Raw genomic sequence first — 57,671 nt, 5'->3', positions numbered from 1 at the left:
ATCTTCATGCGGCTGAGGCTCAACCCTTTGTTGGCTTTGACGATGTCGTTGACGCTCAGATCATGTTTGGCGGCGATGGAGCCAAGGGTGTCGCCTTTTTTGACGGTGTAGGTGCCCGCGCTTTTGGCGGACGACTTGGCGGATTCCTTGCGTTCCTTTTCCCGGTCACGGGCCTCGGCGGCCCGTTCCCTGGCCGAAGAAGCGTCCGATTTCCTGTCCGCCTTTTCGCGGGAAGGCTCTTTGTCGGAATGCTTGCTGTCGCTCTTGCCGGAAGACGATCCGGGGATCGTCAGCGAGTCGCCCGGGTGCATCTTGCTGGGCTTGAGGCCCTTGTTGGCCTTGAGCAGCTCCTCCACCGAGAGGTTGTGCTTTTTGGCGATGGATTGGGGCGTATCCCCGGATTGGACGGTATAGGCCTCGGCGGAGGGAGTATGGGCGGCTGCCAGCAGGCTGAGGCATGTCAATACAACTACGAGGCGAGACAATCGAGGCATAGCACCACCTTAGCTCTGTCGGGTTATGTGCAGAGTCGTTACTTGGGCTCAAGTCAGAAGGCGCGAGTCTAGACTACCTCGGCCGGGGGGGCAACGATTTTCCAAATGCGAAAGATTACAGTATGATGAAATGTTTGTTCATGTTCGGCCCCGGCTGACGGGGATCGGCCGGCTGCCATCGAAAACGCAGGCCCCGGGCCGGCTTTCGCCGGAGGGCCGGAGGAGGGCAGCCCCGGCCCCCGGCGGCATTCCGGTCTATCCCTCCCGGGGGGTGAAAAAGCGCAGGCGCAGGGCGTTGGTGACCACGGTGAAGGAACTGAGGGCCATGGCCGTGCCGGCCAGCATGGGGTTTAAGGTCGGGCCGCCGAAGATATGGAGGACGCCGGCCGCCACCGGGATGCCAATGGTGTTGAAGGCAAAGGCCCAGAAGAGGTTCTGCTTGATGTTGCCGATGACGGCCCGCGACAGGGCCAGCGCCGCCGGCACGCCGCGCAGGTCGTTTCGCATGAGCACCACGTCGCAGGACTCGACGGCCACGTCGATGCCCGAGCCCATGGCCATGCCGAGGTCGGCGGCGGCCAGGGCCGGGGCGTCGTTGATGCCGTCGCCGACCATGGCCACCTTGCGTCCGGCGGCCTTGAGGCGGTTTATTTCCTCGGCCTTGCGCTCGGGCAGCACCCGGGCGATCACTTCGGTGATGCCCAGCTGGCCGGCCACGGCCCGGGCGGTCCGCTCGTCGTCGCCGGTCAGCATGACCACGTCGAGTCCCTGGCGGAGAAGCGAGGCCACCACGGCCGCCGCTTCGGGCCGGGGCGTGTCGGCCACGGCCAGGACGCCGGCGGACCGGCCGTCCACGGCCACGCGGATGGCGGTCTTGCCCGAGGCGGCAAGTGTTGCCTCGGTGGCGTCGGCGTCGGCATCGGCCGGAATGTTTTTTTCGAGCAGATAGGCGGCCGTGCCGACCAGAACATCGCGGCCGTCCACGCGGGCGGCGACCCCCCGGCCGGGCGCGGCCTCGAAGTGTTCGGGTGCGGGCAGAGGGAGGTTCTGGGCCTTGGCCGCCGCCACAATGGCCGCCGCCAAGGGGTGTTCGGACCGGGCCTCGGCCGCGGCGGCCAGGGCGAGGAGGGTGTCGGCGTCAAAGCCCGGGGCCGGGGCGGTGTCGGTCAGTTCGGGCTTGCCGTGGGTCAGGGTGCCGGTCTTGTCGAAGACCACGGCCGAAACGTCGCCGGCGGCCTGGAGGGCCGCCCCGGACTTGACCAGGATGCCGAGGCGCGCCCCCCGGCCGGTGCCGACCATGATGGAGGTGGGCACGGCCAGGCCCATGGCGCAAGGGCAGGCGATGACCATGACGGCCACGAAGATGCGCAGCGAAAACGGGAATCCGGCCTGGCCGAGGAAATACCAGGCCAGCCCCGAGACCACGGCCACGGCCATGACCGTGGGCACGAAATAGAAGCTCACGGTGTCGGCCATGTTGGCGATGGGGGCTTTGGACCCTTGGGCCTGGCGCACCAGGGCCACGATGCGCGACAGGGTCGTGTCCTCGCCGACGCGGGTGGCGGTGAGGACCAGGGCCCCGGTGGTGTTTTGGGTGCCCCCGGTGACGGCGTCGCCGACCGCCTTGGCCACGGGCAGGGGCTCGCCCGTCAGCATGGACTCGTCCACCCGGGACGCCCCCTCGGCCACGGTGCCGTCCACGGGCAGGCGTTCGCCCGGCCGCACGAGAAGCCGATCTCCGGGTTCCACCTCGTCCAGGGGCACGACCTCCTCCCTGCCGTCGCGAAGGAGCGTGGCCGTGTCCGGGGCCAGGCGCATGAGGGCGGCGATGGCCCCGGACGTCTTGAACTTGGCCGAGGCCTCCAGATATTTGCCGAGGCTGATCATGGCCAGGAGCACGCCGGCCGACTCGAAATACAGGTCCATGGCCCGGGCCGCGGGATCGTTGCCCATGAGGAGGAGGATCAGGTTGGCCAGGCTGTAGGCCAGGGCCGCGCCCGTGCCGACCGCGACGAGCGAATCCATGTTCGGGCCGCCGCGAAGGAGCGCCGGAATGCCGTCGCGGTAAAACCGCCGGCCGATCCAGACGATGGGGAGCGTCAGGGCCAGCTGGGTGAGGGCAAAGGCGGCCGGCGAGATGTCGGGATGGAGAAAATGGGGCAGGGGCAGGCCCAGCATGTGGCCCATGGACAGGACCAGGAGCAGGGCGGCGAAGCCCAGGGCCGGGATGAGTTGGCGCCGCATGCAGGCCAGTTCCGCCTGGGCCTCTTTTTGGCGGGCGGCGAAGCGGTCGCCCGAGGCGGAAAGCGTCTGGCTGCCGAAACCCAGGTCCGCGATGGCTTGTCTGAGGGCGCGCCTGGAGAGAAGCGCCGGGTCGAAGGTGAAGGTGCCGGTCTCGCCGGCCAGGTTGACGTCGGCCGCGACCATGCCCGGAAGCCTGCGGGTCACGCGCTCGATGCGCGAGGAGCAGGCGGCGCAGTGCATGCCGGTTATGGCCAACGCCACCGTGTCGTTGCTTGGTGGCGGCGGGCCCAGGGTGAAGCCGAGTTCGGCCACGCGGGCGCCGATGGCGTCCAGGGTAGTGTCCTTGGGATCGAAGCGCAATCGCAGGGAGGCGTCGGCCAGGTTGACGGTCGCTTCGGCCACGCCCGGCATGGCGCCAAGGACGCGTTCGATGCGCGAGGAACAGGCGGCGCAGTGCATGCCCGCCACCGGGACCTGGACGGTTTGCTGCGTCTTGGTATCCATGGCAGCCATCATAATCCCGGGGCGGCAAAGCGCAAGTCCCGTCCGGGCGGACGGGGCGGGAGGCTGGCAATCAGGGGAGGATGCGGGTATGCATTGCCATGCGAAACGGCAAAGGAGTTCCGGGAATGCGATCCGACAGCATGGCAACTTTTTGGGAAGTCCACAACCGCGAGCCCAACCGTTGGGAACGGCTTCGTGACGTTTTTGAAAAGTTGCGCATGGTCCTCGACATGCCGTCGCTGTGCCTGGGCGGGGCCGACGACCTGATCGAACAGCTCGAACAGCGTCTGGCCGAGGCGGAGGTGCTTTTTCCCGAGCCGGACTGGCTGTCCGTGGACCAGGCCAGCCCGGACGGGCTGGAACAGTACTGCGCCAACCATATGGGCGCGTTGCTTGAGGTCCTTTCGCGCACGGTGGAACTCTTGGCCGAGAAGCGGGCCAGGGAGATGGCCGGCGGGGCCTGTTGCGGCGAGGGCCGGGGCGAGTCGTAAGCGGACGCGGGCCGGGGAGGCGGGGGGAAGCGCTCCTGGCGGGGGGCCGTCCACGGGCCGTGGGCATGAAATTTCGGTGCATCGGAGCGGGCCGGCCCATGGCGGGGAGTGCGGCAGCGGGGGGGGCGGACACGAAAAAAGGGGCTATGCTTTCGCATAACCCCTTGAAATACCTGGTCGGGATGAGAGGATTCGAACCTCCGGCTTCTGCGTCCCGAACGCAGCGCTCTACCAGGCTGAGCCACATCCCGACGTGGAAGAAACGCTTTTAGGGTATCCCGCGGGGTTTGGCAAGCACTAATCTCGGTTGTCAGAACGCGAAGACTCATCTAATCATGGCGATCGGCACGGCCCATCCGGTTGCGCCCCCGCCAGGCGGGCAAAACCGGGGTCAGGCGCTACGCCGTCAGGAGATATTCGTGATCAAGGTAGTGGTGGTCGATGACTCGGCCTTCATGCGCAAGGCCCTGGGCACCATGTTGGCCAAAGACCCGGAGATCGAGGTCGTGGCCACGGCCCGGGACGGCGAGGAAGGCCTGGAAATGATCCGGCGCCACCAGCCGGACGTGGTGACCATGGACATCGAGATGCCGCGCATGGACGGGCTGACCGCCCTGCGGCACGTGATGATGGAAATGCCGCGTCCCGTGCTCATGGTCAGTTCGCTCACCTCCGAGGGCGCGGAGGCGACGCTCAAGGCCATGGAGCTTGGGGCCGTGGATTTCATTCCCAAGCAGCTTTCCAAGGTGTCGCTCGATATCGTCAAGATCGAGGATGAGTTGCGGGCCAAGGTCAAGACCATCGCCCGGCGGCGCATGAGCCATCTGGGCCGTTCGCCCCTGGCGGCCCGCGCCCGGCCGGCGACCCCGGCGGCTCCGGCCGGGGAGCGGGCCGCGCGTCCGGCCACGCGGCCATCCGGGGCCCAGTGCCGCGACCTGGTGGCCATCGGCGTGTCCACGGGCGGGCCGCCGGCCGTGCAAAAGCTGCTCTCGGCCCTGCCGGCGGATTTTCCGGCCGGGATTCTCATTGCCCAGCACATGCCGGCCGCGTTCACGGGTCCTTTTGCCAAGCGCCTGGACGGGGTGTGCCGCATTGCGGTCAAAGAGGCGGAGGACGGCGAGCGGCTCCAGCACGGGGTGGCCTACGTGGCGCCGGGCGGCAAGCATCTGCGCATCGACCAGAAGGTCAGCCGCATCGACGTCCGGGTGGTGGAGGAGCCGCGCGAGGCCCTCTACAAGCCGTCGGCCTCGGTGCTTTTCGAATCCGTGGCCATGGGCGTCGGCCGCCGGGGCCTGGGCGTGGTCCTGACCGGCATGGGCAGCGACGGACTCGACGGCATGCGGGTGTTAAAGGCCAAGGGCGGCCGCGCCCTGGCCCAGTCCGACTCCACCTGCGTGGTCTACGGCATGCCCAAAGCCATCGTGGACGCGGGGCTCGCCGACGAGATCGTGGACATCGACGATATGGGCGAGACGATCCTCCACAACCTTTACAAATGACCGTTCCCGGTCGGGGCGGGCAAGGACGCGGCATGGTGGACTGCAAGGAACTCTGCCAACGGTTGGGCGGCGACGACCCGGACGTGCTCCGGGACGCGGCCTACGAGGCGGGCGAGATCGGCTGTCTGGAGGCTGTCCCTTTCCTGGCCAGGTTGTTGTGTTCGCACAACCTGGGCGTGCAGGAGGCGGCGGACAGGGCCCTGCGCCGGATCGGCGGCAAGGAGGTGGTGACAGCCGTCAAGCCGCTTCTGCGCTCCGACGACGCGCCGTCGCGAAACGCCTCCATGGACATCCTGCGGGCCGTCGGCGGCCAGGATTTTCCCACGCTGCTCGAACTCCTTCACGACGCCGACCCGGACATCCGCATTTTCGCCTCGGATATCCTCGGCTCCACCGCCAGCCGGCAGGCGGTGGCGCCGCTTGGCGAGGCGCTCCTCAAGGACCCGGAGGTCAACGTCCGCTACCAGGCGGCGGTGAGCCTCGGGGAACTGGCCTTCAGCGAGGCCGCGGTCTGTCTCGGCAAGGCCCTCGGCGACGACGAGTGGGTGCAGTTCGCGGTCATCGAGGCCCTGGCCAAGATCCGCGACGCCTCGTCGGTCGGGGTCCTGGTCAAGGCGCTTGACCACAGCTCCGACCTGGTCGCCTCCATGATCGTGGACGCGCTTGGCGAAATCGGCAACATCAAGGCCGTGACCATGCTCCTGAAGCGCATGGACGCCTCGCCCGAGGTCCTGCGCAACAAGATCGTCAAGGCCGTGGTCCACATCCTCGGCGGCAAGGCCCTGACCCTGCTTTCGCCCGACGAGCGGGAGCGTTTTTGCGGCTACCTTCTGGCCGCCCTGGGCGACGACGAGGAGGATGTCCAGGACGCGGCCGTGTCCGGGCTCGGCTCGGTCGGCGGCGAGGCCGCGGCCGGGGCGGTCCTGGTCCATGCCGCCCGCATCGACCGCGACAGGCATCCGGAACGCTACGAGCACGCCGTGGCCGCCTTGCGGGAGATGGGCCTGACCGAGGCCGTGGGCGCGGCCCTGCGCCAGGGAAGCGATGCCATGCGCCTGGCGGCCCTGGACGTCCTGCACGGACTGCCGTGTCCGGAAGGCACGAGTCTTCTCATGGATGCCTTCGCCTCCCTGCCCGGGCCCATCCGGCCGGTGGCGGCCAGGGCCCTGGCCGCCATCTCCGGCCAGGAGGCCGTGGGCTTTTTCCTGGACATGCTCCACGGGGACGATGAAGACCTGCTCCTCGAGGCCGTGGCCTTTCTCGGCGGCAAGATGCGCCTGCCGGCCGCCGGAGACGCCCTTTTCGACCTGCTGGCCCATCCCTCGGACGCGGTCAAGGAGGCGGCCCTCGATGCCTGCGTGGCCATCGGCGGCGAAACCCTCGACGGCCGGTTCCGGCAGCTTTTTGAAAGCGACGAGCCCATGGACCGGCTCATGGCCGCCTACGCCCTCGGCAAGATGGGCCTTCGCGACCACATGGACGTCATCCGCGCGGCCTTAAACGATCCGGTGCCGGACATCCGCAAGATCGCGCTCGAGGCCCTGGGCGAGATGTGCGGCCACGAGGAGGAGGGCCTGGCGCTCATCGTCAGCGGCCTTTCCGACGAGAACCGGGACGTGCGCCTGGCCGTGGTGGAGCTTCTGGGCGGCTGCGACAGCGACCGGATCTATCCGTACCTGGAGCAGGCCCTGTTCGACGCCGACGACTGGGTGCGCGTCCGGGCCATGGAGGCGCTGGGGCTCCGGGGCGAGCGCGAGGCCGTCGGACGGCTGGTGGAGCTGGCCGGGGAAGACGGCAAGCTCGTGGCCCTGAAGGCCGTGGAAACGCTCGGCGACATCGGCGGTCCGGAGGCCTCGCAAGCCTTGCTCGGGATCGCTTCGGGCGACGATCCGGAATTGGCCGGGGTGGCCGAGGCGGCTATCGCCCGACTGCAGGACGAGCAAGGGGAGCGCTAGTCCATGACCTCGCTTTTTTCCAAGACGATATCCCTGCGCAAGGAACTCAAGATCTCGGATCCGGAGTTCGCCCAGCTGCGGGATTTCATCTATGCCCAATCCGGCATCTACGTGGCCGACAACCGCAAGTATCTGGTCGAGAACCGGCTGGCCGCGCGGCTCAAGGAACTCAACCTCAAGAGTTTTTCCGAATACCACGCCTTTCTCCAGTACGACGCCAGCCGCCGCCAGGAGCTCAACCGCCTTTTCGAGGTCATCACCACCAACGAGACCAGCTTTTACCGCAATCCGCCCCAGCTCAAGGTCTTCCAGGACATGGTCGTCAAAGACGTCCTCGACAAGCTGCGGGCCCAGAAGCAGAAACGGCTGCGCATCTGGTCGGCCGGCTGCTCCACGGGCGAGGAGCCCTACACCATCGCCATCATCCTCCACGAGGTGCTGCGCACGGAGATCGGCGCCTGGGACATCCGGATCACGGCCAACGACCTGTCCGAGGCGGTGCTGACCCAGGCCCGGGGCGCGGTCTACAGCGAGTACAGCCTGCGCACCACGCCAAAAGAGATCGTCAGCCGCTATTTCACGCCCGACGGCCAGGTCTTCAAGCTCAGGCCCGAGGTCAAACGGCTCGTCACCTTCGGCCAGATCAACCTCTCCGATCGCAACCAGCTCAAGCGGGTGGAACGTTCCCACATCGTTTTTTGCCGCAACGTCATCATCTATTTCGATGACGAGATGAAAAAGAACGTGATCACGGCGTTTTATGACAACCTGCTCCCCGGCGGCCAGCTTTTGATCGGGCACTCCGAATCCCTGCACAACATTTCCCGGGCCTTTCGTCCCAAACATTATCCCGGGGCCATCATATACGGCAAAGAGGAATGACCGGGATGACGGAGGAGGCGGCCGACGGGCCGCGGGAGCGCCTTTGGCCCAGATTCTGGCCATAGCCAACCAGAAGGGCGGGGTGGGCAAGACCACCACGGCCTTGTCGCTGGCGGGGGCCCTCGGCATGATGGGCCGGCGGGTCCTGGTCATGGACCTCGATCCCCATGGCTGCGCCTCGGCGCATATGGGCATTTTCCCCGAGAGTGTGGCGGCGTCGTCGGCGGATGTGTTCTGGGCCACGGCCCCAGAGCGGGTGCCCTGGGACAGGATCGTCAGCCGGGCCGGCCGGGCGGCGTTCGACCTGGCCCCGAGCCATTCCAGGCTTTCGGACATGGAAACGGACCTGAGGGACCGCAAGGGGAAGGGCGTGCTGCTCAAGGAAGCCCTGGCAAGGGGACCGGCATACGACCACGTGATCCTCGACTGTCCGCCCCACACCGGGGTGGTGCTGGTCAACGCGCTGGTGGCGGCCGATCTCCTGCTCATCCCCATTCAGACGGATTTTTTGGCGCTCCACGGCGTGCGCAACCTTTTTGAAACCATGCGGGCCCTGAACCAGGTCCTGCCGCGCCCCATCGCCTACCGGGCCCTGGCCACCATGTTCGACCGGCGGGCCAAGGCCTGCCTGCGGGTAGTGGAACTGTTGCGGGAAAAGTTCCGGGGCCGGATGTTCGGCACGGTCATTGGCCTGGACACCAAGTTCCGCGAGGCAAGCGCCCTGGGACGGGTCATCCAGGACGTGGCCCCGGACAGCCGGGGCGCCCGCGAATACCGGAGCCTGGCCGAGGAGGTTTTGGCCCTGTGAGTCCGAGTCTGGAAGAATATTTCAAGGACACCGTGGTCCTGCCCGAACCCGGGCCGGGCCGGGGGACGTTCACCGAGGCGGAACGGGATTTTTTGACGCGCTACATGGGCGCGGATTTCGAGACCGCGCTGACGCGGCAGGGCCTGTCCCGGCCGGCGGCGGTGGAGTCGGTCACGGGACCGCTCTCGACCGGGCCGGCCGCCGCGCCTCCCGGTCGAAGCGCGCCGCCCGCCGCGACGAGCCAGGCGGCCCCGGCGACCGGAACCAACGGCACAGGCCCGGCCGCCGGCGAAGATCCGGCCCGGCGGGCCGGTGCCGGACAGGCGGGGATCGCAGACGCGGCGCCGGCCTTGGCCACGGCCGAGGACGGGGACGCGGCCCTGGAGGCCGGCCTGCGCGAGGCCCGGGAGGTCAAGCTGGTCGGGTTCCGGGTGGCCGGCCAGGAGCTGGCCCTGCCCATCGCCCAGGTCCAGGAAGTGCTGCGGGCCGTGCCCGTGACCCGGCTTCCCACCGCGCCGCCCCACATCGTCGGGATTTTAAACCTGCGCGGCCGGGTGGTGCCCATGGTGGACCTGGCCGAAATCATGGACTTTTCGGGCCAGCGGGGCGAGAAGCGCTTCGTCATCGTGTGCCGCTGCCGGGGCATGCTCGTGGGGCTCATGGTGGAGGCCCTGACCACCATGCACCAGGCCGACGGGCAGGCCATCGAATGGGGGGTGGAGGCCCGCATCGGCGTGGCTTCGGACCTCGTCTCGGGGCTGCTCAAGGTCGGGGACGCCCTGGTCGCGATCCTCTCCGTTGACAGCCTTTTCCAAAAGGTTTTGAAGAGTTGAGGAGGTAGGTAGATGCCCAAGCATATCCTCATCGTGGACGACTCGAAGACCGTGCGCAACCTTGTGGCGTTTATCATGCGCAAGGAGGGCTTCAAGGTCACGGCCGCCGAGGACGGCCTGGACGGGCTGGAGAAGCTTTATACCGATCCGCAGGTGGATCTCATCATCACCGACATCAACATGCCGCGCATGGACGGCATCACGTTCATAAAGACCGTGCGCGAGCAGGAAGTCTATCGGGACATCCCCATCGTGGTGCTGTCCACCGAAGGCGAGGAACGCGACATCCACGCCGGGCTGTCCATCGGGGCGAACCTTTATATGGTCAAGCCCGCCCAGCCCGAAGTGATGGTTCGAAACGTCAAGATGCTGCTGGGTTAAGGCGACGTCATGCCTGTTGCCGTCAGCCGCGAGGTGCTTTGATGAGCCAGGATTTCATGGATCCGGAACTGTTTGCCGACTTCATCGTGGAAGCGCGGGAGCATCTCGAAACCATCGAACCCAACCTTCTGGAGCTGGAGCGCAATCCCGGCAACCTGAGCCTTTTAAACGACATCTTCCGGCCCATGCACTCCCTCAAGGGCGCGTCGGGCTTCCTCGGGCTCAACGCCATAAACCTCCTGGCCCACAAGGCGGAAAATATCCTCGACGAGTTGCGCAAAGGCAACATCGCGGTCTCGGCCGAGATCATGGACGTGATCCTGGCGGCCACCGACCTCTTGCGCATGATGATCGAGAATCTGGAGCAGACCGGGGCCGAGGGCGACGTGGACACCTCGGCGGTCATCGCCCGCATCGCGGCCCAGCTCGGCGGGGGGCCGGCTCCGGCGCCCCAGGCGCCGGCCATGGCCGGGGCCGGCGATTTTCCGGCCGAGGACGTCCCGCCGCCGGCCGAAGCCGCGCCCGCCGCACCCGATCCCGCCCCGGTGGCCGCGACCGAGGCCGTTTCGGACGCCGTCTCCCCTTCCGGCCCGCACACCGGTTCGGACACCGGTTCGGACACCGCCCGGGGGGCTGCGGCCAAGATCGCCCGGCTGCTCGAAGAACTGCCGCCCTTTGTGCCCGACACCTATCCGCTCACCTCCATCGGCGAAGGCCACATGGCCGATTTTCTGGAAGAGGCCCGGGAGATCATCGAGCGTCTCAATGCCGCCCTCCTGGAACTCGAATCGGCCGGGGACGGACGCACCGAGAGCATAAACGACATCTTCCGGTATTTCCACAATTTGAAGGGCAACAGCGGCATCATCGGGCACAAGGAGTTAAACGGCCTGACCCACGAGGCCGAAACGCTCCTCAACCGGGTGCGAAAGGGCGAGATCCGGACCAGCCCGGCCATGGTGGACCTGCTTTTGGCCGTGGTCGATCAGGTCGAGGCCCTGGTCAGCCAGATCGAGCCGGCCACGAGCGTGGCCACGCCGCTCGACATCCGGCCGCTGGTCGCCCGCCTCAAGCAGGCGACCGAGGACGGCGAAGTGGCCGAGCCTGCGGCCGAATCCCGGGCCGGCGAAGAGCCGGAACCCGAGCGAGCCCCCGAGCCGGAACCCGAGCCGGGGCCTGAACCGGAGCTGGAACCCGAACCGGAGCCGCAGCCCGAACCCGCGCCCGGGCCCGCCGCCGGCAAGGTGCCGCCCAAGGCGGCCGCGTCGGGCTACGATCCCGAGGACGTGGCGGTCTTCGAATCCACCATTGCCCAGCAGATCACCTACATGACCCAGGCCCTGGCCGGGCTGGTGGAAGACGCCGACTCCAAGGACATGGTGGACGGCCTTTTCCGGGCCCTGGTCACCATCCAGAATTCCTCGGGCTACATGGGCCTTGCCGATCTCAAGACCCATGCCGAGCGCACGGCGGGCCTGGTCGACCAGGCCCGGAAGTCCGGCATGTCCTTCGAGCCCTTTCTCGACATCCTGCGCCAGGAGTGCTCGATCCTCGGCGACATGATCGCCGCAGCCCTGGACAAGCTGCGGGCGGGCCAGGAAGCCCCGGCCGCAGCGCCGGCCGCCTCCCTGCCGCCGGCCGCCACCCCGACGCCGCCGCCGGCTCCGGAACCGGCCCCCGCGCCGCCCGCCGAACCGGAACCGAAACCCGCCGCCCCGGCCAAGCCCGAGGCCAAGCCCACGCCCAAGCCGGAACCGAGGGCCGAGGCCAGGCCGGCTCCCAAGGCGGAGCCCAAGGCCGCCCCGGCGTCGGCCCCGGCCGTCCAGAACAACGACGTGGCCGGCAAGCCCAAGGTTTCGGCCACCATCCGGGTGGACCACGAAAAGCTCGACCACCTCATGAACCTGATCGGCGAGCTTTTGATCAACCGCAACCGCTTCGCCATGCTGGCCCGGTCCCTGGAAGAGGGAAAAAACGAGGTCGGCTACATCGCCCAGCAGCTGACCGAGACCACCTACGCCATGGCGCGCATTTCCGACGATCTGCAGGACACCATCATGAAGGTCCGCATGGTGCCGGTGTCCACGGTCTTCTCGCGCTTCCCGCGCCTGGTGCGCGACTTGTCCCGCAAGTCCGGCAAGGAAGTCAGCCTTATTACCGACGGCGAGGAAACGGAACTCGACAAGTCCGTGGTCGAGGTCATCGGCGATCCGCTCGTGCACCTCATCCGGAATTCCGTGGACCACGGCATCGAAACCGAGGCCGAACGCGTGGCCGTGGGCAAGCCGCCCGTGGGCCGGGTGTGGCTGCGGGCCTACCACCGGGGCAATTCCGTGGCCATCGAGATCGAGGACGACGGCAAGGGCATCGACCCGGCCAAGATGCGCGAAGTGGCGGTGAAAAAAAACCTCATGACCCCGGAGGAGGCCAAAAGCCTCGACGACCGGGACGCCATCGACATCATCTTCATGCCCGGCTTTTCCTCGGCCGAGAAGATCACCGACATCTCGGGCCGGGGGGTCGGCATGGACGTGGTGCGCACCAACATCAAGAACCTGAAGGGCACGGTCAGCGTGACCAGCGAAGTGGGAAAGGGCACCAAGTTCACCCTGGCCCTGCCGCTGACCTTGGCCATCATCGACGCCCTCATGGTGGTGGTGGCCGGCCAGACCTACGCCCTGCCCCTGGATTCCGTGTCCGAGACCACCAAGATCGAGGTCCGGCGCATGACCGAGATCAACCGGCGAAAGGCCGTCACGCTTCGCGGCGAGGTCCTTGGCATCGTGGAACTGGCCGAGGTCCTGGACCTGCCGTCGACCCAGGGCGACGAGGAGATCGTGCCCATCGTCATCCTCCAGGACAACGAGCGGCGGCTCGGGCTCATCGTGGACCGGCTGCTCGAACGCCAGGAGATCGTGATCAAGCCCCTTGGGGCCTATCTGTCCGAATTCGACATGCGCGGCATTTCCGGCGCGACCATCATGGGCGACGGATCGGTGGTGCTCATCCTCGATCCCCACGAGATCTACATGATGTCCACGCCCGGCGGCCGGTCCAAGGCCTAGCGCCGCATCCCGCGCAAAAAGAGGAGGGGCTTGCGAAAAGGGCCGGGAAGGTTTTGCGAAAAGGAGCAGGGCGTGGGAAAATGGACAGGGAGGAAGCCTCCGGCCGACCCTTCTTGGCAAAAGCCTCGGTGCCCGGCGGCGGTCGGCGACTTGGCGGCGAGCTACCCCCGCGAGGTGACCGGGCGGACGGTGACGTGGTCGCCGCTTCGCAGGTGGCGGTCCGGGGTCAGGAGTTCGCCTTCCCGGATGATCAGGGCGTCGTTGACGCGCAGGCTCAGTTTGTTAAGCAATTGCAGGACGGTTTTGATTTTGGGAAAGGTAAGCTGTTGTTTGGGCGAGCCGAGTGTTACGGTGATCATGGCCTGGCTGTGTAACGCGAATGTCGCGTGGGATCAAGCGGTCCGGCCGGGAAAACAGTTGACCCGGACAGCCCTTTGCCGCATAGGATGAAGCCTGGAAACGTGCAGGGATGTTGGAGTGAAGCGTGGGGAGGAATGTGCGTATGAGCGGGAAAATTTTGGTTGTGGACGACGAAAAGCATATCCGGATGCTCTATCAGGAAGAGCTTGAAGGCGAAGGCTATCAGGTCGTCACCTCGGATGGGGAAGAGGATATCCTGCCGCTTATGGCCCGTGTGTCTCCCGACGTGGTGGTCCTCGACATCAAGCTCGGCGGCAACCGTTCCGGCCTCGACCTGCTCCAGGAGATCCGGGGCAAGGACCAGACCGTGCCGGTGATTTTGAGCACGGCCTACGACAGCTTTCAGCACGATCTCAAATCCATTGCCGCGGACTATTACGTGGTCAAATCCGTGGATCTCGGCGAACTGAAAAACAAGGTCGCCCTGGCCATGGAAAAAGCCGGTTAGCCTTTTCCCCGGCGCGCCGTTCCTCTCCGGCGCGCCCCGGTCCGCGGATCGGGGCGCGCGGCGGGGACGGCGGTCCGACCGGGCGGGGCGCGGGGCGGCCGCTCCCCGCCGCCCCGCGCCGGCGATAGCCCTTGCCCCGGCCTGGCGTTCGTGCTAGCCGCCATCACCATGCTGCCGAATCTTTCCCAGACCATTCAGGAAATCGCCCTGCTCGTGGTGCCGGTGCTCATGGCCGTCACGTTCCACGAGGCGGCCCACGGCTTTGTCGCCAACTGGCTCGGCGATCCGACGCCCCGGCTGGCCGGCCGATTGACCCTCAATCCCTTCCGGCACCTGGACATCATCGGCACGCTCGCCTTTCTGCTGACGCGCATGATCGGCTGGGCCAAGCCCGTGCCGGTCAATCCCCGCTATTTCCGCGATCCGGTCCGGGGCATGCTGCTGGTGGCCGCGGCCGGCCCGGCCATGAACTTCCTGCTCGCCGTCTGCTTCGCCCTGGCCGCCCGGGCCATCGAGTCCCTCGGCGCGGGCGTCCTGCCGGGAACCATGGCCTACCAGCTCCTGGAGCCGCTTTTGTACATGTGCGGGGCCGGGGTCACGGTCAACGTGGCTCTTGGCGTTTTCAACCTGCTGCCCGTGCCGCCCTTGGACGGCAGCAACATCCTGGCCGCGTTTTTGCCGCCACACTTGGCCGCCCGTTATCTCGACTTCGGCCGGTGGGGATTTCTGATCCTCATTTTATTGGCCGTGGCCGGGGTACTCGGCAGGCTGATCCTGCCGATCGTCTCCTTTTTGTCCCACCTGCTGCTCTAGGCCGGGGCCGGGTACGGCCCCTTCCCCTACCCTGACCTTTCACGACGCAATGGATAATCGGTGATGACTGAGAACACTCCCAAGGAAAACAAGCGGATCGTTTCCGGCATGCGCCCGACCGGCCCCCTGCACCTGGGCCACTACTTCGGCGTCCTCAAGAACTGGATCAATCTCCAGGAAACCCATCAGTGCTATTTCTTCGTGGCCGACTGGCATGCCCTGACCACGGAATATGCCGACCCCAGGCGCATCAAGGGCTTTGTGCCGGAGCTGGTCAAGGACTGGGTGGCCGGAGGGCTCGATCCGGAAAAGTGCGTGATCTTCCAGCAGTCCCAGGTCAAGGAGCATGCGGAGCTCCACCTGCTCCTGTCCATGCTTACCCCGGTTTCGTGGCTCGAACGTTGCCCGACCTACAAGGACCAGTTGACGGAGCTGGCGGCCAAGGATCTGACAACCTACGGCTTTCTGGGCTATCCCGTGCTCATGGCCTCGGACATCCTGCTCTACAAGTCCGGATTCGTGCCCGTGGGCCAGGACCAGCTGCCGCACCTGGAGCTGACCCGGGAGATCGCCCGCCGGGCCAACCACCTCTACGGCAACTTTTTTCCCGAGCCCCAGGCCCTGCTGACCCCGGACGCCAAGCTGGCGGGCCTGGACGGCCGCAAGATGAGCAAGAGCTACGGCAACGCCATCGGCCTGTCCGAAGACCCGGCCACCATGAAGAAAAAGGTCATGGGCATGCTGACCTGCGCCAAGAGGGCGCGGCTGGCCGACCCGGGCGATCCCAAGGAGTGCAACCTCTTTCCCTACCACGAACTCCTGACCGACCCGGCCCGGCTGCCGGAAATCGTCGAGGGCTGCACCACGGCCACCTGGGGCTGCGGGGACTGCAAGAAGCTCCTGGTCGAGTCCATGAACGCCTTCCTGGAGCCGATCCGCGACCGGCGCCAGGCTTTCGACAAGGACCCGAATCTGGTGGGCGACCTGCTGGCCAGCGGCAACGACCGGGCCCGCCAAGTCGCGGCCCGCAACATGGACGCGCTCAGGAAAAAGTTGAATTTCAATTTCTAGCGTGAAAAACCGGGGAGCTGCCCGCCGGGAGGGAAGATGCCTCCGGCGGCCGGGGGAATGATTCCCCCCGGACCCCCTCGACGGACAAAACGCAACGGGGCGGTCCTGCCAAAGGACCGCCCCGTTGCGTTTGAGAGGACGGGTGGGTCCGGGAGGGGGTGACCCCCTCCCGGCCGCCGGAGGCATCCTTTCTCCGTTTCCCTTCGCTTACGCCAGATAGCCCTGCCGCTCCAGGTAGAGGAGCACTTCCTGGGCGGCCTCGCCCGGGGTGAGGGCGCTCGTATCGAGGGTGATTTCCGGCGCTTGTGGGACCTCGTAGGGATCGTCCACGCCGGTGACGCCTTTGACCAGCCCGGCCCGGGCCTTGGCGTAGAGTCCCTTGCGGTCGCGTTGCTCGCACACGCCAAGGGGCGTGGCCACGTGGATCTCCACGAACCCGCCGTGGGGGGCGACCAGGGCCCGGGCCTCGGCCCGGGCGCAGGCGTAGGGCGCGATGGGGGCGCAGATGGCGATGCCGCCGTTTTTGGTGATTTCGCTGGCCACGAAGCCGATGCGGGCGATGTTCAGGTTTCGGTGCTCCCGGGAAAAAGTCAGCTCGCTGGACAGGTGGCGGCGCACGATGTCGCCATCGAGGAGCGTCACCGGCCGGGTGCGCATCTCCATGAACTTGACGAAAAGAAGCTTGGCCAGGGTGGATTTGCCCGCTCCGGACAGCCCGGTCATGAAAAGGGTGAACCCCTGCCTGGAGCGCGGCGGAAAGACCAGCCGCAGCTCGGCGGCCACGTCCGGCAGGGTGAACCAGTCCGGCAGGTCCAGGCCGAATTCCAGGCGGCGGGTGCATTCCGCCGCGTCGATGTTTTTCACGGTCATGCCCGGGGCCACCGACGCCGCCGGCACGTACTGGGCCTTTTCCTCCACATAGGCCATGGGCGTTTCCGGCACCATGACGATGCCGGTTTCGGCCTCGTGGGCGGCCACCAGCCGCTGGGCCGCGCCCGGCGGATAAAAGGGGGCGGCGTTCCCGTCCGTGGCCCCGGCCAGGGGGTCGGCGTGGTCCAGGGCGACCAGGGTGTGGGTGCAGCCGTGGTTTTTGTGGACCAGGGCTTCGAAAAGGGCCTGCCGGGGGCCGGCCATGCGGACGCACAGCGGCAGGAGGTTTAAGAGCAGGGCGTTTTTGGGGAAGGCGGCGGCAAAGTGCCGGGCGCAGCGCACGCCCGCGAAATGGGCCGCGCCCCCGGCCATGGCTTCGCCGGCCACGTGCGAAAGCAGGATGCTGCCGGCCATGTCCCGGGCCGCCTGCTGGAACATGGCCCGGTGGCGGCAATGGAGAAGCCCCTCGCTCAGGCAGCCAAGCACCCGCCGCCAGCCCCGCTGCTGGAAAAGTGCCTGGACCGCGGCCGGGGTGCGGCGCGATTCCGGGAAATCGACATGGGGCGGCAGGGCCAGGCCATCGACCGGGCCGCCCACCCGGTAGGGCCGGGTGGCCTGCACATGCTCGCGTGCCCCCGGATGCCGGTCCGGGTCGGCCACGTCGAAGAGGGCCCGGGCCTCGCGTTCGGGGTCGGACCGCCAGACCTCGGCCACGGTCAAGACGGCCAGCATGAACCCTTCGGCGTCGCGAAGGGCCAGCTTCTCGCCACAGGTCAGGGTTTCCCCCAGGGACGCCGGCACGTCGAGGCTGACCGGCATGGGCCACAGCGTGCCGTCGGCCAGGCGCATGGAGGCAAGGACGCTTTCGAAGTCCTCGTGCCCGAGATAGCCGGTCAGCGGGTAAAAGGCCCGGGACAGGAGCATTTCCAGGTCGCAGGCCTGGCGGGGGGTGAGCGAGTGGGATTTGAAGGCCAGGGAGTCGGCCTTGATTGCCTCGGCCCGTCGGAAGTGGACGATCAGGTGCTCGGCGTGGGGGTCCATGCGTGGCCTCCCGGAGTGGTCGGGAAGTTGCGGAAGGGGGAAGCGGCCGGATGGCGGACGGCCTTCTTGTACCGCCGGCCCGGGCGGCTGGCAAGCGTCCCGGGCCGGCCGTGGGGGAGGCGTCAGGAAAACATGGCGCAGACCACGTCGAAGTGGGCTTCGGCCGTTTCCAGGAGGTTCGGCAGGGCCTCGGCGTCGAGGCCGGCCATGCGCCAGGCCTCGGGCAGGTGGCGGGGCACCAGGCGTTCGCCGCTGGTGCCCGGCAGCACGGCCCCGGCCACCATGTCGGCCACGCCGACAATGGCCGGCTCGAGCGGCACCTCCCCGGACAGGGGGTCGTGGTGCCGCCACACGGCCTGCTCCAGGCTTTCCGGAAATCGCCACTTGTGGAGCAGCATGCCGCCGAGGACCGCATGGTCGAAGCCGAGCATCTCCCGTTCCACGTCGAGCAGATACCGGTCCGTGCGGGCGGCCCGGGACAGGGCCTCCCCGGCCAGGGCCGGCGCGTGCTTGTAAAGGACCAGCCGGCCGATGTCGTGCAGGAGCCCGGCCACGAAAAACCGCTCCGGGCTCGGATCGCCGAGGCGCACGGCCAGGAGCTTGGCCACGAGCCCCACGCCCACGCTGTGGCGCCAGAACAGGCGCATGTCGATGCATTCGGCCGGAATGTCCTTGAAAAGGGGCAGCACGGACACGCCCATGGCCAGGGTGGAAAGCTGGTTTAGGCCAAGGAGCATGACCGCCCGGGACAGGGTGTCGACCGGGCCCGGCGGCAGGCCGCCCGAGACGCGCAGGGTGCGGGCGTAAAAGGCGCTGTTGACGAGCTTTAACAGCTTGGCCGTCAGGCTCGGGTCCTTGCCGATGACTGCCGCCGCCTCCTCCACCGTGGAGGCGGGGTCGCTTAGGACCTCGCGGATGCGCATGAACACTTCGGGCAGGGAGACCAGGACCGGGTCGCTGGCCAGGATCTGTTCCGGCGTGGGCTTGCCGGCCAGGGTCTTGGGCTCCAGGGAAGAGGTGCGGCAGGCCCGGGGCGGGGTCAGGGCGGCGGCCCGGGCCAGGGCCAGATCGCGCAGCGCGGCCACGGCCGGTTCGTCGGCCGGCAGGTGGGAAAACCGGGCCAGGATGGCGTCAGTGGCTGCCAGGGCCGCTTCCGGCGAAGCGCCCTGGGAGGCCGGCCCGTCGGCCAGGTCCGGTTCCACGTCGATTTCCCGGGTCTTCCAGTTGCGAAGCAGGCGGGCGTGGACGTCGGTCAGTTCCTGGCCGGCCGGCAGCCGATACTTGCGGTCCGGACTTTCGGCGTCCGACGCCAGCACCATGCCGGGCCGCAATTCGGAAAGGGGTATCCTTGGCATATGCCGTCACTTCGCCGGCCGTGCCCGGCAGCTCGTGGTTTTTCCGGGCCCATCCCGGCGCGAAGGCCTCGGTTTCCTCTACCAGCGGCCCGCCCCGGGGGCAAGGGAGGCCGCGGTCCGGGGGGTTCCCGGGGGCGGCGGCTTGTTCTATAAGGACGGTCCGGATTGCGGCGGGACCGAACCCGCCGGCCGGCCGGAGGAACCATGATCGCATCCCCGCTCGTCACCGGCGACGGCCAGCTCGTCTCCATCGGCGACATCCATTTCAACGAGGAGCTGGCCGCGCCCCAGGCCTACGGCGTCATGCGCTTTTCCCACACCAGCGACGCCCTGCGGGGGCTCGTGCGCGACGTGCGCGACCGGGCCGCCCGGAATTCCCTGCCCCTGACCGGCTTCATGGACATCAGCGGCCGCAGCGGCCACTCCCGCATCGGCCTTGACGTGCGCCTGACCGGTGACGCGCCCGAAGTGTCCGACGGGGCCCGGACAGTCGACATCCCGGTGGCCGTGACCGCCTTAAACGCCGTCCTGGCCGAGATGCTCGCCGACCTGCGGAGCCTGTGCCACGACGGGGGCGTGGATTTCGGCCGGCTTTTCATCGCGCGCGGACCGTCGTTTCCGCGCCGGGACATCGAGGAGGCCCGCGAGGGCGGGCGGCTCCTTTTGCCCGAACGCCACCGGATCACCGAGGACGGGGTGGTCGAGCTTCCGCTCCTTGACCTGCGCTACGTGCTGTCCGCCCGGTTGCTCGGCGTGGGACGCAATTTCGCGGAGATGGTGGTCAAGGGCAAGCACGGGCTCGGCATCTTCCAAAGCCTGTCCCCGGCGGGGCTCCCGGACCGCCTTGCGGCCAAGGAATTCCTGGTCGGGGCGGTCCACATTTCGCTTGGGCCGTTCGTGGCCTTCATCGAGCGGGAAACCTCGGCCCCGGGGGTGTTCCACCTGGCCTCGCGCCTGTTGGACGGCATCCGGACCACGGGCATGGCCGCGCCGCGCCAGGTGGAGCTGTACAACGGTGGCGAGGAGGCCGTGGACACCCGGGGCCTGTCCGTGCGGCTGCGGCTCTATCCGCCGGACGCGAGGCTGGCCAAGCTGGCGGAACGGGTGCTGGCCCCGGGCCGGGCGAGGCAGGTCCTGGCGGCCGGGGCCGACGTGGCCGACCTGATCGACATCTTCACACCCGAGGCCAGCCGGGTCTTTTTCGACGAGATCACGTCCGATCCGGCCCTCGGCGGCATCTACGGCCGCATCTTCATGCCCGGCAAGATGATCTCCATCCCCTGGGAGCAGGAGGAGGGGAGCTGGCTGCAGGAGTTCCAGTGGCGGCTGGTCTACGAGTACGCCCGGGGCAACATCCCGGAAGGGGTGCTCGAGGGCGAGGAGATCCCCAAACGCCTGCGGCCGGTCCTCGACGACCTCAAGTACGTCGGCGGCGAGCAGAAGCTGTCCAAGGTCTTCGTGTCCGACGCCCTGCCGCCGGTGGACACGCTGCGGGTGCTCAAGCGAAACGGCATCGGCGTGGTCGCCGCCCGGGGCATGGGCTGCACCGTGGGCCAGGCCTGCCCGGTGCCGCATTTCCGCATGGACCAGACGCTCTACGAAGAATTGGTGCGCCTGGAAAACGAGGGCATGCGGTTCTACCTGCTGCTGGAGCTTGGCGGCCAGGCCCAGGTGCGGGAGTTCTACAAGGGCCTTTGGGTGACGCGTCCGGGCAAGGCGCGCCTGCCCGGCATCCACACCACCATGGCCATGTTCGGCTCGGCCTGCGACGTGCTCGGGCCCGTGCTCGAAGGCCCGATCCACGAGTTTTTGCGCCGGCTGCGCGACCACCCGTGCCTTGGCGACGGACTCGCCGTGGCCCACGGGTCGGGCCCGGGCGTCATGCGCACGGTGGACGACGCGGCCGCGGCCCTTGGCGTCTACCGGATCGGTGTCGGCATAAACGCCGAGGAGATCGGGCAGATCACCAATTTCGCGCCCGAGGCCGTGGCCCAGTTCACCAATCTGGCCATGAACACCCGCCAGGACATCCTGGACCGGCGGTCGCTTTTCAAGGTCTTCAACCTCGGCGGGTTCGGCACGAGCTACGAGGTGAACATGGCGCTGACCTTCATGAAGATCGGCCAGTGTCTGCCGGCGCCCTACATCTTCGTCGATCCGGTCGGCCTCGGACCGGATGGCGCGCCCTTCTGGCACGAGTCGCTCATGCAGTTTCGCACCCTCTCCGGCGATCTGGCCGGCGGCGGCCACGACCTCGGGCCGCTCGGGCCGCGCTGGATCGTCAACCTCTGCCACGAGGTCAAAAGCTACGAGGAAGGCTACGCCGTCATCGCCGGCTTCCTCGACGACCCGGCCGGCTACTGGCGCGACCGCGACATCCCCCTGGCCAAGGTCCGCCAGGCCCGGGACAACCTGCGCCACGCCGGCATGCCCATCCCGCCGTACATCGACGAAGCCCTGGAAGGCGCTTGAGGCGGGAAGGGAGAGGCCTCCCTTAACGCTTGCCGCGCGCTTCCCAGGCCGCCACGAGCCGGTCCTGGTAGCGGGCCAGGACATACGAGAGCGGCAGGCTGGCCGCGCCGAGCAGACACAGGGCGGCGAACGGGTGCAGGGCGCCGCGCAGGAGGTCCGCGCCGTAGCCGAGAATGGGCTGGTGGAGCAGGTAGAAGCTGTAGGAGGCGGCGGCCGCGGCGGCGACGGCGGGCAGGGCCCCGAGGCGGGCCATCATGGGCGAGGCGAAGAGGCTGCCGGCGAGGCCGATGCAGGTTATGGTGAGCAGGATATGGGCCAGGAGCATGGGCAGGGCGGCCTTCAAGAGGATGGACAGGGGCAGGCCGAAGTAGAAAAGGGCCAGGAAGACGAGCCGCCAGGTGGTCGGGACGCCCGTGGCCGGGGCGTCGGCGGCGGAGGCGCGGGCTTTCCAGGCCAGGGCGAAGGCCATGCCCAGGGCGAATTCCGGCAGCCGGTAGGGCAGGTTGAAGTAGAGCATGTAGTCGAAGAGGGCGGCGGTGGAACTGACCTTGGCCAAAAGCGAGAGCAGGAACCAGAGGCCCCAGCCGAAGAGCAGACAGGCGCACGTGGCCCGTCGGGTGCCGAGCTTCTTAAAAAGCCGCAGAAGCAGCGGAAAGGTCAGGTAGAACTGGGCGAGCAGGCCCATCCACCACAGGGCCGGCTCCAGGCAGAAGAACCGGGCCGGATCGAAGGTCTGCACGAAAAAAAGCTTCTCGATCACGCAGGCGCCAAGCGCGGCCAGGGGCATGGCGCCGGCGACCAGGGCGACCAGGCTCCACAGGGCCAGGGACAGGTAGTACTGGGGCACGATGCGGCCGAAGCGGCGGCGGAAGAAGTCGAAGTAGCCAAGGGGCGGCTTGCCGCCCGGATCGGCGTGGGGCAGGGTGAGGACGAAGCCGGTGATGGCGTTGAAGACCACGACGCCGAGGTAGCCTTGGCTCAGGATATCGCCGAGGAGCGGGCCAAAGGGGTTTTCCGCCCCGCCGTCCGGCAGCACGGTCCAGAGGTGGTAGAGGAAGATGCCGGCCATGGCCAGGACCCGGATGCTTTCGATCTGGGTGACGCGCCGCTGCATGGGTGCTCCTTGTTCGAGGTCATGGGGGCTCGCCGCCGACGGACCCGCCGGCCAAAGGCCGGGAGCCGGGCATCGGCGGCCGGGCTGATTTCGGCGGAGCGTGGCGAAATTCTTTCCTTTTTGCAAGAGGCGGGAGGCGGCGGCCATGCGGGTGGTTTTTGTCGGCGTGGGCGAGGCGTTTGACGAAACCCTGCCCAACACGAGTTTGTGGGTGGAAGCCCCGGCCACGGCGGGCACGACAGGCACGGCAGATGCGGGGCGGCGCCGGACGGTGCTCCTGGACTGCGGCTTCACGGCCGCGGCCGCGCTGTTCGCCTGTCCGGCGCTGACCGAGGCGGACCGGGCGACCGGGCCGGAGGCGGTCTGGATTTCGCACTTCCACGGGGACCACTATTTCGGCCTGCCGTATCTGCTGGCCCGCTGGCACGAGGCCGGCCGCACGGCGCCGCTTGCGGTCTGGGGCGGGGCCGGGGCGGAAGGGCGGCTCCCGGCCGTGGTGGATCTGGCCTATCCGAGCCTGCGGGCCAAACTCACGTTCCCCTTGTGCTTCGCGGCCGTGCGGCCGGGCGAGGATTTTTCCCTGGCCGGCCTGGCGGCGCGCACGGCCGTGACCGGGCATGGGGCCCCGTGCCTGGCCCTGCGCCTGGAGACGGGCGCGGGGACGCTCTATTACAGCGGCGACGGCGCACCGACCGAGGCCTGCCGGGAGTTGGCCCGGGGCTGCGATCTGGTGGTGCAGGAAGCGTATGGGCTGGGGGCCGGGATCGCCGGCCACGGCTCGGTGGCCGAGGCGTTGGAAGCGGCCCGGACGGCCGGAGCCGGGACCCTCGCCCTGGTCCACGTCCGCCGGGAACTGCGCCGGGAGCAGGCCGGGGAGATCCGGCGTCTCGTCAAGGACAGTGAAGTTCGGGCCTATTTGCCCGAACCAGGAGAAATCTTTGTCGTAAATTAAGTCTGATTATTAGAATTGTTAACATTACCGAATTTTATGGTCAATTCATTCCAGTTTGGAGGACTTACTCTTAGTTCTTTATCAGAAGGGGTCAAAATGTAAGCAACTGTTTTCCCTTCATTTTTTAGGTTAATTGTTTTTTCGGTAGATATTACATAGTCTCTGTATTTATTGAAAAATATCTCAAAAGCAGGTTGATTAGCATATGTTGTATTGGCGGGTGCGGCAGACATTCGACAGGCATAAACGACAGGAGGTCCAATGACAGTGTAGGAATTGATCTTGGCTAAATGTACTTCTCCGCAATCAATGCCGATCCCAAGCCCAACGCCTTTTAGAATCGAATTAAAGCATTTTCTGTTAGATTCATAAAATAAATTAAAAAATTCGTGGCACTCTATAGCTGATTTGAATGCAAGTAATCCTGACTCGTCGCCGCTATAGAAATCTGGATAAAATGATAAGATTCCATCGCCAGTAAATTTGTCAAAAATACCGAAAATTTTTTTAATTATTTCAGATAATCCTGTGCATAATGTTGTGATGAAATCTTCAAAAAGTTCCGCGCTTCTTGCTTTTAACATCAGCTCTGTTGATCTTCTAATGTCTATTGACAGTACAAAAGAAAAACACCTTTTTGTAGAAAGAAACAGCTCCTGAAATTTATCGTCCTCTAATATTTTTCGGCCTGCATCTTTATTGACTTGTGATAGAAGTGTTTGAAGACGTTTTTCTTTTTCAAGTTTATGATTTGTTTCTTTGAGTCTGTTAATGACTTCGATTTGATTGAAAGATTTATCTTTATTTTCATCATAATTATTTAATAAATTCTTGGCTTCATTTTGTAATGTGTTGATGGTATTATTTATGTCGTCGGCGAAAAGTAATTTTTCCTTGTAGTTGTTTATTATTTTATTGATTTCTTCGTTTTTCAAAAACGAAGTTTGGCTGGATCCTTCAATGGTTTCCCAAAAGGATTTATATTTGGAATTGTTTAGAATTTCTTGGACATAGTCATTGAATTTTCCTGTGTCGTGAAGACTCTCAATAGAGGATATAGTCTTTTTAGGCGGTTGTTCTTTCATTTTATTCTTTACTTGAAAAAATAGAATATTATCGCGAGGCGCTGGTGATCGACGAATCGCCGACCACGAGGTAGCTGCCGGGGTGGGCGACCGGCTCCCGGTCGGTCCGCAGGAGCCACATCTCCCGGTCCTTTTCGGCCGACGCGATCTCCTCGTAGTGCCGGTCGAGGATGGAGTGGCGGTCGAAAAAGGCGTTGGCCGCGGCCGAAACCCGCACACAGCCCTTGGAATCCGGGCACCCGAGGCGCGGTTCGCCCTGGTCCGGGTCGGTGGCGTGCATGAGCAGCCGCATCTGGCTGTCGTAGACGCCCTGCCGGAACTGGCGCGGGGCCTGCTGAAAGCCGAAATCCCAGACCCGGCTGCCCTTGGCCCCGAGTCCCCGCCAGCCCTTGGCGTTTTTCGTGCCTTCGGCCCGGTAGCCCCAGTTTTCGGGCAGGTTCTCGAAGACCCCGACCGGGGTGATGAACGAATCGTCCCCGGCCCGCAGCTTGCCCGACGAGATGAAGTCCGCGCCAAGAAGCCGCACGGTCTGGCCTGCCGCGTCGAAAAAGGCCAGGAACACGAGCTGGGTGGCCGGGTTGCGGTCCGCATAGACGAAGAACTGGCTGACGGCAAGGTCCGCCCCGGCGTTTCGCAGCCGGGCCAGGGCGTCGGCCCGGAGCTGGTCGCGGTACTGCCGGCTCGGTGCGGCCAGGAGATCCAGGCGGCGCTTGCCGGCCTTGTTGCCGAAGCGGGCCAGGGTCTTGGCCGTGACCGAGGCCGTGAATTCGCCGGCGATGCGGGCGAGTTCCTCGCGAAGAGCGGGATCGGCCGCCTCGGCCGCCTCGGCCGCGCCAAAGCCGGCCTTGTGCCCGGCCGGCTGGGAACGGCCGGCGCGGGAGGCGAGGGCGTCTGCGGGGCCGGCCAGCAGGGGCAGGGCGGCGAGGAGCCCGGCCAGGAGGACGGCCAGGCCGGTTTTGATCGGTCCACGATGAAAAAGCGGGCCTCCCCACAAAGGGAAACCCGCTTGTGTGCCTTGTTGGCGGAGAGCGCCTGGGGAGGCGCTAGAAGACCCGACGGCCTCCGGCATAATGGGTTCTCCAGTAGTCCTCTTCGAGGTGGCTTATGGTAACGGTTTTGCCGTTGCTGGCGCTGTGGATGAACTTGCCGTTTTCCAAATAGATGCCGACGTGGTTGACGCCGCGTTTGGAGCGGAAAAAGACCAGGTCGCCCTTGCGCAGATTGTTTTTGGCCACCATCGTGCCCATCTGGTACTGCTCGCGGGAGGAGCGGGGAAGATGGATGCCGTAACGGTTGAAGACCCAGGTGGTGAATCCCGAACAGTCGAAGCCGGTGTTGGGATTGCAACCGCCCGAGCGGTACGGCGTACCGATCTGGGTGTTGGCGGTGCGCAGCATGCGGTCGTAGACGCCGCCCTTGCGTTGCACGGAAGCCACTTCGAAAAGATTTTCGCTGATGACCTTTTCCGGTCCGCCGGCCCGCTTGGGCGTGGGCGTCGAACCCTGGGCGAAGAGATTGCCGGAGAGGAGATTTTGTTCGGCGTCGGCCTTGAGCCGTTCTTCGGAATCGCCGTGGGTGATGAAGTCGTTGCGGGCGTTAAAGCCCTGATAGTCGTCGAACTGATAGGAGTAGGTTTTGGATTTCGAAGAACAGCCGGCTGTGAGGAGGGCCAGCAGGGCCAAAAGGACTACCGGTTTGAGCTTGTGTAGTGTGTGCGCGTGCGCGTCGGTCAAAATCCTTTCTCCTTGCTGGAGTTGCTGGCCGGGGCCGCTTCCACGTGACCATCCAAACCTTTCGAGGACGTGGGGCCGGAGTGTATCACCGCAGCTGTCGCGCGCTGACGAACGCGAATCAGGTGCCAAATCGCCAGATGCTGTTACGAAAGGTAGGTCTCTGACTAAAAGGATTGAACTTCCAAGTCAAGGCCCTTTTCATATTTTAATAAATTGAAAGAATGTGGCCCTTTGGCTGCCATTGCCCTTTGCCGGGATTTGAAGGACTGTCTTTCCCATGGCACTCGAAATCCTCGTGGAAACCGCCGGTTCGGGGCGTCTGATTCAGGCCGCCCTAGGAGATACCCTGGCCCGGGCCCTGTTCCGGGCCGGGTTTTTCGTGGGCGCGCCGCTTTGCGCCGGGCTTGGCCGGTGCGGCCGGTGCCGGGTCCGTTTTTTGTCGCCCCCGCCCGCGCCCCTGGCCGCCGAGGCCCGCCGCCTGGACCCCGCCGCCCTGGCCGGCGGCTGGCGTCTGGCCTGCCTCCATCCGGTCCGGGGCGGCGAGCGGCTGGCCCTGGCCGACACCGGCCCGTCGCCGGCCTACGATCTGGAAACGCGCCCGCGCGACCCGGAGGCGGCGGGCCCTTTCGGGCTGGCGGTCGATCTCGGCACCACGGGCCTGGCCTGGCGGATCGTCTCTCTGGCGGGCGGCCGGATCCTGGCCGAGGGCCGGGGCGTCAATCCCCAGCTCGGGGCCGGCGGCGAGGTCATCTCGCGTCTGGCCTTCGCCCTTTTGCCGGGCGGCGGGGAGTATCTGCGCGGGCTGGTCCTCGACGTGCTGGCCGAAAAGGCCGAGCTGGCCGGCCCAAATCTCACCGCCCTGTGTGTGGCCGGCAATCCGGCCATGGTGTCGATCCTGTGCGGCAAGCCGCTCGCCGGCCTGGCCCGGGCCCCTTACGGCCTGGCCTGGGCGGCCGGGGAGGAGGCGGCCCTTGGCCGGGGCCTGCCGCCCGCCTACATTCCGCCGCTTCTCGGCCCCTTTGTCGGAGCCGACATCAGCGCCGGCCTGACGGTCCTCTTGCGGCAGGCTCCCGCCTATCCTTTCCTCCTGGCCGATCTCGGCACCAACGCGGAGATGGTCCTGGCCCTCGCGCCGGACCGGTTCCTGGCCGCAAGCGCGCCCCTGGGGCCGGCCCTCGAAGGCGTGGGCCTGTCCCAGGGGGCCCTGGCCGGGCCGGGCGTGGCCGTATCCTTCGAGCTCTCGCCGGCCGGCCTCGTGGCCGTCCTTTTCGAGGGCGGGGCGGCGCCCGGGCCGGTGGGCGGCATTGCCGGACCCGGCTACCTGTCCCTGGCGGCCCGCCTCAGGGAGCAGGGGGTGCTTGACACGGACGGCCGATTCGCCGAGACCCCTGCCCCGACCCCGCTGGGGGAACGGCTGCGCCGGCAGGTCGTCCGGCAGGCCGGCGAGGCCGTGTTCGCGGCCGCCGGCTGCCGGCTTTACGCCTCGGACGTGGAGGAGCTCCTCAAAGTCAAGGCGGCTGCCAATCTGGCCGTCTCGGCCCTGCTCGGCGCGGCCGGGCTCACGACCGCGCATCTGGCCGCGGTGCATCTGGCCGGGGCCTTCGGGGCCCGGGTTTCCCCCGGGGATCTGGAGACCCTGGGGTTTTTCCCGCCTGGCCTGGCCGCCCGGACCCGCGTGGCCGGCAACCTGTCCCTGGCGGGCGCGGCCCTTTTCCTGACCGACCCCTCGGCCCGGGACGAGGCCGGCGCCCTGGCCGGACGCACGGCCATCGTGCCCCTGGCCGCCGGCGACGACATGTCCGATTCCTTTATCCGCAGGATGGTGTTTGCCTATGTCCCCTGACGCCCGCCCGCCCGGTTCCCGGGCCCTGGCCCGGCTTTTCCCGCCGCTCTCTCCCGAGACGACCACGGCGCTCGCCGCCTATCCGGCCGCGCTTCGCCGGGCCCTCAACCTGCGGCCGGGCCTGGAGCGGCAGCTGCCGCGCAGCATCCGCGACCTGTCCCTGTCCCTGACCGCCGAGCGGGAAGGGGGGCCGAAGCCCGGTTACCTGAGCGACCCCCGCATCCTTTCGGCCTATGCCTGGTATTTCCTGCCCTGGAACCTCCTGCGCCTTTCCCGGCTCCTGCCGGCCCTGGACCTCGATTTGCCCGAGGACGGCCTGGTCTGCGACCTCGGCTCCGGGCCCCTGACCTTTGTCCAGGCCCTGTGGCTGTCCCGGCCGGACCTGCGCCGGAAAAAGCTGCGGTTTCTGTGCGTGGACCGGTCCCGGCGGGCCCTGGACCTCGGGCTCTCGCTTTTCACGTCCCTGGCCGGCTTCGATCCGGCCGGCGACGACGCGCCCTGGCGGATCAGACTCCTTCGCGGCGAATACTGGCAGGGCCTGGCCGACGGCGCGGATCTGGTGGCCATGGTCAACGTGGCCAACGAACTCGGCGGCACCGGCCGGGAGCCGCTCGATTCGCGCATGGAGCGGCTGGCCGCCCAGCTGGCCGAATCCCTGGCCCCGGGCGGCCGGGCCCTGGTCATCGAGCCGGGCACGCGGCTGGGCTGGCGGTGCCTGCTCGGCATGCGCGAGGCTTTTGTGGAGATGGGCCTTGGCCTTCTCGCCCCCTGTCCCCACGGCCACGACTGTCCGCTGACCGAGGGCCACACCCGGGCCTGGTGCCATTTCAACATGTCGCTGTCCGGGGCCCCGGCCTGGCTCTCGACCCTGTCCGAGCGGGCGGAACTCGGCAAGGAGCGCCTGAGCCTGGCCTTTCTCCTGGCCAGGAAGTGCCCGGCCGTGGCCCGGCCGAACGCGGTCCGGGTGGTATCCGGGGCTTTTGCCCTGGCCGATGCGCCCGGGAGCGCGGTCTACGGCTGTTCGGCCAAGGGGCTGGTGGTGCTGGTGGCCCCGGACGGCCGTCCGCCCCGGCCGGGCGATCTGATCGAGGTGGCCGTGCCGCCGGACGCCCCCCAGGACGCCAAGTCGGGCGCGCCCCGGGTCCGGCTGGCCGGAGACCCGGCCGCCCCGGCACCCGGGCGCCCGGCGGCGGGCCGGCCCGATTCCAAACCCGCCCCGTCTGACAGATCCGGCAAGTCGGGCCGGCCAGACAGGGAAGGCAGGCCAGACAAGGAAAGCAGGTCCGACCGGGATGCCAGCGGCGGCGGCCGGGGGCCGAGGTCCTCCCGCCAGCCCAGCCGGCCCAGGCGGCCCAACGGGGCCGACAGGCCCGATCCGCGGCGGGACAGGGACGCCCGTCCCGGCGAGGCCGAGGAGGGCGAGGGCAGGCCGCGTCCGGCTCGCCCGGCCCGGCCCGCTCGTCCGCCCCGTCCGGCCCGTCCCTCCGGCCCGTCCGGATCGGGGCAGGGCGGGCAGGGCCCGGCCCGGTCCGGCCAGGGGCCGCGCGAGGACAGGCCCAAACGGCCGCCGGCCCGGCCGGCCGGCAAAAGGAACAGTGGACATGGACGACCCAAAGGCCGCTAGACCCGAAGCCGCCCCGGGCCGGCTGCCGCCCTGGCTGCGGGTGCGCCTGCCGGCCGACGCGGGCTTCGCGGCCACGGCCCACACCGTGGCCGCCGGGAGCCTTCGCACCGTGTGCCGGGGGGCGCGCTGCCCGAACATCTTCGAGTGCTTCTCCCGGGGCACGGCCACCTTTCTGATCCTCGGCGGCGTGTGCACCCGGGGCTGCGCCTTTTGCAACATCGCGGCCGGGACCCCGGACCCGGTCGATGCCGGGGAGCCGGAGCGCCTTGGCGCGGCCGTGGCCGAGCTGCAACTGACCCACGCGGTGGTGACCTCGGTCACCCGCGACGACCTGCCGGACGGCGGGGCGGCCCATTTCGCGGCCACCATCCAGGCCGTGCGCGCCGCCGCTCCCGGGACCACCATCGAGGTCCTGATCCCGGATTTCCGTGGCTACCCGGACGCCCTGGCCCTGGTCCTCGACGCCCGGCCGGACGTGCTCAACCACAACGTGGAGACCGTGCCCCGGCTCTATGCCACGGCCCGGGCCGGGGCGGACTACGGCCGCAGCCTGGAGCTCCTGGCCCGGGCGGCCGGGCGGGGCGGGCCGGTGGTCAAAAGCGGCCTCATGGTCGGGCTCGGCGAGACGGAAGGCGAACTGGCCGAGGTCTTCGGCGATCTGGCCCGGGCCGGCTGCCGGGTGGTCACGGTCGGCCAGTACCTGCGTCCCTCGCGCCGCAACCTGCCGGTGGTCCGCTACGTGCCGCCCGGGGAGTTCGAGGCCCTGGCCGCCCTCGGCCGGGAGCGGGGCATTGCCGAAATGGTGGCCGCGCCCCTGGTCAGAAGCTCGTATAGGGCCGGTGAAACAGCCGCTCTGGCCGCCCGGGCCTGTTGTCCGCGTCCCTGAAATGGGATAGGGCATGCGGCATTCACTTCATAAAAACGCAAACTGTTAGCAACAGGAGGTCCCTCGTGGAGGTGTCACAAACCGGCATCCCCGGGCTTGTGGTCGTAAAGCCCAGGGTTTTCGGCGACAACCGAGGGTTTTTTCTGGAAACCCACAGCCGCAAGGCTTACGCCGCGGCCGGTCTCGACTATGATTTCGTCCAGGACAACCATGCCCGCTCCGGTCCCCGGGGCGTGTTGCGCGGACTGCACTACCAGCGGCCGCCCAACACTCAGGCCAAACTCGTGTGGGTGGTGCGCGGCGCGGTCTTCGACGTGGCCGTGGACCTGCGCGTCGGTTCGCCGACCTACGGCAAATGGTACGGCATCGAGTTGACCGAGGACAATTTCCTGCGCCTCATGGTGCCGCGCGGCTTTGCCCACGGCTACGTGACCCTGACGGAAAACGCCGAATTCATGTACAAGGTCGATGCGCCGTATTCCCCGGCCGACGACGCGGGCATCGCCTGGAACGACCCGGACATCGGCGTCGCGTGGCCTGTGGACGTGCCGGTCCTTTCGGACAAGGACGCCCGCCAGCCGACCCTGGCCGCAGGCGGGTCCCCGTTCGTCTATGTTCCGTAATGCCCCGCGGATCAAGGAGGTTCCATGACCGCAACCGATACTTCCGCTTCCGGCTCCCGGTACGCCCTGATCCTGGCCGGCGGTTCGGGCACCAGGCTCTGGCCGCTGTCCCGCACGCTTTTGCCCAAGCAGCTCTTGGCCCTGGGCGGCGGGGAGACGCTTTTGCAGGCCACGGCCCTGCGCGTGGTCGAGGCCTTCGATCCGGACAACGTGTTCGTGGTCACCAACGAGGAGCATGCCTTCGAAGTCCGCTCCCAGCTCACGACCGTGCTGCCCGAGGGCGCGGCCCGGGTCCTGGCCGAACCGCTGGCCAGAAACACCCTGCCGGCCATCCTCCTTGGCCTCGAACCCATCGTGGATGCCGACCCCGAGGCCGTGGTCGGCGTTTTTCCGGCCGACCACCGCATCGACGACCGGGACTCCTGGCACGCGGCCATGGACCAGGCGGTGGGGCTGGCCCGGGACGGCTGGTTCGTCACCTTCGGCATCCCGCCCCGGTCGCCCGAGACCGGCTACGGCTACATCCACCGGGGACAGCCCCTGGAAGCGGGCGCCTATGCCGTGGCCGGATTCACGGAAAAGCCCGACCTGGCGACCGCCCGAAAGCTGCTGGCCGGCGGCGAACATTACTGGAACAGCGGTATGTTCGTCTTCCGGGCCGATGTGTTCCTTGCGGCCGTGGCCGCCCATGCGCCGGCAATCTTCGCCTGGTGGACGGCGCGCCACGAGCGTCCCCTGGCCGAAGGCTACTGCGCCTTGCCCGACGTGTCCGTGGACTACGGCGTGGTCGAAAAGCTCGACCGCATCGCCATGGTCGAGGCCCCGTTCGACTGGGACGACCTCGGCAGCTGGGAGGCGCTGTACCGCCTGGGCAAAAAGGACGGGGCCGAGTGCGTGATCCAGGGCGAGGTGCTGGCCCTGGACTGCGAAGGCTCCCTTTTCATTTCCGAGGGCAGCTCCCTGGCCGTGGCCGGGGTCAAGGACATGATCGTCATCCAGACCAGGGACGCGACCCTCGTGTGCCCGGTGACCGAGGCCCAGCGGGTGAAAGACGTGGTCGGGGCCCTCAAATCCCAGGGCAGCAAGCTCATTGAGGCCCACGTCACGGTCCGCCGGCCCTGGGGCAGCTACACGGTCCTCGAGGGCGGGCCGGGCTACAAGATCAAGCGCATCGAAGTGCCGCCGGCCGGCCGGCTGTCGCTCCAGATGCACCACCACCGCACCGAGCACTGGGTGGTGGTTTCGGGTACGGCCCTGGTCCAGCTCGGGGAGGAGGAGCGCCTCTTGACCGAAAACCAGTCCATCGACATCCCCAAGGGCACGCTCCACCGGCTGTCGAACCCGGGCAAGCTGCCGGTCGAGATCATCGAGATCCAGTCCGGGCCGTACCTGGAAGAGGATGACATCGTGCGGTTCGACGACGTCTACGGCCGCAAGGTGGGAGGGAAGGCCGGATCGTGACGCGAGGCGTCGCGAGAGGCCGGGGATTCGTGAATTTTTTCATTAAACCTTGACACGGAAGTTGCGCCCCGGGTAAAAAGCGCGGTGCGGCTTCCATGTCCGGGGGACGGGGACATCCTCCGGGTCGGCCGTATCTCGCTCACGTTTCTTTTTTTCCGATCGCGCCTCCGAGGGGCGGCGGGCGTCGCGTGTCTTTGCGCGCGGCGAAAACCAGCAACGGCACAATGGGCAGGGGAAGTATGGAGGAGAACAGATCGAATGCGGCCGGCGGCGTTGGCGGGATGGTGCTTTTTGCCCTGATCGGCTTCGTCGGCGCTCTCGTGGTGGGGTGGGTCATCTTTCCGAAAATGCTTTACAGCGAAAAGACGCAACCCATTCGTTTCAGTCACACGGTCCACGCACAACTCGGCATCGAGTGCGAACAATGCCACCATCTCGGCCCGGACGGTCGCTTCGCCGGCCTGCCGACGACCGAGGCCTGCGCCGAATGTCATGGCGACGAAACCGGCGACAACTCGCCAAATGGCAAGGAAATCGACAAGTTCGTCAAGGACTATGCCAAAACCGGCGCCCAGGTCCCCTGGCTTGTCTACCAGTACCAGCCCGACAACGTGTTCTTCTCCCACGCCGCCCACAAGGGATTCGAGTGCACCAAGTGCCATCCCGACGTGGCCAAGATGGACAACCCGCCGGCGTATTACGAGAACCGGTTGAGCGGCTATAGCAAAGACACGATGAAGATGTGGGAATGCGAACGCTGCCACGCCGCCATGGGCACCAGCAACGCCTGCTACGTCTGTCATAAATAAGGGGGGAGAAATGGGACTTGATCGCAGAGCTTTCCTCGGGCTTGTGGCGGGTGGCGCCGTGGGCACCATGTTCACCCCCATCCCGTGGAAATTGTTGGATGACGCATCTATCTGGACCCAGAACTGGCCGTGGATTCCCAAGGTGCCCAAGGGCCAGATCGACCACGTAACGACGACGAGCAAGCTGTGTCCGGCCGGCGAAGGCCTGAAAATCATGCGCGTGGCGGGCAATCCCGTCACTGCCGGCGGCAACCCCGCCCATCCCCTGTCCCGTGGCGGCGTCTCCGCCCTGGCCCGCTCCGAAGTCTACATGCTCTACAGCCCGGCCCGCATCAAATCGCCGATGAAAAAGTCGGGCAAGGGCTTCGAGCCCATCACCTGGGAGCAGGCGCTCATCGAAATGGCCGACAAGCTCGGCGCGGCCAAGGGCGCGGTGGCCTGCGTCTCCGGCGACGCCACCGGCTCGGTCAACGAGCTCCTGTCCGCCTTTGTCGGCAAGCTCGGCTCGGCCGGCTACTTCATGATGCCGTCCGAGGCCCAGGCGGCCGCCAAGGGCATGAAGCTCATGGGCGCCAAGGGGCAGGCCGGCTACGACTTCGAAAACGCGGATACCGTGCTGGTCCTTGGCGCGGACATCTTCGAGACCTGGGGCACCTCCACCCGCAACCGCAAGGCCTTTGCCGAGCGCCGCCCGGCCGGCCAGAAGCCCCAGTCCAACTACGTCTACGTGGGTCCGGTCAGGAACAACACGGCTAGCGTGTGCGACCAGTGGATCCCGGCCTCGGCCGCAGACCTCGGCGTGGTGGCCCTCGGCATCGCCTGGCACCTGCTCAAGGCCGGCGCCACGACCAACGCCCCGGGATTCGACACCTTCAAGGCCGTGGTCAACGGCGGCTTCGGCCCCGAGGACGTCAAGCGGGCCACGGGCATCGAGCCCGCCGTCCTGGCCGACCTGGCCAAGGCCCTGGCTTCGGCCAAGGCGCCGCTGGTCGTGGCCGGTTCCCCGTTCGGCCAGGGACTCGGCGCCGGCCCCTTTATCGCCGGCATGTCCCTGAACCTGCTTCTTGGCCGCGTCAACAAGCCCGGCGGCGTCTACGCCCTGCCCGAGCTGGCGACGGTCGTGCCCGGCGCCATGACCCGCGAGGCCATGCTCGACGCCGACCTGCCCACGTTCCTGAAGGCCGTGGCCACGGACAAGGCCAAGGCCCCCCAGGCGCTCTTGGTCTACGACGCCAACCCGGCCTACGGCCTGCCCGAGACGGCGACCATGGCCAAGGCCCTGGAAAAGATTCCGTACAAGGTCAGCTTCGCCTCGTTTCTGGACGAGACCGCGGCCATGTGCGACCTGGTCCTGCCCAACTCCCTGACGCTTGAGCGCTACGATGACGTGGTCACGCCCTACGGCTCGGGCTTTTGCCTCTACAGCCTGGTGCGGCCCATCCAGAAGCCCGTGCACGACACCCGGACCACCGGCGACGTGATCTTCGCCCTGGCCCGCAAGATGAGCGTGGACCTCAAGTTCGACGGCTTCCTGGCCATGCTCAAGGAGAAGGTGGCCACCCTCGGCAAGGCCTCGGGCGGCTTTGTGGCCAAAGACGTCATGCCCTGGCAGGTGGCGGCCGGCAAGCCCGCGCCCGCGCTGGCCGCCGGCGACCTCTGGAAGGCCCTGGAAGCCGGCTACGCCTGGACCATGGTCGGCACGGTCGCCCAGACCGGCATGGGCTTCGCTCCGGACGTTCTGGCCAAGGCCGTCAAGATCGCCAAGGCTCCGGCCAAGACGGCCGTCCTCGCTCCCTACGCCCAGCTGCGCACCGGCACGCCGACCACCGGCATCCCGTGCCAGGACCTGACCATGGTCCCGGACACGGAGCTCCTTGGCGAGGCCACCTTCGTGAAGCTCAACGCCGAGACGGCCAAGGCCCTTGGCGTCAAGAAGGGCGCCACGGTGAAACTCACCGGCGCGGGCGTCGACCGCGAAGCCAAGGTCCACATCTTCGAGAGCGTCATGACCGGCGTGGTCGCCGCACCCCTGGGGTATGGCCACACCGCCTTCGACATCTTCAGCAAGGGCAAAGGGGCCAACTACCTGTCCCTCATGGCCGTTGCCGAGGAGCCGGGCACCGGCATGTCCGTGTGGACCGCCGCGGAAGTCAAAATAGCCTAACGCAAGCCAGAGGGAAGCCGACATGTCCGGACAAAGCACGAAGGAATTCCCGATCACCTGGGGCATGGTGATCGACATCGACAAATGCACCGGCTGCGGGGCCTGCATGGCCTCCTGTCAGACGGAAAACAATATCAATCCCCAGCCCGAGGCGTCCAACAAGCTGCGCAGCACCTCCTGGATGCTGGTGTACGAACTGACCAACGACAAGGCCTTTCCGAACCACGACATCGCCTACCTGCCCCGGCCCTGCCAGCAGTGCGGCAATCCGCCCTGCGTGTCCGTGTGCCCGGTCATCGCCACGGACAAGAACGAGGACGGCGGCATCGTCAGCCAGGTCTACCCCCGTTGCATCGGCTGCCGGTACTGTGTGGCGGCCTGCCCGTACCACGTCCGGTATTTCGGCTGGTACGATCCGATCTGGCCCGAAGGCATGGAAAAAGTCCTCGCGCCGCTGACCTCCGTGCGTCCGCGCGGCGTGGTGGAAAAATGCACCTTTTGCCACCACCGCTGGAACCTGGCCAAGGATGCCGCCAGGGTCGCGGGCAAGAACCCCGACGACCTCGACGACGGCGCCTACGTCACGTCCTGCGTGCAGAATTGCCCCTCCGGGGCCCTCTCCTTCGGGGACCTCAAGAATCCGAAGCACAAGGTGCACGAACTGAGCAAGAGCCCCAATGCCTTCCGGCTGCTCGAACGCCTGGGCACCGACACCCAGGTCTACTACATCAGCCGGCGCGAGTGGGTGCGAAAGCTCGGCGACAACTACCTTAAAAGCGAGTAATTCCGGGGGGATGCAATGAGCTTAATGGAAATGGAAAAAAACTGGTATCCCCTGGGGGTCGAGCGGTGCCCTCTCGGGAAGTTCCTGGCCTGGCTGGGTTTTCTGGGCCTCTGGGTGCTTTTGGGCGCCATTGCCGCCGGCCTGGTCCTCTGGAAGGGCATCGGCGTCACGGGCCTTGACAACTACTTCGGGTTCGGCCTGTGGATCACCTTCGACCTGGCCGTCATCGCCCTCGGCGCGGGCGCCTTTTTCACGGGCCTGCTCCGCTACATCATCGGCATTGACGAGCTCAAAAACATCATCAACCTGACCGTGATCAAGGGCTTCATCTGCTACTCCGGAGCCATGATCATCCTGTCGCTCGACGTCGGCCAGCCGATTCGGGCCTGGTTCGGCTACTGGCACCCCAACGTCCACTCGATGCTGACGGAAGTTATCTTCTGCATCACCTGCTACCTGATGGTGCTCATCATCGAGTACGTGCCCTTGATCCTCGAGCAGAAGCAGATCAACAAGATCCCGTTCCTGCACAACCTGGCCCACCAGATGCACGTGGTCATGCCGCTTTTCGCCGGCATCGGCGCGTTTCTCTCCACCTTCCACCAGGGTTCCCTCGGCGGCATGTACGGCGTCATGTTCGCCCGGCCCTACGCCTTCCGCGACGGGTTTTTCATCTGGCCGTGGACGTTTTTCCTGTTCGTCCTGTCGGCCATTGCCTCCGGCCCGTGCCTGACGGTCCTTATCTGCGGCTTCATGGAAAAGCTGTCCGGCCGCAAGCTGACCACCTACCGCGTCAAATCGCTCATGTGCAAGATCGGCGGCACGATGCTGCTGATCTACATGGTGTTTAAGTATCTCGACACCTGGGCCTGGATCAACAACGTCCTGCCCCGGGCCGGCCTGACCTTTGACCAGATGTTTTACGAGCTGGTCTACGGCCGGTGGCTCTTTTTCACCGAGCTGGTCCTGTGCCTGCCGGTGCCGGTCATCTTCCTCCTGACCCCGCTGCGCAAGAAGCCGGCCTTCATGTACGCCGGCGCGGCCCTGTCCTGCCTCGGCGTCATCATCAACCGCTACGTCTTCACCGTCCAGGCCCTGGCCCAGCCGGTGCTGCCTTTTACCAAGTGGGAAATCTACACCCCCAACTGGGCGGAGTGGACCTCCTCGCTCATGATCGTGGCCTACGGCTTCATCGTCATGAGCCTGTCCTACCGCTACCTGCCGATCTTCCCCCAGGAAGTCGGGCTCAACAAGAAGTAGCCCCGTTGCGACGATGGTTTCCAAAGCCCGGCCGCCTTGCGCGGCCGGGCTTTTTTCGTCTCCGGCACTTTGCCGCCATTCCGTGATAGTGGCCATGGCCGGCGGAAGCGTGGTCCCCAGGCCCAGGGGCCTTCGCCGGCCAGCACCGTCCATCGGGTGATATCCCCTTGTCATTTCTCCCCCTTGTCCCTGGTGGGTCGAAAAGTAACAGGACGAACGGATGGCATATTGGTTGCAAAAAAGCGGTAAGTATGGGTAAAATTCCTTTCATGGGTGACCTTGGTCGGATTGATGGGCCAGGGGAGCGTCCCCCACAGGGCCCTGAGCCTCACGTTGTGGGCGAAATCCGCGACCGGGGTGGATATTTGGCTTTCAAGACCAGACAACGCGCCATCACGTGGCTGCGCAGCATCGACCTGGGGGTGGCGGCGGTTTCGCTTCTTGTGGCGGCGAAGGTGGCCTCGACCGAACTGCCGGCCGTGCCCCCGGATACGGCCCTGCATTTCGATGCCGCCACAGCGGCCTTGTTCCTGGGCCTTTTCGTGGCCACGGCCAGCGTCTTTCCCCTTTTCGCCCTCTATACCGAGACCGCCCTTTTTCTGTGGCGCCAGGCGCTCAAGGCCTCGGTCAAGGCCGTCACCGCCGTGGTGCTGATCCTGGTGGTGGTCGCGGCCGTGCTCAATCCGCCCCTGGTGACCCCGGCCTTTCTGGCCACCTACTGGGTCATGGCCTGTGTGGGCGGCATCGCCGCCCGGTTCGTGACCAGACGCCTCCTGTTCCTGACCGAGGCCCAAGGCATCGCGGCCCGGCGAACGCTGATCGTCGGCACCGGGGCCCGCGCCCAGGAAATCGCCCTGCGCATGCTCGAAAACCCCGGCCACGGCCACCGGTTCATGGGCTTTGTCGGCCTCGAATGGGAAGCGCCCGTGCCGACGCCGCTGCCCGAACGCTTCCGGCTGGTGTCGGGGGTGTCGGATTTCGCCGCCTACCTGCGAGAACATGTGGTGGACGAGGTCCTCATCTGCCTGCCGCTCACCGATCTGTGCGACCGGGCCACCAATCTCGTGTCCGAATGCGAGGAGCAGGGCGTGTCCGTGACGGTGGTCACCCGCCTTTTCGAGCTGGCCAACCCGCGCCACCGGCCGGGCAGCCACGGCGGCGAGCTCGTGGTCACCATCACCAACACCCTGGCCGACGAGCGGGAACTGATCCTCAAGCGGTTTCTGGACGTGACCGTGTCCCTGGCGATGCTGGTCCTGCTTTCGCCGCTGCTCCTCGCCGTCTGGGCCCTCGTGCGCCTGACCTCGCCCGGGCCGGCCCTCTTTGTCCAGGAACGGGTGGGGCTCAACAAGCGGCTTTTCAAGTTCTACAAGTTCCGCACCATGGTGCAAAACGCCGAGGCCTTGCAGGCCGGGCTCGAATGCCAAAACGAGATGTGCGGGGCCACGTTCAAGATCAAAAACGATCCGCGCATCACCCCCATTGGCCGGCTCCTGCGCAAGACCAGCATCGACGAGCTGCCGCAGCTTTTTAACGTGCTTCGCGGCGAGATGAGCCTTGTCGGTCCCCGGCCGCTGCCCGTGCGCGACGTCATCCGCATCGAAAAGGACTGGCCGCGACGGCGGTTCGGCGTCAAGCCCGGCATCACCTGCCTGTGGCAGATCTGCGGCCGCAACACCATTCCCTTCGAGCGGATGATGGAACTTGACATCGAATACGTGGACACCTGGTCGGTGGCCCTGGACCTGCGGATATTGCTCCGCACCGTGCCGGTGGTCTGCAGCATGCGCGGGGCCTACTGAGGCCGGCCTTTTGCCGGCCGCGGGCACCCGTGCCTTTGCTCCTCCGTCAGTCGACGACCACCACCTCCAGGCGCTTCACGCCGAAGGCGACAGCCTGCTCGCGATCGGCCAGGCACAGGTCCACCCGGCCGGTGTAGCGCGGGTGCATGAGATCCTCGACTACCCGGACCCCGAGTCCTTCGATGTAGACCTTGCGGCCGAGCAGCCGTTTCAAGTCCCTGGACACGGCCACGGTCCGGTCGGGCCGGACCCGGCCGCCGAGGGCGGCGGGCTGGGGCGTGTCGTCGTCCGTGCCGCAAAGCGGGCAGTAGGCCGTGGCCGTCAGGCGAAAGCGCCGGCGGTCCTCCTTGGCCAGGGTAAAGAGATCGGCCACCCGTTCGGCCTCGTCGCCGCGCATGACGGTCTCCTGGGCTAACCGCCTGTTGTCGTGGCGCAGGTCGGCCAGCCGTCGGTGGACCAGATCCCGCCCGAAGCCGAGGCCGAAAGCGGCCAGGGCCAGGCATACCGTGGCCGCGGGCATGGCCAGGGGGCGCATTCCCATGTCGGAGCCGGGGTTTTTCGTTTCGTTCTCCATGAAACCTCCTTTGCCGTGGGCGGCCGCAGGGCCTGCTTGCCCGCAATCACGCCCTGCCCTATAGTGTCGCTATCCGGCTGCCAGGGGATACGGAACGCATGCGCATCAAAAAGCCTTTCAAACGACGCAGGAGCTTTGGTCCTGTCTTTTTCGTCCTGGCCGGCGCGCTGCTCGTGGCTCCTCTCGCTGTGGCGGCCTTTGCCGGATACTACCTCTTTCTGAAAGATGCGGAAAAACCGCAAGTGGCCTTGGCCCCCGAGGGCGACGCCACTTCCCTGAAGCGGCACTTCACGGTCACGGCCGCCGACGACCAGTCGGGCATCCGTTCCCTCACCGTCACCGTCACCCAGGGCCAGCGCCGCAGCGACGTGCTGCGAAAGACCTTCGATCCTCCCAAAGACCATGTGTCCGAGCGGTTCAACCTGGAGGGGGCGGAACTCCGAAGCGGCGCCTTCGAGCTGCAAGTCGCGGCCTTTGACGGCTCCTACGCCAACCTCGGCGCCGGCAACACCGCCCGCATCACCCGGCGCATGCTCCTCGACGCCGTGCCGCCCTCGGTCAAAGCGCTCACCCCGGCCCACTACGTGCGCCAGGGCGGGGTGGGGCTTGTCATCTACGAGGTCAACAAGGACGTGTCCCGAAGCGGCGTGGTGGTGGGCGAGGCCTTCTTTCCCGGCTACAAGCAAAAAAGCGGCCAATACGCCTGCCTGTTCGCCTTTCCCAAGGACGTCGAGGCCGAAGCCTACAAGCCCCGGCTCTTTGTCGAGGATGCGGCAGGCAACGAAAAGACCGGATTTTTCGTCAATATGGCCATCAAGCGGCGGTTTCGCGAGGAGCGGGTGGAGCTGTCCGACGAATTTCTGGCCGCCCGGCTGCCGGCCTATGCCGGCCTCTTCCCCGAGGTCCGCGATCCGGTGGAACGTTTCAAAAAGATAAACAGCGAACTGCGCCGGCAGGCCGACGCCACCCTGGCGACGCTTGCCGCCAAGAGCGCCCCCGAACCCCTGTGGGACGGCGCCTTCGTCTACCTGCCCCGGTCCGCCGTGCGGGGATCGTTCGGCGCGGACCGGACCTACGTCTACAAGGGCCAGGAGGTCGACCGCGAGAGCCACATGGGCATCGATCTGGCTTCGGTGCCAAAGGCTCCGGTGCCGGCGGCCAACAACGGCACGGTCGTCTTTGCCGGCCCGCTTGGCGTCTACGGCACCACGGTCGTCATCGACCATGGACTGGGGCTTTCAAGCCTCTACGGCCACCTGTCCCGGGCGGCCGTGGCCGTGGGCGACGCCGTCAAGAAGGGCGATGTGATCGGCCAGACCGGGACCACGGGCCTGGCCGACGGCGATCAGGTCCACTTCGCCCTGTATCTCGCCGGGCAGCCGGTCATTCCCATCGAGTGGTGGGACGCCCGCTGGCTCGAGGACAACGTGACGGCCAAATTCAAGCGTTATGCCCCGGCGCCGCAGTCCTAGCCGGGCGGGGTGTCTGGCCCGACCCCGGGAGGCGCGGGGGATTCCTCCTGCCGTACGCCTGACTGGAGCGGGGCGGGGGGCGGCAGGCGCTTCGGACGGGGCCGGCCGGAAGCCCTGGTTGACAAAAAGAGCAAACCCTTTTTAACCTTTCGAGTTGTCCGAAATTTCGAATGAGGAGTAGAGGCGCATGGAAAAGACGGTATATTGGATCGAGGGCGACGGTATCGGCCCGGATGTCTGGAAGGCCGGGCGGCCGGTTCTCGACGCCGCTGTGGAAAAGGCCTACGGCGGCGGCCGCAAGCTCGTCTGGAAGGAGCTGCTCGCCGGCGGCAAGGCGTTCAAGGAAACCGGCGACTACCTGCCCCAGGCCACCCTCGATGCCCTGGCCGGCGCGGAACTGGCTTTCAAGGGCCCGCTGGCCACGCCCGTTGGCGGCGGTTTTCGGAGCTTAAACGTCACCCTGCGCCAGGTCCTCGATCTCTACGCCTGCATCCGCCCCATCCGCTATTTCAAGGGCATCGAATCCCCGGTCAAGCGGCCCGACCTCGTGGACATGGTCATTTACCGCGAAAATACCGAGGACGTGTACGCCGGCATCGAATATGCGACCGGCACGCCCGAGGCCAAGAAACTCATCGCCTTTTTGCGCGACGAGCTCGGGGCCAACGTCGACGAGACCGCCGGCATCGGCATCAAGCCCATCACCCCGGCCGGATCCAAGCGGCTGGTCAGAAAGGCCATCCGGTTTGCCGTGGACTCGGGACGTTCGAGCGTGACCCTCGTCCACAAGGGCAACATCATGAAGTACACCGAGGGCGCGTTTCGGGCCTTTGGCTACGAAGTGGCGGCCACGGAATTCGCGGACCAGACCATGACCGAGGAAGAGGCAGCCGCCGGCGGCAAAAAGCCCATCGTCATCAAGGACCGCATCGCGGACAACATGTTCCAGGTGGCTCTCATGCGGCCCCAGGACTATTCCGTTATCGCCACCACCAACTTGAACGGCGACTACATCTCCGACGCCCTGGCCGCCCAGGTCGGCGGCCTTGGCCTGGCTCCCGGCGTCAATATGAGCGAGAAGCTGGCCTTTTTCGAGCCGACCCACGGCATTGCCCCGGCCCTTGCCGGCAAGGACAAGGCCAACCCGGGCAGCCTCATTCTGAGCGGCGCCATGCTCCTGGCCCACATCGGCTGGAACGAGGCCGCGAGTCTCATCCACGACGCCATGGACAAGACCATCTCCGGCAAGAAGGTCACCGTGGATCTGGCCGACCAGATCCCGGGCGCGACCACCATCGGCTGCGCCGCCTTCGGCGAGCTGCTGGCCGCGAACCTGTAAAACAAACGTCGTATAAAGCCTCCGGCGGCCAAAGGGCGTCGCCCGTTGGAAACCTTCGAGGAACACCAGGCGTTGGAACCCGGCGCCCGTACCCTTGAAACAGTCCAGGGGGTCCGGGGGGCATCCCCCCCGGCGGAGAGGTCCAGGAGAGGCAGAGCCTCTCCTGGCCGCCGGAGGCGTCTTCCGCTGCCGGAACTCCCCCAAAAGGGGAAAGGGGGCCAGATGGCCGTTGTCGGCGTGGATACCGGAGGCACTTTTACCGATATTATCTGCCGGCGGGACGGAGGCTTTGCGGTCCTAAAGCTTCCCTCCACCCCGGACAACCCGGCCCGGGCCGTCCTCGAGGGCCTTTCCCGCCTGGGTTTTTCGCCGACAAGGGTCCTGCACGGCTCGACCGTGGCCACCAACGCGCTCCTGGAGCGCAAGGGCGCGGTCACGGCCTTCGTGACCAACGCCGGCTTCGAGGACCTGATCAGTATCGGCCGCCAGAACCGGCCCGAACTCTATGATCTTTCCAGCCGCAAGGAGCCGTGCCTGGTGCCCGAGGCCCTGCGGTTCGGCGTGCCCGGCCGCGTCTCGGCCGAGGGCAAGGCCGTCGAGGACCTGACGCCCGAGGACGCCTGGAAGGCCGCCCAGGCCGTGGCCGTCTCCGGGGCCACGTCGGTTGCCGTCTGCCTCCTTTTTTCCTTTTTGAAGCCCGGGCACGAGAAACTCCTCGGCCAGGCCCTGGCCGAGGTCGGGGTGTCGGTGTCGCTCTCGAGCGAGCTTCTGGCCGAATTTCGTGAATACGAGCGGGCCGCCACCACCGTGGCCAACGCCTACGTGGCCCCGGTCATGGACGCCTATCTCGGCGAACTGGACGCCGGCCTGCCCGAGGGGGCGTCCCTTTCGGTCATGCAGTCGGGCGGCGGGCTCATCACCGCCGCCACGGCCCGCCGGGAGCCGGTGCGCACCATCCTGTCCGGCCCGGCCGGCGGACTGGTCGCGGCCCTGGCCATCGGCAAGGCGGCCGGCTGCGACAGGCTCATCACCTTCGACATGGGCGGCACCTCCACCGACGTGTCGCTCCTGGACGGCGGCCTGACCATGGCCGCCTCGGCCACGCTTGCCGGCCTGCCCATCAAGACTCCCATGCTCGACATCCACACCGTCGGGGCCGGCGGCGGCTCCCTGGCGCTCCTCGACGCCGGCGGGGCTCTTCGCGTCGGGCCCCAAAGCGCCGGGGCCGAGCCGGGTCCGGCCTGCTACGGCCGGGGCGGCGGCCTGACCGTCACCGACGCCAACCTCTTTCTCGGACGCCTGGCCCCGGATCTTTTTCTCGGCGGGGCCATGCCGCTTTTCCCGGACCGGCTGCCGCCGCTCTTTGCGACGCTTGGCCAGGCGGCCGGGCTTTCGCCCGTGGAAGCGGCCGAGGGCATCGTGGCCGTGGCCGAGGCGGCCATGGAACGGGCCATTCGGGTCATTTCCGTGGAGCGGGGCCATGATCCGGCCGAGTTCGCCTTGCTCTCCTACGGCGGAGCCGGCGGGCTCCATGCCGTGTCCCTGGCCCGGCTCCTCGGCGTCAAGACCGTGGTCGTGCCGCGCCATGCCGGCCTTTTTTCGGCCCTCGGCATGCTCTATGCCGACGTGGTCAAGGATGTCTCGGCCACGGTCATGCTCGGCTCGGACACCACCGACGTCTTCGAACTGGCCGGGCTTTTCGGCGACCTGGAGGTCAAGGCCCGCGAGGCCATGGCCGTGGAGGGCGTGCCCGCCGCCAAGGTGGTGCTCGAACGCCAGCTCGACATGCGCTATCGCGGCCAGTCCCACGAATTGTCCATCCGCTTCGTGGCCGATCCCTATTCCGCCTTTCACAACCGCCATGAGGCGATTTTCGGCTTCAAAAATCCCCGGGATGTGGTCGAGGTGGTCACCCTTCGCATCCGGGCCCGGGGCATCACGGACAAGCCCGCCTTCGAGGAGGCCAAGCATCTGGTCGCGGCCGCGCCCGAAGGGGCGTTCCTCGGCGAGCGACCCCTCGTCTGGCGCGGCCGGGAGATCGGTGCCCAGTGGTACGATCGGGAAAAGCTCCTTCCCGGCAACCACCTCCTCGGCCCGGCCCTCGTGGCCGAACCCTCGGCCACGACGTTCATTCCGCCCAAGGCCGAAGCCACCGTCGACGGCTTCGGCAACCTGGTTATCGCCACCGGCGGTGGGGCGTAGAAGCGAGGGGGATGCCTCCGGCGGCCGGGGCTCTGCCCCGGACCCCCCGGAAGGGGGGCCCAGGGTGGGGACGGGGGAGGGAGAGAAGGCCCATGGCGGCTGCCCGGACAGGGGAGGAGGGGCGATGCGGAAGTTGTTTGATTCGAGGCGGCCGTATCGGGAGATGCGGCAGGGGCGGGCGAGCTAGGATGCTCGTCATCGGCACGCCGTGCTACGGCGGGGTGGTCGCGCTGCCCTACATGCTGTCCATGCTGGCGTTAAAAGACATGCTCAACCGGGAGCGGGTGCCATTTAGGCTGCTGACCCCGGCGGGGGACAGCCTGATCACCCGGGTGCGAAACGGCATTGCCAACGAATTTCTGCGCGACCCCCGGGCCACGCACCTCCTTTTCATCGACGCGGACATCGAATTCCAGCCGCAGATGGTGACGCGCCTCCTTTCCTCGGGCAAGGATGTGGTGTGCGGCGTCTACCCGGTCAAGGGTTTGCGCCTGGACCGGGTCATGGGTCAGCCGGCCGGCACCTCCCCGGCCGTGGCCGAGGCGGCCAGCCTCGACTACGCGGTCAGGGTCAAGGCCGGCTGCCGCATGGACGCGGCCGGGTTTCTCGAAGTGGAGTACGCGGCCACGGGGTTCATGATGGTGCGCCGGGAGGTGCTTCTCCGCCTGCAGGAGGCCTACCCGGAACTGCACTACCGCCACGATTGCACCAATGCCGAAGCGAACGAGAGCTTCGCCTTTTTCGATACGGCCATCGATCCCGAAACCCGCGACTACCTGCCCGAGGATTACGCCTTCTGCAAACGCTGGCGCGACATCGGCGGACAGGTCCACGTCAGCGTGCCCGGCACCTTCGCCCACCACGGGGGGAGGGCTTATGTCGGAGATTTTGGAACATTTCTTCGAAATATTTTTCATAAATCAGTCTAAGAATTTTGAATTATTCTTATAATGGAAGGCTGTGTGATTAGATGGAATCAAAGTTCAACGATTTTATTGATTGGATTAACTCGATTGGAAGGTGGGCGCTATTTTTTTTGGTGTTAATTATATGTTTTTTTGTCATAGTCTCTAGGCCAATGTCTGAAAAAAGAATAATGCATGTAGGAATGGTATTGCAATTTTTGAGATTTTTTATTTCTATTGTAGATCTTATAATTTTAAAGAAAAAATTGAAAATACCAAATTATAGATCTCGTTTCCATGATTCTTTTAATTTATGTCCATTAAAGGAAAGCGAGTCTGTCGTTTGCCGAATGGCTGAAATTCCTGTTGGGTTTAGAATATTGGATCATTCTGTAATTATTGATGAGTCGTCAAAAAATTCACTTGAAGAAAGAATCAATAAATTAGAAAAGGAGATTGATTCGATAAATAAAATGGAAGAAAATAAATTTAATTTTTTTAAGAAGGAGATTTTACGAATAGAAAATAATATTAACCATCACTTTGGTTTTCAAGGTATTGAAATAAAAGTAATTAAAGATGTATTAGACGCATCAGTTGTTAGTAGCGCGTATAATGCGGAGGTCAGTATAACTTTATTTTTACTTGGCGCTACACTGTCTACTCTTCCTGTGGAAATTTTAAGACTCTGGGCCAGTGTTGTAAATTCTTGTAACAGTTTAACTTTTTGTTTTTAAAGAAAATAGAAAGGCGTGCAAATGATTATAAATCCGATCACGCTGGAAGTCTTCAAGAACAAGTTCGCCTCCGTGGCCGAGGAAATGGGCATGGCCCTGACCCGGGCTGCCTACTCCCCCAATATCAAGGAGCGGCGGGATTTTTCCTGCGCGGTCTTTGACGCCGAGGGCCGCATGGTGGCCCAGGCCGCCCATATCCCGGTCCATCTTGGCTCCATGCCGCTGTCGGTGGCCGCCATCCTGGAGGCCATGGAGCTCTCGCCGGGCGATATGGCCATGGTGAACGACCCCTTCAAGGGCGGCACCCACCTGCCCGACATCACGCTGGTGGCCCCGGTCTACGCCGGGGGCGACACGCCGCTTTTCTACGTGGCCAGCCGGGCCCACCACGCCGATGTCGGCGGCATGTCCGCCGGCTCCATGCCGCTTTCCACCTCCATTTTCCAGGAAGGCCTCGTCATCCCGCCGGTCCGGATCGTGGCCCGGGGCGAGGTCGTGCCGGACGTCATGAACCTCTTTCTGGCCAACGTTCGCACGCCGCAGGAGCGGCAGGGCGATTTCGCGGCCCAGATCACGGCCAATAGGACCGGCGTGGCCCGGCTCGAAGCCCTGGTCGCGGCCCACGGCCGGGATGCGGCCGCCTCCATGGCCACGGCCCTCATGGACTACGCCGGCAAGATGATGGCCGCGGCCATCGCCGCCATACCGGACGGCACGTACCGGGCCGAGGATTGCCTGGACGACGACGGGGCAGGGGGGCACGACATCACCGTCCGCCTGGTCCTGACCGTGGACGGCGACCAGGCGGAACTGGATTTTACGGGGAGCGACCCGGAGACGCCCGGCTGCGTCAACGCGGTCAAGGCCATTGCCGTCTCGGCCGCGCTCTACGTCTTTCGCGCCCTGGCCGGCGGCGACACGCCGACCAACGCCGGCTGCCTGCGCCCGATCACCGTCAGGACCAAGGCCGGCACCGTGGTCGACGCCCGCTTTCCGGCGGCCGTGGCCGGCGGCAACGTCGAGACCTCCCAGCGCATCGTGGACGTGATCCTGGCCGCCCTGGCCGAGGCCCTGCCCGGCCGCATTCCGGCCGCCTCCCAGGGGACCATGAACAACGTGGCCCTGGGCGGGGTCGATCCCCGGACCAAAAGGCCCTTCACCTACTACGAGACCCTGGCCGGCGGGGCCGGGGCCGACGCCGCCGGTCCCGGGCAGGCCGCCGTCCACTCCCACATGACCAATACGTTAAATACCCCCATCGAGGCCCTGGAATACGCCTACCCCCTGCGGGTGACGCGCTACGCCCTGCGCCGGGGTTCCGGCGGCCCGGGCAAAAACGTCGGCGGCGACGGGCTGGTGCGCGAGATCGAGGCGCTGGTGCCGGTCGAGGTGACCATCCTGTCCGACCGGCGGCTGCGCGGGCCCTGGGGCCTCGACGGCGGCGGCGAAGGCGCGGCCGGCGTCAATGTCGTGACGCGGCGCACCGGCGAAATGGTCATGCCCGGCAAGTTCCACGTGCGGCTGCGGGCCGGGGACCGGCTGCGCGTGGAGACGCCGGGCGGCGGCGGGTACGGCCCGGCGGCCTGACCGGCGCTTTTGGGCCGCCCGGCTTGGCGGGCGGCGGGCGGCTTGGGGCCGCCGTTGCGAAAACCCCGGTTTTGAGGCTTTCCTTTCACCGGCTCTTCCTGTAGTATTGCCTATTTCGTATCCGCAATTACGTACCCCACTCGATCCAAAATCCGCCCCACCCCCGGAGGGTCGGGGCGATAAGCCCGGAGGAATCCTTGGAATATACCGTCACCCAGATCTCGCCTGTCAAAACGCAGGTCAACGTTTCCGTTCCGGCCGAGGAAGCCAACGCCGCCCTGGCCTCCGCCGTGGCCTTGTACCGCTCCAAGGTCGACATCAAGGGCTTTCGCAAGGGCAAGGTGCCTTCGAGCGTGATCGAATCCCGCTTCAAGAAGGAAATCGTCGGCGAAGCCACCACCGATCTCATCAACGTCCACATCAATGAGATCATGGGCGACCTCAAGCTCTCGCCCCTGTCCGGCCTGGATGTCAGCGACGCCGCCCTGTCCAAGGATACGCCGCTTGACTACACCTTCACCTTCGAGCACGCCCCGGCCTTCGACCTGCCCGAATACAAGGGCCAGGCCATCGAGGAAGAGGACGTCCTCGTCAGCGACGCCGAGATCGACGCCGTCATCGAACGGGTCCGGAAGAACCTGGCCGAAGTGACCCCGATCAGCGGCGACCGCATGCCGGCCGACGGCGACGTGGTGTCCGTCACCTTCGAGGCCTTTGAAAACGGCCAGGCCGTGCCCGGCGTGCGGGCCGAGAATTTCGAGCTGACCCTTGGCGAAGGCCAGGCCCTGCCCGAGTTCGAGGCCCTCGTCAAAACCGTGGCCGCCGGCTCCGAGGGCGAGGCCGAGATGACCTTCCCGGCCGACTTCATCAATGCCGACCTGGCCGGTCGCACCGTGAACATGAAGGTGGCCGTGCACGTGGTCAAGGAGCGCAAGCTCCCGGCCGTGGACGACGAGCTGGCCAAGAAGGCCGGCAACTTCGAAAACCTGGACAAGATGCGCGAAGCCATTACCATGTCCTACAAGAAATCGCGCGCCGACCTCCACCGGTCCTCGGCCCAGAAAAAGCTGCTGGACAAGCTCCTGGCCCAGGTGGACTTCCCGCTGCCCGAGACCGTGGTCGAGCAGCAGGTGGCCCAGATGGCCGACGAGTTCGTCAACCAGCTGGAGCGCCGGGGCAAGAACCTGGAAGGCTCGGGCAAGACCATGGCCGACCTGGAAGCCGAAATGACGCCCAAGGCCCAGGAGATGGTCAAGACCCAGATCTTCCTGTCGGCCGTGGCCGCCAAGGAAGAACTGACCGTCACCCCCCAGGAAATGGACGCGTTCTTCTACCGCCTCTCCACCCAGGTGGGACAGGACGTGATCATGCTCAAGCGCTACTATGAGGACAACGGCCTCATGATCATGGTCCGCGACAAGCTTCTGGCGGACAAGGCCGCGGATTTCATTTATGCCAACGCCATGGTCACCAAGGTGGCCCCGGTCGAGGCGGCGGAAGGGGAGCCCGGCTACGGCGTCCGCGACTAGCCGGAAAAAGAAGGCCCCTTTCTTGCATGTTATGTCGTGAACCGGAGGCGGCGGCGGGGTGAACACCCGCCGCCGCCTCCGAAACCCGGAACCGGACGGTTGCGGCCGGCGCGGGAGGCGACGAAAATGTCGCTCCGTGTCGCGTCCCGGTGCAAAAAGGGAGCCCCATGCCCACGATCCCTATCGTCATTGAGACCACAGGCCGGTCCGAACGGGCCTATGACATCTATTCCCGACTGCTGCGCGACCGCATCATCCTGCTTGGCAGCGCCGTGGACGACCACGTGGCCAACCTGATCTGCGCCCAGCTCCTCTTCCTGGAGTCCGAGGACCCCGAGAAAGAGATCTTCATGTACATCAATTCCCCGGGCGGTTCCGTAACGGCCGGCCTCGCCATCTACGACACCATGCAGTACGTGCTGCCCAAGGTGTCCACGCTCTGCATGGGCCAGGCCGCCAGCATGGGAGCCCTGCTCCTTTGCGCCGGGGCGACCGGCATGCGCTACGCCCTGCCGCACAGCCGCATCATGATCCACCAGCCCATGGGCGGCTTCCAGGGCCAGGCCACGGACATCGACATCCACGCCCGGGAAATCTTGCGGATTCGCGAATCCTTAAACGAGATCATGGCCCGCCACACCGGCCAGGATATCGAAAAGGTCCGGGTCGATACCGATCGCGACTATTTCATGAACGCCGACGAGGCCGTGACCTATGGTCTCATCGACAAGGTGTTGACCTCCAGGGAACCTGTTGCGAAAAAGGAACCCGAAGAGGGGTAAGGCCCTTTCGGGCTTCGGCCAAAACGCCCGGTGCGCCGGGCAGGGTGGGTTTTCCCGTATGACTAGGAAGAAGAGCACCGTGTCGGGCGAGTTGTGCTGCTCGTTTTGCGGCAAGAACCAGGACGAGGTCCAGCGGCTGATCGCCGGGCCGGACGTCTACATTTGCGACGAGTGCGTCTCGCTTTGCAACGAGATCATTGCCCAGGAATCCGTCAGCGAGGAGACCGAGGGCGGCAAGCTGCTGCCCCCGGCCGAGATCAAGCGCCTCCTTGACGAGTATGTCATCGGCCAGGAACAGGCGAAGAAGATCCTGGCCGTGGCCGTGCACAACCACTACAAGCGGGTCTATTACGCGGGTGCGGCCGGCGCCGACGACGTGGAGATCGACAAGAGCAACATCCTCCTGATCGGCCCCACCGGTTCGGGCAAGACGCTCCTTGCCCAGACCCTGGCCCGGATCCTGAACGTCCCCTTCGCCATCGCCGACGCCACCACCCTGACCGAGGCCGGCTACGTGGGCGAGGACGTGGAGAACATCCTGGTCCAGCTGCTGCAGAACGCGGACTATGACATCGAGGCCGCCAGCAAGGGCATCATCTACATCGACGAGATCGACAAGATCGCGCGCAAGGGCGACAGCCCGTCCATCACCCGCGACGTGTCGGGCGAGGGCGTGCAGCAGGCGCTCCTGAAGATCATCGAAGGCACCGAGGCCAACATTCCGCCCAAGGGGGGCCGCAAGCACCCGCAGCAGGAATTCATTCGCTTAAATACCGCCAACATCCTCTTTATCGTGGGCGGGGCGTTTATCGGCCTGGAAAAGATCGTCGGCCACCGCATGCGCGGCACGGCCATGGGCTTCGGGGCCAAGGTCGAGGCCCGCCATGACGACGACATGTCGCGGATGCTCTCCCTGGCCCATCCGGCCGATCTGATCAAGTTCGGCCTCATCCCGGAGTTCATCGGCCGCATTCCGATCCTGACCAGCCTCGAGGAGCTGACCCGGGAAGACTTGGTGCGCATCCTGACCGAGCCCAAAAACGCGCTCACCAAGCAGTACCAGAAGCTTTTCGAGCTCGACAAGGTGCGGCTGCGGTTCACGAAAAACGCCATGGAGTCCATTGCCGAGAAGGCCATCGAGCGTAAGACCGGGGCCCGGGGGCTGCGCAACGTCATGGAGAGCATCATGCTCGAGATCATGTACAAGCTGCCGTCCCTGACCGGCGTCAAGGAGTGCGTGATCAACAAGGCCGTGGTGGAGAAGGGCCTCGAACCGCTCCTTTTTTACCACCAGGAAGTCAAATCCGCCTGAACGGTTCCGTCTCTCGTTTGACAACGTTTTTTTTCGCCTTACCTTGAAACCTGCCGCATCGCCGCCCGGATCGGACCCTTCCGATCCGGGCGGCGCAAGCCGAGTAAAACCCCGTAAGCGGGAGGTTGCATGACAGGTTTTACCTTCGACAACGATCGGTTCGCCGCCGAGACCATACGCCTTCCCATGATGAGCCTGCGGGAAGTGGTGATGTTCCCGCGTTCGATCGCCCCCCTTTTCGTCGGCCGCGAGGCCTCCATCAAGGCCATCGAGCAGGCCGTGGCCGCCCACGACAAGAAGATCTTCCTGGTGGCCCAGCGCTCCCCGGAAACCGAGAAGCCGAACCCCGAAGACCTGTTCGAAATGGGCACGGTCAGCAAGATCCTCCAGATGCTCCGCCTGCCGGACGGCACCATCAAGGTCCTGTTCGAGGGCCTGTACCGGGCCGAGTGGGAGTCCGAGACCATGGGCGTGGGCGAGGACGCCGACTATCCCATGGTGACCGTGCGCCGCGTGCCCGAGGAAGAGTCGGCCGGCGCCGAATCCGACGCCCTCATCCGGGCCACCCAGGAGGCCCTCGAGCACTACGGCCGCATCAACAAGAAGCTGGCCCCGGAAACCATCCTGGCCATCAATTCCATCACGTCCCCCGGTCGTCTGGCCGATGCCGTCATGCCGCATCTGAAGGTCGACTACATCAAGAAGCAGGGGGTGCTGGAAGAGCTTGAGCCCGTGCGCCGCCTGGAAGAGACCTATGCCTTCCTGCAGGGCGAGATCGAAATCTCCTCCATCGAGAAGCGGATCAAAAACCGCGTCAAGCAGCAGATGGAGAAGAACCAGAAAGAGTACTATTTAAACGAGCAGATCAAGGCCATCAACAAAGAGATGGGCCGCGAGGACGATCCCGGGGCCGAGGCCGTTGAATTCGAAAAGCGCCTCGAAGAAAAGAACATGCCGGAAGAGGCCCGGGAAAAGACCCTGCGCGAGATCAAAAAGCTGCGCCAGATTCCGCCGTCCTCGGCCGAATACACGGTGGTGCGCAACTACGTGGAGTGGATCCTGGACCTGCCCTGGGCCGTCTACCAGGAAACGGACCTCGACATCACCGCGGCCGAAGCCATCCTCAACGAGGACCACTACGGCCTGGAAAAGCCCAAGGAGCGCATCCTCGAGTATCTGGCCGTCCAGAAGCTCGTGGACCGCATCAAGGGCCCCATCCTGTGCCTGGTCGGCCCCCCCGGCGTCGGCAAGACCTCGCTCGCCAAGTCCATTGCCAAGGCCATGGGCCGGGAGTTCGTGCGTCTGTCCCTGGGCGGCGTGCGCGACGAGGCCGAGATCCGCGGCCACCGGCGGACCTATGTCGGGGCCCTGCCCGGCAAGATCATCCAGTCGCTTAAGCGCGTGAAGTTTAACAACCCCGTCTTCTGCCTGGACGAGGTGGACAAGATGAGCACGGATTTCCGGGGCGATCCCTCGTCCGCGCTCCTCGAAGTCCTCGATCCCGAGCAGAACTACGCCTACAACGACCACTACCTCGATCTGGACTACGACCTGTCCAAGATCTTTTTCATCACCACGGCCAACTCCCTGCACTCGATCCCGCTGCCGCTGCAGGACCGCATGGAGATCATCCGCATCCCGGGCTACCTGGAAACGGAGAAGAGCCAGATCGGTCGCCGGTTCCTTCTGCCGAAAAACATCGAGCAGCATGGCCTGAAAGACGAGAACCTGTCCTTTGACGAGGAGGCCCTGCTCGAGGTCATCCGGCGCTACACCCGCGAGGCCGGGGTCCGCAACCTCGAGCGCGAACTGGCCTCCGTATGCCGCAAGGTGGCCCGCAAGCTGGTCGAGGGCAAAAACGAGGAAACCGCCTTCGAGATCACCAAGGCCAACCTCGAATCCTACCTCGGCGTGCCCAAGCACCGGCACGGCGAGATGGAGGCCGCGCCGCGGGTGGGGCTTTGCACCGGCATGGCCTACACCGAGGTCGGCGGCGAGATCCTCATGGTCGAGGCGGCCATCATGCCGGGCACCGGCAAGGTGGAGATCACGGGCAAGCTTGGCGAGGTGATGCAGGAATCGGCCCGGGCGGCCCTGTCCTACCTGCGTTCGCGCTCGGGGCTCTACGGCCTCAAGCCCGATTTTCACAAGGAGATCGACATCCACATCCATGTGCCCGAGGGCGCCATCCCCAAGGACGGCCCGTCGGCCGGCATCACCCTGGCCACGACCATCATCTCGGCGCTTCTTAACATCCCGGTGCGAAACGACATCGCCATGACCGGCGAGATCACGCTCCGGGGCCGGGTCCTGCCCATCGGCGGCCTGCGCGAAAAGCTGCTCGCCGCCCACCGGGGCCTCATCCGCACGGCCATCATTCCGGCGGAGAACGAAAAGGACCTGAAGGAAGTGCCCGAGGCCATCTTGAAGGACATGGAGATCATCAAGGTCGAGAGCATGGACGAGGTCCTGGGCAAGGCGCTGGTCTGCCCCGAGCCGGAGAAGGTCTTTTGCCGCAAGACCGAGGACGCCGTGCCCCTGACGGAGACGCTTTTGAAGGAAGAATTCCGGGCCGAACCCCGGCATTAGACAGAGAAGATGCCCCCGGCGGCCGGGGGGAGCCACCATACCGGCCCCCGGCCCCCCCGGGCGGGGGTACGCGAGAAGGGCCGGGACGGCGCAGTCGTCCCGGCCTTTTTTTGTGGGGAAAGAAGGGAGCGTCGGCCCGGGAGGGCGGGGGATCGGAGCGGACGGCGGGTCAGTCGTCCCGGTCCGGGGAAACGTCGTCGCCGGGAAGTCCTTCCCCGGCCGGTTCTTTGTCTTCCCCGAGCTTCCTGTCCATCTCGGCCAGCTTCTGGCAGCGGAGGTTGCGCAGCTTTTCGCCGGAAAGGGGGCCGCGCATCCGTTGTTTGCCGGGCAGGTGGACCGAGAGCATAAGCTTCATGTCCCGCTTGACGAGTCCGGTCACGTCCTCGCCGCTGTCGGCCCGCACCACCTCGAAAAGGGGCTCCACCAGCTCGTGCTTGTGCAGCCAGGTGAGCATGTCCACCCGGGTGCCGGCCCGCAGTTCGTGGTAGCGGGCGGCCTTCATGTGGAACCGGGCCGCGGCCACGCCCGACTCGCGCACGCGGTTGGGGAGTTTGAGGCGCTTGCCGAGTTCCTCGGCCACGTCCGCCCCGGCCTCGTCGTGGCCGTGGTGGCGCGGCCACTCGCACTCGGGCGTGCGCGTCTTGCCCAGGTCGTGGCACACGGCCATCCAGCCGGCGATGGGCTTGCCGGCGAGCTGGTCGGCCATGTCGCACATGTGGGCGAAGACGCTGCCGCTGTGGTGCTCGGCCGGCCCGGCCGGCACATGGCGGGCGGCCTCCAGCTCCGGCATCCAGGGCAGGAGGCAGCCGGTTTCGGCCAGAAGCGCGAAAAACCGCGAGGGCTTCGGCGCATCCAGGGCCTTTCTGACTTCCTGGGCCACCCGTTCGGCAAAGATGTCGGACAGGACGCCGCAGGCGGCCACGGCCTTCATCTGGGCGAGAAGTTCCGGGTGCGGGGAAAAATCCGGCAGCGAGGCCGCGAACCGGGCCGCCCGGTAGACCCGCAGCGGGTCGTCGAACATGGACATCTCGCCGCAGGGACGCAAAATCCGGTCCCGCAGGTCGGTCAGGGCCAGGGGATGGAAGTGCAGCCGGCCCGCGATCTGGCGCGAATCGCCCATGGCCATGGCGTTTATGGTCAGGTCCCGGGCCAGCAGGTCCTCGTTGATGTCATCCCCGCGCGGCCAGGCGTACTGGGCGCTGCCGAGCATGAAAACCGGAAAGGTCTTGCCGACTTGCCGCGCTCTCCGGTACCTTCGCAGGAACGCTTCGGGCGTGGCGTCGACGATGAGGTAATCCTGATCCACTACCGGCCGGCCAAGAAGGATGTCGCGGACCGCGCCGCCAACGAGATAACGTTTCATGCATGACTCCGGGGCGGACATTGTCCCAAATTCCTTGAAAAATCCAGGGGGCAAAGTCCCCATGCCGCAAAACCCCTTTGCCGCGGGCGGCATATGGCTCTGGCGGTCCGGCGGACCGGACCTGGCCGGGACGTTATCCCCCGCCTCCCTGGCCGCCGCCCACCCTTTGTGGGCGGCCGACGCGGCCCGGCTCGGGCCGTGGCGCACCGTCGGGCTTGGGCCCGAATACGGTCCGGCGGCCGGCCAGTGGGACATGGCCCGGGGCGACGCCGGACAGGTGGCCGATCCGGTTCTGTGCGTGGGGCCGTGCGGGTCGAGCCTGGATGTGGCCCGGGCCTTCGCGGGGGCGGGGCTGCTCCCGCCTTTCGCCACGGTCCTGGCCCTGTCCCAGACGAAGGGGCGTGGGCAGATGCGCCGGGACTGGGTCTCGCCGCCGGGAAATCTCTACGCCGCCCTGGCTTGGCCCGAGGCCACGGGCGATCTGGCTGTCCTGGCCCCGGTGGTGGCCGGGGCCTGCCTGGCCGACGCCTTGCACGCCCGGGGATTTTCCGCCCTGGTCAAATGGCCGAACGATCTTCTGGTCAAAGACCGCAAGGTCGGGGGCATTCTTCTGGAGGAGCGGGACGGGACCACCCTGGTTGGGGTCGGGCTCAACCTGGCAAGCGCCCCGGACCCGGCGTTCCTGCGGCGTGACCACGCGGCCGAGGCCGCCCGCCTCGACCTTTTTGGCGAGGTGCGCGGCGCGGTTACGGAGTGGGCCGAACTTGTGAAGTCCGTCCAAACCTGCTATCGGCTGTGCGTTGCGGTATCGGGCTCGCGGGAGCTGTCCCGTTTTCTGGCGCGCCGCCTGGCCTGGATGGGGCGGGACGTGCTCGTGCGCGAGAGCGGATCGGACGCGTTTCGGGCGAGGATCGTCGGTTTGGCCGAGGACGGGGGACTTCGGCTCAGGCGTCGCGACCCAGGTCCCGGGCAGGATTTGACGCTGCATAACGGGAGCGTATCCCTCCTTTGATACCGGCCCCCGCCGGATCTCACACGAGAAAATGGACTGGTCGCCCGAAGGGGTCAGAGGACAGTATGATCGCCAAGACGTTTCTGGAAGTCCTTTCCGAAGTGGAAGGAAAGAAGATCCTCGTCGCCAACCGGGGCATTTCCGCGCGGCGTGTTTTGCGTTCCATCCGTGAACGGTTGCGCGCCATCCCGGTACTCACCGTCACCGACGTCGACATGACGTCCCCGGCCACGGCCGGTGCCCACGAGCTGATCACCCTGGGGGCCGACTCGCGGGCCTATCTCGATATCGACGGGATCATCAAGAAAGCCAAGGCCCACGGGGTCGTGGCCATCCATCCCGGCTGGGGCTTCGCCTCGGAGGACGCCGAATTCCCGCGCAAATGCGCCGAGGCCGGCATCATTTTCATCGGCTCCTCGGCCGAGGCCATGCAGAGCCTCGGCAACAAGGTCGACGTGCGCCGGCTGGCCATGGGCCTTGGC

46 protein-coding genes and 1 tRNA gene (2 of these 47 only partly in view) are annotated in these 57,671 nt (G+C 66.1%); 35 read left to right on the top strand and 12 right to left on the bottom strand.

Annotated features, from left to right (window positions below):
• Positions 1-494, bottom strand: partial view of a LysM peptidoglycan-binding domain-containing protein gene (locus tag DFW101_RS06515; RefSeq protein WP_009180717.1) — the start only. The gene continues 850 nt to the left of window position 1, outside the view; the window shows 494 of its 1,344 coding nt (coding positions 1-494); the start codon lies at positions 492-494; its stop codon lies beyond the left edge, outside the window.
• A 255-nt stretch (positions 495-749) separates the two neighbouring features.
• Positions 750-3,251 (bottom strand): heavy metal translocating P-type ATPase, encoded by a 2,502-nt coding sequence (locus DFW101_RS06510; protein WP_009180716.1) that lies wholly within the window; start codon positions 3,249-3,251, stop codon positions 750-752.
• Positions 3,252-3,367: 116 nt separating this feature from the next.
• On the opposite strand from DFW101_RS06510, the gene DFW101_RS06505 reads away from it, so the two are divergent.
• Complete coding sequence (locus DFW101_RS06505) at positions 3,368-3,733, top strand: hypothetical protein (RefSeq protein ID WP_009180715.1); 366 nt, start codon at positions 3,368-3,370, stop codon at positions 3,731-3,733.
• Between the two features lie 174 nt (positions 3,734-3,907).
• Here DFW101_RS06505 and DFW101_RS06500 read toward each other — a convergent pair.
• Positions 3,908-3,984, bottom strand: a tRNA-Pro gene (locus DFW101_RS06500).
• Positions 3,985-4,152: 168 nt separating this feature from the next.
• On the opposite strand from DFW101_RS06500, the gene DFW101_RS06495 reads away from it, so the two are divergent.
• The 7 genes from DFW101_RS06495 to DFW101_RS06465 are packed head-to-tail and all read left to right on the top strand — an operon-like array spanning position 4,153 to position 13,156.
• Positions 4,153-5,232: a protein-glutamate methylesterase/protein-glutamine glutaminase gene (locus tag DFW101_RS06495; protein ID WP_009180714.1), complete on the top strand. Its 1,080-nt coding sequence runs from the start codon at positions 4,153-4,155 to the stop codon at positions 5,230-5,232.
• Positions 5,233-5,264: 32 nt separating this feature from the next.
• Positions 5,265-7,187: a HEAT repeat domain-containing protein gene (locus DFW101_RS06490; protein WP_009180713.1), complete on the top strand. Its 1,923-nt coding sequence runs from the start codon at positions 5,265-5,267 to the stop codon at positions 7,185-7,187.
• 3 nt (positions 7,188-7,190) lie between these two features.
• On the top strand, positions 7,191-8,069 hold the full coding sequence (locus tag DFW101_RS06485; protein ID WP_009180712.1) for a CheR family methyltransferase: 879 nt from the start codon (positions 7,191-7,193) through the stop codon (positions 8,067-8,069).
• A 43-nt stretch (positions 8,070-8,112) separates the two neighbouring features.
• Positions 8,113-8,877 carry a ParA family protein gene (locus DFW101_RS06480; RefSeq protein ID WP_009180711.1) on the top strand — a complete coding sequence of 255 codons (765 nt, stop codon included), beginning with the start codon at positions 8,113-8,115 and terminating at the stop codon, positions 8,875-8,877.
• Positions 8,874-9,710 carry a chemotaxis protein CheW gene (locus DFW101_RS06475; RefSeq protein WP_009180710.1) on the top strand — a complete coding sequence of 279 codons (837 nt, stop codon included), beginning with the start codon at positions 8,874-8,876 and terminating at the stop codon, positions 9,708-9,710. The genes DFW101_RS06480 and DFW101_RS06475 overlap by 4 nt, the downstream gene beginning before the upstream one ends.
• A 12-nt stretch (positions 9,711-9,722) precedes the next feature.
• A complete protein-coding gene (locus DFW101_RS06470; protein ID WP_009107593.1) occupies positions 9,723-10,091 on the top strand; it encodes a response regulator in 369 nt (122 codons plus the stop codon).
• 41 nt (positions 10,092-10,132) lie between these two features.
• Positions 10,133-13,156: a chemotaxis protein CheA gene (locus DFW101_RS06465; protein WP_009180709.1), complete on the top strand. Its 3,024-nt coding sequence runs from the start codon at positions 10,133-10,135 to the stop codon at positions 13,154-13,156.
• 161 nt (positions 13,157-13,317) lie between these two features.
• On the opposite strand, the gene DFW101_RS06460 is transcribed toward DFW101_RS06465, so the two are convergent.
• Positions 13,318-13,515, bottom strand: a complete 198-nt coding sequence (locus DFW101_RS06460) for a ubiquitin family protein (protein ID WP_009180708.1) — start codon at positions 13,513-13,515, stop codon at positions 13,318-13,320.
• A gap of 143 nt (positions 13,516-13,658) precedes the next feature.
• Here DFW101_RS06460 and DFW101_RS06455 point away from each other — a divergent pair, with 143 nt between their 5' ends.
• The 3 genes from DFW101_RS06455 (at position 13,659) to trpS (ending at position 15,908) form a co-directional block, all read left to right on the top strand.
• Positions 13,659-14,024: a response regulator gene (locus DFW101_RS06455; protein ID WP_009107598.1), complete on the top strand. Its 366-nt coding sequence runs from the start codon at positions 13,659-13,661 to the stop codon at positions 14,022-14,024.
• A 168-nt stretch (positions 14,025-14,192) separates the two neighbouring features.
• Positions 14,193-14,837, top strand: coding sequence for a site-2 protease family protein (locus DFW101_RS06450; protein WP_043642732.1), 645 nt, complete (start codon positions 14,193-14,195; stop codon positions 14,835-14,837).
• Positions 14,838-14,900: 63 nt separating this feature from the next.
• The gene (gene trpS / locus DFW101_RS06445; RefSeq protein ID WP_009180706.1) at positions 14,901-15,908 is read left to right on the top strand and encodes a tryptophan--tRNA ligase; all 1,008 of its coding nucleotides are present in this window, start codon (positions 14,901-14,903) and stop codon (positions 15,906-15,908) included.
• Between the two features lie 207 nt (positions 15,909-16,115).
• Here the strand turns inward: trpS and DFW101_RS06440 are convergent, their stop codons facing one another.
• Positions 16,116-17,819, bottom strand: coding sequence for a bifunctional sulfate adenylyltransferase/adenylylsulfate kinase (locus tag DFW101_RS06440; RefSeq protein ID WP_009180705.1), 1,704 nt, complete (start codon positions 17,817-17,819; stop codon positions 16,116-16,118).
• 122 nt (positions 17,820-17,941) lie between these two features.
• The gene (locus DFW101_RS06435; RefSeq protein WP_232286168.1) at positions 17,942-19,174 is read right to left on the bottom strand and encodes an HDOD domain-containing protein; all 1,233 of its coding nucleotides are present in this window, start codon (positions 19,172-19,174) and stop codon (positions 17,942-17,944) included.
• A 204-nt stretch (positions 19,175-19,378) separates the two neighbouring features.
• Here DFW101_RS06435 and DFW101_RS06430 point away from each other — a divergent pair, with 204 nt between their 5' ends.
• Positions 19,379-21,646 carry a hypothetical protein gene (locus DFW101_RS06430; RefSeq protein ID WP_009180703.1) on the top strand — a complete coding sequence of 756 codons (2,268 nt, stop codon included), beginning with the start codon at positions 19,379-19,381 and terminating at the stop codon, positions 21,644-21,646.
• Positions 21,647-21,668: 22 nt separating this feature from the next.
• Here the strand turns inward: DFW101_RS06430 and DFW101_RS06425 are convergent, their stop codons facing one another.
• On the bottom strand, positions 21,669-22,760 hold the full coding sequence (locus DFW101_RS06425) for an acyltransferase family protein (protein ID WP_009180702.1): 1,092 nt from the start codon (positions 22,758-22,760) through the stop codon (positions 21,669-21,671).
• A gap of 145 nt (positions 22,761-22,905) precedes the next feature.
• Here DFW101_RS06425 and DFW101_RS06420 point away from each other — a divergent pair, with 145 nt between their 5' ends.
• Positions 22,906-23,712 carry an MBL fold metallo-hydrolase gene (locus DFW101_RS06420; protein WP_009180701.1) on the top strand — a complete coding sequence of 269 codons (807 nt, stop codon included), beginning with the start codon at positions 22,906-22,908 and terminating at the stop codon, positions 23,710-23,712.
• Here DFW101_RS06420 and DFW101_RS19450 read toward each other — a convergent pair.
• The 3 genes from DFW101_RS19450 to DFW101_RS06410 are packed head-to-tail and all read right to left on the bottom strand — an operon-like array spanning position 23,709 to position 26,530.
• A complete protein-coding gene (locus DFW101_RS19450) occupies positions 23,709-24,797 on the bottom strand; it encodes an adenylate/guanylate cyclase domain-containing protein (protein ID WP_157137624.1) in 1,089 nt (362 codons plus the stop codon). The two genes, DFW101_RS06420 and DFW101_RS19450, sit on opposite strands and share 4 nt — an antisense overlap.
• 28 nt (positions 24,798-24,825) lie before the next feature.
• Positions 24,826-25,791: a hypothetical protein gene (locus tag DFW101_RS06415; RefSeq protein WP_232286167.1), complete on the bottom strand. Its 966-nt coding sequence runs from the start codon at positions 25,789-25,791 to the stop codon at positions 24,826-24,828.
• A gap of 49 nt (positions 25,792-25,840) precedes the next feature.
• Positions 25,841-26,530: a C40 family peptidase gene (locus DFW101_RS06410; RefSeq protein ID WP_009180699.1), complete on the bottom strand. Its 690-nt coding sequence runs from the start codon at positions 26,528-26,530 to the stop codon at positions 25,841-25,843.
• A 277-nt stretch (positions 26,531-26,807) separates the two neighbouring features.
• Here DFW101_RS06410 and DFW101_RS06405 point away from each other — a divergent pair, with 277 nt between their 5' ends.
• The 10 genes from DFW101_RS06405 (at position 26,808) to DFW101_RS06360 (ending at position 39,786) form a co-directional block, all read left to right on the top strand.
• Positions 26,808-28,373, top strand: coding sequence for an ASKHA domain-containing protein (locus tag DFW101_RS06405; RefSeq protein ID WP_009180698.1), 1,566 nt, complete (start codon positions 26,808-26,810; stop codon positions 28,371-28,373).
• Entirely contained in the window at positions 28,363-29,997 is a 1,635-nt protein-coding gene (locus tag DFW101_RS06400) for a small ribosomal subunit Rsm22 family protein (RefSeq protein WP_009180697.1), read from the top strand. Before DFW101_RS06405 ends, DFW101_RS06400 begins: the two co-directional genes overlap by 11 nt.
• Positions 29,975-30,883 (top strand): lipoyl synthase, encoded by a 909-nt coding sequence (gene lipA, locus DFW101_RS06395; RefSeq protein ID WP_009180696.1) that lies wholly within the window; start codon positions 29,975-29,977, stop codon positions 30,881-30,883. Before DFW101_RS06400 ends, lipA begins: the two co-directional genes overlap by 23 nt.
• Positions 30,884-30,948: 65 nt before the next feature.
• Positions 30,949-31,506: a dTDP-4-dehydrorhamnose 3,5-epimerase gene (gene rfbC, locus DFW101_RS06390; protein ID WP_009180695.1), complete on the top strand. Its 558-nt coding sequence runs from the start codon at positions 30,949-30,951 to the stop codon at positions 31,504-31,506.
• A gap of 24 nt (positions 31,507-31,530) precedes the next feature.
• Complete coding sequence (locus tag DFW101_RS06385; protein WP_009180694.1) at positions 31,531-32,967, top strand: mannose-1-phosphate guanylyltransferase/mannose-6-phosphate isomerase; 1,437 nt, start codon at positions 31,531-31,533, stop codon at positions 32,965-32,967.
• A gap of 239 nt (positions 32,968-33,206) precedes the next feature.
• Positions 33,207-33,776, top strand: a complete 570-nt coding sequence (gene qrcA / locus DFW101_RS06380) for a menaquinone reductase multiheme cytochrome c subunit QrcA (RefSeq protein WP_009180693.1) — start codon at positions 33,207-33,209, stop codon at positions 33,774-33,776.
• 10 nt (positions 33,777-33,786) lie between these two features.
• On the top strand, positions 33,787-35,940 hold the full coding sequence (qrcB, locus tag DFW101_RS06375; protein WP_009180692.1) for a menaquinone reductase molybdopterin-binding-like subunit QrcB: 2,154 nt from the start codon (positions 33,787-33,789) through the stop codon (positions 35,938-35,940).
• A gap of 22 nt (positions 35,941-35,962) precedes the next feature.
• Complete coding sequence (gene qrcC, locus DFW101_RS06370; protein WP_009180691.1) at positions 35,963-36,724, top strand: menaquinone reductase iron-sulfur cluster-binding subunit QrcC; 762 nt, start codon at positions 35,963-35,965, stop codon at positions 36,722-36,724.
• Positions 36,725-36,739: 15 nt separating this feature from the next.
• The gene (qrcD, locus tag DFW101_RS06365) at positions 36,740-37,984 is read left to right on the top strand and encodes a menaquinone reductase integral membrane subunit QrcD (protein ID WP_009180690.1); all 1,245 of its coding nucleotides are present in this window, start codon (positions 36,740-36,742) and stop codon (positions 37,982-37,984) included.
• A 365-nt stretch (positions 37,985-38,349) separates the two neighbouring features.
• A complete protein-coding gene (locus DFW101_RS06360) occupies positions 38,350-39,786 on the top strand; it encodes a sugar transferase (protein ID WP_043643224.1) in 1,437 nt (478 codons plus the stop codon).
• Between the two features lie 46 nt (positions 39,787-39,832).
• Here the strand turns inward: DFW101_RS06360 and DFW101_RS06355 are convergent, their stop codons facing one another.
• Entirely contained in the window at positions 39,833-40,360 is a 528-nt protein-coding gene (locus tag DFW101_RS06355) for a 3D domain-containing protein (protein WP_009180688.1), read from the bottom strand.
• Positions 40,361-40,458: 98 nt separating this feature from the next.
• On the opposite strand from DFW101_RS06355, the gene DFW101_RS06350 reads away from it, so the two are divergent.
• The 10 genes from DFW101_RS06350 (at position 40,459) to lon (ending at position 54,814) form a co-directional block, all read left to right on the top strand.
• The gene (locus DFW101_RS06350; RefSeq protein ID WP_009180687.1) at positions 40,459-41,832 is read left to right on the top strand and encodes a M23 family metallopeptidase; all 1,374 of its coding nucleotides are present in this window, start codon (positions 40,459-40,461) and stop codon (positions 41,830-41,832) included.
• 187 nt (positions 41,833-42,019) lie between these two features.
• Positions 42,020-43,171: an NADP-dependent isocitrate dehydrogenase gene (gene icd, locus DFW101_RS06345; protein ID WP_009180686.1), complete on the top strand. Its 1,152-nt coding sequence runs from the start codon at positions 42,020-42,022 to the stop codon at positions 43,169-43,171.
• A gap of 222 nt (positions 43,172-43,393) precedes the next feature.
• On the top strand, positions 43,394-45,373 hold the full coding sequence (locus DFW101_RS06340) for a hydantoinase/oxoprolinase family protein (protein ID WP_009180685.1): 1,980 nt from the start codon (positions 43,394-43,396) through the stop codon (positions 45,371-45,373).
• A 188-nt stretch (positions 45,374-45,561) separates the two neighbouring features.
• Positions 45,562-46,302, top strand: coding sequence for a glycosyltransferase family protein (locus tag DFW101_RS06335; RefSeq protein WP_009180684.1), 741 nt, complete (start codon positions 45,562-45,564; stop codon positions 46,300-46,302).
• A gap of 41 nt (positions 46,303-46,343) precedes the next feature.
• The gene (locus DFW101_RS19445) at positions 46,344-47,015 is read left to right on the top strand and encodes a hypothetical protein (protein ID WP_009180683.1); all 672 of its coding nucleotides are present in this window, start codon (positions 46,344-46,346) and stop codon (positions 47,013-47,015) included.
• Between the two features lie 21 nt (positions 47,016-47,036).
• Complete coding sequence (locus DFW101_RS06330) at positions 47,037-48,602, top strand: hydantoinase B/oxoprolinase family protein (protein ID WP_009180682.1); 1,566 nt, start codon at positions 47,037-47,039, stop codon at positions 48,600-48,602.
• Between the two features lie 197 nt (positions 48,603-48,799).
• Positions 48,800-50,131 carry a trigger factor gene (gene tig, locus DFW101_RS06325; protein ID WP_009180681.1) on the top strand — a complete coding sequence of 444 codons (1,332 nt, stop codon included), beginning with the start codon at positions 48,800-48,802 and terminating at the stop codon, positions 50,129-50,131.
• A 167-nt stretch (positions 50,132-50,298) separates the two neighbouring features.
• Complete coding sequence (gene clpP, locus DFW101_RS06320) at positions 50,299-50,913, top strand: ATP-dependent Clp endopeptidase proteolytic subunit ClpP (protein ID WP_009180680.1); 615 nt, start codon at positions 50,299-50,301, stop codon at positions 50,911-50,913.
• Positions 50,914-50,971: 58 nt separating this feature from the next.
• Complete coding sequence (clpX, locus tag DFW101_RS06315; protein ID WP_009108680.1) at positions 50,972-52,225, top strand: ATP-dependent Clp protease ATP-binding subunit ClpX; 1,254 nt, start codon at positions 50,972-50,974, stop codon at positions 52,223-52,225.
• Between the two features lie 129 nt (positions 52,226-52,354).
• Positions 52,355-54,814 (top strand): endopeptidase La, encoded by a 2,460-nt coding sequence (gene lon / locus DFW101_RS06310; RefSeq protein WP_009180679.1) that lies wholly within the window; start codon positions 52,355-52,357, stop codon positions 54,812-54,814.
• 169 nt (positions 54,815-54,983) lie between these two features.
• On the opposite strand, the gene DFW101_RS06305 is transcribed toward lon, so the two are convergent.
• Positions 54,984-56,177 carry a tRNA nucleotidyltransferase/poly(A) polymerase-related protein gene (locus tag DFW101_RS06305; protein ID WP_009180678.1) on the bottom strand — a complete coding sequence of 398 codons (1,194 nt, stop codon included), beginning with the start codon at positions 56,175-56,177 and terminating at the stop codon, positions 54,984-54,986.
• 61 nt (positions 56,178-56,238) lie between these two features.
• On the opposite strand from DFW101_RS06305, the gene DFW101_RS06300 reads away from it, so the two are divergent.
• Complete coding sequence (locus tag DFW101_RS06300) at positions 56,239-57,189, top strand: biotin--[acetyl-CoA-carboxylase] ligase (RefSeq protein WP_009180677.1); 951 nt, start codon at positions 56,239-56,241, stop codon at positions 57,187-57,189.
• A 65-nt stretch (positions 57,190-57,254) separates the two neighbouring features.
• Positions 57,255-57,671: the start of a pyruvate carboxylase gene (locus tag DFW101_RS06295; protein WP_009180676.1), read on the top strand. The gene runs 3,279 nt beyond the window's last position; the window shows 417 of its 3,696 coding nt (coding positions 1-417); it begins with the start codon at positions 57,255-57,257; its stop codon lies off the right edge, out of view.

It is taken from the genome of Solidesulfovibrio carbinoliphilus subsp. oakridgensis, assembly GCF_000177215.2.
Taxonomy (GTDB): domain Bacteria; phylum Desulfobacterota; class Desulfovibrionia; order Desulfovibrionales; family Desulfovibrionaceae; genus Solidesulfovibrio; species Solidesulfovibrio carbinoliphilus.
The sequence above is the reverse complement of the archived record's forward strand: the minus strand, read 5'-3'. Positions and strand labels throughout refer to the sequence as shown.

Coding starts and splice junctions, on each gene's coding strand:
- DFW101_RS06405 (WP_009180698.1), top strand. CDS start 26,808: ATGGCACTCGAAATCCTCGTGGAAACCGCCGGTTCGGGGCGTCTGATT.
- lipA (WP_009180696.1), top strand. CDS start 29,975: ATGGACGACCCAAAGGCCGCTAGACCCGAAGCCGCCCCGGGCCGGCTG.
- DFW101_RS06335 (WP_009180684.1), top strand. CDS start 45,562: ATGCTCGTCATCGGCACGCCGTGCTACGGCGGGGTGGTCGCGCTGCCC.
- DFW101_RS06400 (WP_009180697.1), top strand. CDS start 28,363: ATGTCCCCTGACGCCCGCCCGCCCGGTTCCCGGGCCCTGGCCCGGCTT.
- DFW101_RS06485 (WP_009180712.1), top strand. CDS start 7,191: ATGACCTCGCTTTTTTCCAAGACGATATCCCTGCGCAAGGAACTCAAG.
- DFW101_RS06440 (WP_009180705.1), bottom strand. CDS start 17,819: ATGGACCCCCACGCCGAGCACCTGATCGTCCACTTCCGACGGGCCGAG.
- DFW101_RS06470 (WP_009107593.1), top strand. CDS start 9,723: ATGCCCAAGCATATCCTCATCGTGGACGACTCGAAGACCGTGCGCAAC.
- DFW101_RS06460 (WP_009180708.1), bottom strand. CDS start 13,515: ATGATCACCGTAACACTCGGCTCGCCCAAACAACAGCTTACCTTTCCC.
- qrcA (WP_009180693.1), top strand. CDS start 33,207: ATGGAGGAGAACAGATCGAATGCGGCCGGCGGCGTTGGCGGGATGGTG.
- DFW101_RS06450 (WP_043642732.1), top strand. CDS start 14,193: ATGCTGCCGAATCTTTCCCAGACCATTCAGGAAATCGCCCTGCTCGTG.
- DFW101_RS06355 (WP_009180688.1), bottom strand. CDS start 40,360: ATGGAGAACGAAACGAAAAACCCCGGCTCCGACATGGGAATGCGCCCC.
- DFW101_RS06505 (WP_009180715.1), top strand. CDS start 3,368: ATGCGATCCGACAGCATGGCAACTTTTTGGGAAGTCCACAACCGCGAG.
- clpP (WP_009180680.1), top strand. CDS start 50,299: ATGCCCACGATCCCTATCGTCATTGAGACCACAGGCCGGTCCGAACGG.
- DFW101_RS06330 (WP_009180682.1), top strand. CDS start 47,037: ATGATTATAAATCCGATCACGCTGGAAGTCTTCAAGAACAAGTTCGCC.
- qrcC (WP_009180691.1), top strand. CDS start 35,963: ATGTCCGGACAAAGCACGAAGGAATTCCCGATCACCTGGGGCATGGTG.
- qrcD (WP_009180690.1), top strand. CDS start 36,740: ATGAGCTTAATGGAAATGGAAAAAAACTGGTATCCCCTGGGGGTCGAG.
- DFW101_RS06340 (WP_009180685.1), top strand. CDS start 43,394: ATGGCCGTTGTCGGCGTGGATACCGGAGGCACTTTTACCGATATTATC.
- qrcB (WP_009180692.1), top strand. CDS start 33,787: ATGGGACTTGATCGCAGAGCTTTCCTCGGGCTTGTGGCGGGTGGCGCC.
- DFW101_RS06385 (WP_009180694.1), top strand. CDS start 31,531: ATGACCGCAACCGATACTTCCGCTTCCGGCTCCCGGTACGCCCTGATC.
- DFW101_RS06305 (WP_009180678.1), bottom strand. CDS start 56,177: ATGAAACGTTATCTCGTTGGCGGCGCGGTCCGCGACATCCTTCTTGGC.
- DFW101_RS06435 (WP_232286168.1), bottom strand. CDS start 19,174: ATGCCAAGGATACCCCTTTCCGAATTGCGGCCCGGCATGGTGCTGGCG.
- DFW101_RS06300 (WP_009180677.1), top strand. CDS start 56,239: ATGCCGCAAAACCCCTTTGCCGCGGGCGGCATATGGCTCTGGCGGTCC.
- DFW101_RS19450 (WP_157137624.1), bottom strand. CDS start 24,797: ATGAAAGAACAACCGCCTAAAAAGACTATATCCTCTATTGAGAGTCTT.
- DFW101_RS06430 (WP_009180703.1), top strand. CDS start 19,379: ATGATCGCATCCCCGCTCGTCACCGGCGACGGCCAGCTCGTCTCCATC.
- DFW101_RS06455 (WP_009107598.1), top strand. CDS start 13,659: ATGAGCGGGAAAATTTTGGTTGTGGACGACGAAAAGCATATCCGGATG.
- trpS (WP_009180706.1), top strand. CDS start 14,901: ATGACTGAGAACACTCCCAAGGAAAACAAGCGGATCGTTTCCGGCATG.
- DFW101_RS06510 (WP_009180716.1), bottom strand. CDS start 3,251: ATGGCTGCCATGGATACCAAGACGCAGCAAACCGTCCAGGTCCCGGTG.
- DFW101_RS06465 (WP_009180709.1), top strand. CDS start 10,133: ATGAGCCAGGATTTCATGGATCCGGAACTGTTTGCCGACTTCATCGTG.
- DFW101_RS06350 (WP_009180687.1), top strand. CDS start 40,459: ATGCGCATCAAAAAGCCTTTCAAACGACGCAGGAGCTTTGGTCCTGTC.
- DFW101_RS06425 (WP_009180702.1), bottom strand. CDS start 22,760: ATGCAGCGGCGCGTCACCCAGATCGAAAGCATCCGGGTCCTGGCCATG.
- icd (WP_009180686.1), top strand. CDS start 42,020: ATGGAAAAGACGGTATATTGGATCGAGGGCGACGGTATCGGCCCGGAT.
- clpX (WP_009108680.1), top strand. CDS start 50,972: ATGACTAGGAAGAAGAGCACCGTGTCGGGCGAGTTGTGCTGCTCGTTT.
- lon (WP_009180679.1), top strand. CDS start 52,355: ATGACAGGTTTTACCTTCGACAACGATCGGTTCGCCGCCGAGACCATA.
- DFW101_RS06420 (WP_009180701.1), top strand. CDS start 22,906: ATGCGGGTGGTTTTTGTCGGCGTGGGCGAGGCGTTTGACGAAACCCTG.
- DFW101_RS06490 (WP_009180713.1), top strand. CDS start 5,265: ATGGTGGACTGCAAGGAACTCTGCCAACGGTTGGGCGGCGACGACCCG.
- DFW101_RS19445 (WP_009180683.1), top strand. CDS start 46,344: ATGGAATCAAAGTTCAACGATTTTATTGATTGGATTAACTCGATTGGA.